The sequence below is a fragment of the Flavobacterium sp. RSP15 genome, from assembly GCF_003968755.1.
In the GTDB taxonomy this organism is placed as follows: Bacteria; Bacteroidota; Bacteroidia; order Flavobacteriales; family Flavobacteriaceae; genus Flavobacterium.
In genome coordinates this window covers 1-57,671 of record NZ_RYDL01000012.1, presented here as the reverse complement: position 1 = coordinate 57,671, position 57,671 = coordinate 1, and the positions used below count along the sequence as shown (strand labels likewise).

The following is a 57,671-nucleotide window of genomic DNA, read 5'->3' as shown; positions in this document are numbered from 1 at the left end:
TTCAGTGCTTTTGATTTGTTACATGCCGGACATATCAAAATGTTAGAGGAAGCAAAAGGACAGTGTGACTATTTAATTGCGGGACTGCAAACAGATCCTACTATCGATCGTCCTGAAAAAAACAGGCCTACCCAATCTGTGGTTGAACGCTATATTCAACTCAAAGGCTGTAAGTATGTAGATGAAATAGTTCCTTATGCCACGGAACAAGATTTAGAAGATATTTTACGTTCGTTCAAACTTGATGTACGCATCGTAGGCGATGAGTACAAAGACAAGAATTTTACGGGACGAAATTACTGCGAAGAAAAGGGGATAGCACTTTTTTTCAACATACGAGACCATCGCTTTTCAAGCAGCAGCTTGAGAAAAGAAGTCGCAGAGAAAGAATTGTTGAAAGAGAAGTAGTGTTTTTTAGTGAATGGTGAGTGGTGAGAAGTGAATGGTGAGAAGTGAATGGTGAGAAGTGAATGGTGAGTGGTGAGAAGTGAATGGTGAGTGGTGAATGGTGAGAAGTGAAAGGTGAGAAGTGAAAGGTGAGAAGTGAATGGTGAGAAGTGAAAGAAAAAAAGGGAATTTAATTCCTGTCTACATAGAAATATAATTAAAATAGTCGCCAATAGGCTGTTTTGTAAACCCCAAATCGAGGTAGCAAGTCACTTATAAGCACTAATTGCATAAAAAATAGTATGAAAAAACAGCCTGCAGTAACACATGTAATCCTTACCGGAGGAGTGGGAAGCCGATTGTGGCCGCTATCTCGCAAAAGTCAACCCAAACAATATTTAGATTTATTTGAAGGTAAATCGTTATTTGCAATGACTGTCGAACGGAATCGTACTTTGGTGGACCAGGTTATGGTTGTGGGAAATAGTGATAACTGTCATTTAAGTCGGCACATTCTAGAAAAATCCAATACACCATATATTGATATTATTGAGTCAACCCCCAGAAACACGGCTGCAGCCATCGCTTTTGCTGCACTAGCTTCTGATCCGGAGGCTATTTTAATCGTGACGCCCTCGGATCATATCATAGGCGACATGGAACACTATAATAAGGCGATTCAGGAAGCAGTAGAAAAGGCTTCTAACGGTTTTATTGTTACTTTCGGTATTATTCCGACAAAACCGGAAACGGGATACGGATATATTGAGCGCAAGGGCGAGGATGTGGTTTCCTTCCGGGAAAAACCCAATCAGGTGTCTGCAAGAGATTTTATAGCCAGAGGCAATTTTTTATGGAACAGCGGGATGTTTTGTTTCAAAGCAGGCATTTTTCTGGAGGAATTAAAGACCTATAACCCGGAAGTCTATGAAAAATCTAAAATTGCCTGGGACAACAACAGCAATGGAAATCTAGATTTGGCTTTATCCATGGATATACCATCCATCAGTATTGATTATGCGGTAATGGAGCGCAGTAAAAAGATAAAAGTGGTCGTGTCTGAATTTTCATGGTCGGACTTGGGTTCTTTCGAATCGGTCTACGACTATTTAGTGGCAACGGGGCATTCTATTGATGCCAATGGAAATATGGTGATTGGCAATACAAATTATACGGCATTTGTGGGAATGAAAAACACTATTTTCGTCTATACGAATACTGCTAATTTGATTCTTCAAAAGGAGAATTCTCAAGATGTTAAAAATGTGTATGCCGAGTTAGAAAAAGTAAATTCTGATTTGTTAAATTAAATAGCAGTTATGAATAAAGAGGCTAAAATATATATCGCAGGACACAATGGAATGGTGGGAAGTGCCATTTGGAGAACGCTGACTGCTAAAGGCTATACGAATTTGATAGGTATGTCCAGCAAGCAACTGGATTTGCGAAACCAGCAAGCCGTGAGCGATTTTTTGACTGCTGAAAAACCAGAAGTCATTATTGATGCAGCTGCAAAAGTAGGAGGGATATTGGCTAATAATGATTTTCCGTACCAATTTCTGATGGAAAACATGCAAATCCAGAATAATCTTATTGATACCGCTTTACAATCGGGTGTCGAGAAATTTATTTTTCTGGGAAGTTCGTGCATCTATCCTAAATTGGCACCACAACCCTTGAAAGAGGAATACTTGCTCACAGGTCCCTTGGAACCTACAAACGAGTGGTACGCTATTGCAAAAATCACGGGAGTCAAAGCTTGTGAGGCGATTCGGAAGCAATTTGGAAAGGATTATGTGAGCTTAATGCCTACCAATTTATATGGCACTCATGATAATTTCGATTTAAACAGCTCACATGTTTTACCGGCAATGATGCGCAAATTTCATGAAGCCAAGGAAAACAATCAGGCTCCGGTAACCCTTTGGGGTAGCGGAACGCCTATGAGAGAGTTTCTATTTGTAGAGGATATGGCGCAGGCCGTTGTTTTTGCTTTAGAGAATAAGTTACCGGACTATTTATATAATGTGGGTACCGGAGAAGATTTGACGATCACACAGTTGGCCAAAACCATTCAAAAAATCACAGGACATCAAGGAGAAATTATTTGGGACACCAGCAAACCGGACGGTACACCCAGAAAACTAATGGACAGTTCCAAAATGCACGCACTAGGATGGAAACACCAAGTGCAGTTGGAAGAAGGAATCCAGAGAACCTACGATTGGTTTTTGGAGAATGTAAATGCATTTAAGGAAGTTAAGATGTAGGGGAAAGTTTAGTCGGTTAGAAAAGGTTTAATCGTTTAAGAAAGGGTTAATCGGTTAGGAAAAGTTTAATCGTTTAGGAAAAGTTTAATCGGTTAGAAAAGGTTTAATCGTTTAAGAAAGGGTTAATCGGTTAACGAAATAGTAAACGATTAACCATTTAAAGAAAAAGGTTTAATCGGTTAACGAAGTAGTAAACGATTAACCAGTTAACCATTTAAACGATTAACCATTTAAAAAAACAACCAAGCAAAAAATAATCAACAACGAAATCATCATTTATCAATCTGAAATTCTGACAAGTCAAATTGAGGTTCGTATTGAAGATGAAACGGTGTGGTTAAATCGAATTCAACTCGCTGATTTGTTTGATCGTGATATTAAAACTATAGGCAAGCATATTTCTAATGCACTCAAAGAAGAACTTGAAGGAATTCAAGTTGTCGCAAAATTTGCGACAACTGCTAGTGATGGTAAAACGTATCAAGTAGAGTTTTATAATTTGGACATGATTATGTCTTTAGGTTATCGAGTGAAATCAAATAGAGGGGTTCAGTTTCGTATTTGGGCAAATAAAATTCTGAAAAACTATCTGCTCAAAGGCTATGCTATTCATCATCGAATGGATGTTTTAGAAAAAAAAGTAGGTTCTTTGGAAAATAAAAACCATGAATTTGATTTGATTTTAAAAACAAATTTACCTCCTAATTAAGGGATTTTCTATGACGGACAAATTTTCGATGCACATTCCTTTGTTTCCAGACTGATAAAATCTGCAAAAAAATCGATCCTACTTATTGATAATTTCGTAGACGAAACTGTTTTAGTACAGTTGTCAAAGAGAGAAAAAAGTTTAATCGTTTAAGAAAGAGTTAATTGGTTAAGAAAAGTTTAATCGGTTAAGAAAGGTTTAATCGTTTAAGAAAGGGTTAATCGGTTAACGAAATAGTAAACGATTAACCAGTTAACCAGTTAAACGATTAACCATTTAAAAGGAAAAGGTTTAATCGGCTAACAAAATCGTAAACGATTAACCAGTTAAACGATTAAGCAGTTAACCATTTAAAGGAAAAAAGTTTAATCAGATAATGAAATAGTAACCGATTATCCAGTTAAAAACTTAACTCATTCAACAAAAGACCAAAAACAGTCCCCGGACAATAAATTGAAAACAGAAAACCAACATACAGAATTCAAATCCAGCTTCAATGAAACTACGATAGAAACATTGTGTGCCTTTGTCAACACCAAGGGAGGAAAAGTACATATAGGTCTAGATGATAAAGGAAATCCGGTTCCTAATTTTTTCATAGGTAAGGAAACGATCGCAAATTAGATAAATGAAATAAAAAATAAAACACAACCCAGTATCATTGCCGATATAGAACCCTTAATTATCCAAGGGAAAGAAGTCGTTTGTTTAAGGGTAAATGAGTTTCCCGTAAAACCAGTTTCATTTAAAGGAAGGTATTACAAACGGGTTAACAACTCGAATCACCAACTTTCGGCGATAGAAATAACGAATTTGAGTTTGCAATCTTTACAGCTTTTCTGGGATTCCTACCCCGCTCAGGGGAAAAGTCTGGAAGATTTAGATTCATATAAAGTGACTGTATTTATCGAAAAAGTAAATGCTACCGGGCGATTCAAATTGGATGGCAGTTGGATAGAAAACCTACAAAAACTGAAATTAGTGGATGCAAAAGGAATTACTAATGCAGCATGGTTGCTATTTGGCAAAGAAACTACAGGGTATAACGTTCACCTCGGTAGATTAAAAACGCCTTCGTTGATTATTGACGACAAGATGCTGAATGGAACCTTGTTTGACGCAGTCGAAGAAACCATGCGCTATATCATAGGTCAGATCAAAGTGGCTTTTGAGATAACGGGAATGCCTACGCAACGGACGGAAATTTTCGAATATCCGCTTCCTGCATTGCGAGAAATAGTGCTCAATGCGATTATTCATCGGGATTATATGAGTCTCATAGACATCCAAATAAAAATTTTCGACAATTATATCACTTTTTATAATCCGGGAATTCTTTATGGAAATGTTACCGTAGAGGAACTTAATAAAGACAATTAGCAAGCCCATGCCCGCAACAAATTGATAGCTGAGGCGTTTTATCTCACTGGTGATATTGAAAAATACGGTAGTGGATTGATACGAATTCGTAAAGAGATAAAGGAATACCCAACTATGAAAATGGAGTTTGGCGAAATCCAGAGTGGCTTTCTGTTGACGCTGCGTTACACCAAGCAAAAAATAAGTGTACGGGAAAATGAGGAGGTAAATGTCGGTGTAGATGTCGGTGTAAATGTCGGTGTAAAAACGCTTCTTATTTTTATCGAAAATAATCCAGGAACTAATGCTTTAGCTATGGAGAAACAGTTCAAAGTTACGCAAAGAACGATAGAACGCTGGATAAAAACATTAAGAGAAGAAAATAAGATAGAGTTCAAAGGCGTGCCTAAAACGGGTGGCTATTGGAAAATAAATACTAATGTAGAATGAAAAACTTCGTTGTAAATTATGATAGTTTTAATCGGTTAGGAAAGGGTTAATCGTTTAAGAAAGGTTTAATCGTTTAAGAAAAGTTTAATCGCTTAATCGATGAGAAAAGATTAATCGGTTAAGAAAAGATTAATCGTTTAATCGCTTAGGAAAGGGTTAATCGATTAACGAAATAGTAAACGATTAACCAGTTAACCACTTCAACGATTAACCATTTAAAAAAAAAGTTTAATCGATTAACGAAGAAGTAAACGATTAACCATTTAAAGAAAAAGATTTAATCGATTAACGAAATAGTAAACGATTAACCAGTTAACCACTTAACCACTTCAACGATTAACCAGTTAAACGATTAACCAGTTAACCACTTAAACTATTAACCAATTAAATTATCAGTCGTTCCTGCTAAAAAAAAAACAGCCTTTTAGGGTAACTATAATGTGATAAAAATTTGTGTAGAAAGAAAAATAGACGTTAAATAAGTTGAAATAAGTTATCTTTTAAATTAACTTTGCAAAATGAGTAGACAGATAATCTTTTACGAAAATCACTTTCTTGACTTTTATAAAATTCAAGACGATAAAGTAAAAGCTAAGATTAAAAATATTCTTGAACTGGTAATGCAAGTTGACAGGGTTCCTGAAAAATTTTTAAAACATTTGTCCGGAAGAGATGGAGTTTATGAAATAAGAGTTGAATATCAATCCAATATTTACAGAATATTTTGTTGTTTCGACAAAGGAAACGTAGTTGTATTATTCAATGCCTTTCAAAAGAAAACTCAGAAAACTCCCAATAGCGAATTAGAAAAAGCAATACGATTGAGAAAAGAATATTTTTCAACTAAAACAAATTAGCCATGGATAAATATAGCAACGTAACTAATTTTGATCAACTTATTGAAGTTGAACACGGAAAAATTGGAACAGAAAGCAGAAATAAATATGAGGAACACACTCAAATGTTTATTATCAGCGAAATGCTGAAGCAAGCAAGAAAAGAAGCAAAAATGACACAGGAACAGCTTGCCGAAAAGACAGGGACTAAAAAAAGTTATATTTCTAAAATTGAAAATGGAAAAGGAAATATTCAAATTTCAACACTGATTCGACTTTTTGAATTAGGATTAAACAAACGAATAGGATTGACATTTTTATAAATCAGTACATCTCACTACAATTTGTTCAGGTCATGCTTTTAAAAGACCGGATTGAAATTTAGAATCCAGGTAGTTTGCCTTATGGATTAACCATTTAAAGAAAAAAGGTTTAATCGGTTAACGAAATAGTAAACGATTAACCCATTCAAATATCATACAAAACATAATGGATACAAAACAAAAAGTTGCCCTCGTAACCGGAATCACAGGTCAAGACGGATCTTATTTGGCTGAATTATTATTGGAAAAAGGATATCAAGTGCATGGCGTAAAAAGACGTGCATCTTCTTTTAATACGCAACGAATTGATCATATCTACCAAGACCAACACGAGAATCATATTAATTTTAAATTACACTATGGTGATTTAACGGATTCTACCAATATCATAAGAATTATTCAGGAAGTGCAACCTGACGAAATATACAACCTTGGAGCAATGTCTCACGTAAAAGTTTCATTTGATTCTCCAGAATATGTTGCTAATGTAGATGGAATAGGTACTTTACGAATATTAGAGGCTGTTAGAATCCTAGGTCTCGAAAAAAAAACCAGAATTTATCAGGCTTCTACCTCTGAATTGTATGGTGGATTGGCTGAAAATAAAAATGCGCAAGGTTTTTACGATGAAAATTCTGCGTTCTATCCGCGTTCTCCTTACGGTGTTGCCAAAATATACGCCTTTTGGATTACTAAAAACTATCGTGAAGCCTACAATATATACGCTTGTAATGGTATTCTTTTTAATCATGAGTCTCCAAGACGTGGTGAAACTTTTGTAACGCGTAAAATTACGATGGCCACTGCAGCTATTGCCCATGGAAAGCAAGAATGCCTGTATCTTGGGAATCTAAATTCACAACGAGATTGGGGTCATGCTAAAGATTACGTAGAGGCTATGTGGAGAATTTTGCAACAAGATGTAGCAGAAGATTATGTAATAGCAACTGGTGTCACTACCTATATTAGAGATTTTGTCATTATGGCTTTTGCTGAAATAGGTGTGGAATTGACATTCGAGGGTGAAAATGAGAGTGAAGTAGCAAAAGTTGCAGCTTGCAACAATCCATTATATCAGTTGGAACTCGGTAAAGTAGTAGTTCGCGTAGATCCAGAGTACTTCCGTCCTACAGAAGTTGATTTATTACTTGGGGATCCTACTAAATCGAAAACACAGCTGGGTTGGACCCCTAAATATGATCTTGCCGGATTGGTGAAAGAGATGGTGGCTAGTGATTTGGATATTTTGAAGAGAATTGGATAGGAAGGGATAGTGCTCTAAGCTCTGATTGTTTCATAACTTGCTAGGAGACTTTTCAAAAGGGAAGACTTGTCATATAGATAAATTTTATACCGCACTAATACCAATTAAATGTATAGTTAGAATAGATTAATTGATCTACGCCAATTTGAAGATATGACATTTTTTCAATTATTTTAATACATGTGTTTAGAACTCTCGTGAGATGTTAATTGTAATGTGCACAAAGTCGGTAGAATTAGTACAGCAAGAGCTTAGCCAAAGCAAAACTAAGATGGGAATGCAAGTATAATTTGGCTGTTTTGGTTAAAAACAGCCTGTATTTTATCAATGAGGTTAAGCAGTATTAAGAAATAAAAAATATAAACGATTTGAAGTGAGAAATAATTAGTAGATGTAAAATAATATCGATGTAAATTTAAAAGAAAATAATTGTAAAATAGTAATGATAAAAAATTTAATAATATTTGGAACTCGGCCTGAAGCCATTAAAATGGCACCTTTGGTAAAAGAGTTTAAAATGTACCCCGAATTATTTGATACCAGAGTTTGTGTTACGGCACAACATCGTGAAATGTTGGATCAGGTATTGGATTTTTTTGAAATTATTCCCGATTATGATTTGGATTTGATGAAGCCAAATCAGAACCTGTATTTGCTGACATCTGATATTATTTTAGGATTGAAGCCTGTTTTAGAGGAATTTCAACCGGATTATGTATATGTGCATGGTGACACCACAACAACAATGGCCTCTTGTGTTGCGGCCTTTTATTCTGGTTCTAAAGTATGCCATGTTGAGGCTGGTTTAAGAACCCATAACAAGCTCTCGCCTTTTCCTGAAGAGATCAACAGGCAGATAACAAGCCGCATTACTGATATTCATTTTGCTCCCACGATTACCTCAAAAGAAAATTTATTGATAGAGAATATTGATGAAAACACGATTTTAATTACAGGAAATACCGTTATAGATGCGCTTTTAGATAGTTCTAATAGGGTAAAATCAATTCAGAATAAGGAAATTGAATTTTTAAAAAACGATTTGGATTTTACAAAACGCATTATATTGGTAACGGGACACCGGAGGGAAAATCATGGAGAAGGCTTCATTAATATTTGTAATGCTTTAAAGGAAATTGCACTGATGAATCCAGAGATTCAAATCGTATATCCGGTACATTTAAATCCTCATGTGAAAGGACCGGTTTATGAAATTTTGGGTGAAATTTCTACAATAAAATTAATTAATCCATTAGCCTATCCTGCCTTTGTTTGGTTAATGAATAAATCCTACCTTATTATTACAGATAGTGGAGGAGTACAGGAAGAAGCGCCAAGTTTAGGAAAACCCGTTTTAGTTATGCGAGACACCACGGAGCGTCCAGAGGCAGTTGTGGCGGGAACCGTAATTTTGGTCGGCACTGATACAGATAAAATTGTGCTGGAATGCAATAATTTATTAAATGACACAGTTAGATACGAGAAGATGAGTGCATTGCATAATCCTTACGGAGACGGAAAAGCGTGCGAACGTATAGTCAATCATATTAAAGAATTAACAAAAGAAAAGATTTTAACAACTACAATATAGATCAAAGATGAGTCAACCAAAAGTAGTAACTATCGGTTTGGGATATATTGGACTACCCACATCGGCATTAATTGCAAACAACAACATTTCAGTACACGGGGTGGATATCAACCAAAAAGTGGTAGATATTATCAATGCTGGAAAAATTCACATAATAGAACCTTCACTGGATGTTGCAGTCTCGAAAGCAGTTCAGCAAGGGTTTTTGAAAGCAGATGTCAAACCGGTTGTGGGAGATACCTATTTAATCGTAGTTCCTACACCTTTTAAGGCAAAAAACGAACCGGACATTTCTTTCGTTCTGGCTGCCACTACATCTATACTTCCCTTATTAAAAGAAGGTGATTTATATATTATTGAATCGACTTCTCCTATTGGAACTACCGAGAAGATGTTGCATTATATTTATAACGAACGTCCCGAATTAAAAGACAAAATACACATTGCTTATTGTCCTGAGCGTGTATTACCAGGTAATGTAATGTATGAATTAGTTCATAATGATCGTGTAATTGGCGGAGTAAATGAAGCTTCCACGCAAAAAGCCATTGCTTTTTACAGCCAATTTGTAAAAGGAGAATTGCACCCTACTAATGCGCGAACGGCTGAAATGTGTAAATTAGTAGAAAACTCCTCACGAGACGTTCAAATTGCTTTTGCCAATGAGCTGTCGTTAATTTGTGCCAAGGCCGATATCAATGTTTGGGAATTAATCAAACTGGCGAACAAACATCCCCGGGTTAATATTTTACAACCCGGTTGTGGAGTAGGTGGCCACTGTATAGCAGTTGATCCTTATTTTATAGTAGCCGATTTTCCTATGGAATCTAAAATCATTGCATCCGCCAGAGAAATAAATAATTACAAATCTTTTTGGTGTGCCGAACAGGTAAAAACGGCTAAGCTAGAATTCCAAATTAAAAATGGCAGAAAAGCAAGCGTGGCCATCATGGGATTGGCGTTCAAGCCCAATATTGATGATTTAAGGGAATCTCCTGCTAAATATATAGCGCAAAGAGTGATGCAAGATGCAAACGATGAAGAATATTATATAGTTGAACCTAACATTGAGGATCATCATGTATTTAAAATATCTAATTATAAAGTTGCTTTAGAAAATGCTGATATTATTGTGTTTCTAGTAGCTCATAAAGAATTTAAAAATTTAGAAATAGCAAAAGACAAAATTGTGTTAGATTTTTGTGGTGTGATGAATACAAATCAAGTGTTATAAAAAAGGAATTTAACTCCAAAAATTTATACCGAAGGTTGTTTAGGCTTGATAATAATACAATTTAAATAATGTCGCTGACTAACTATACGAATGTACTTAGAGTTATAAGTAAAGAATTAGAATTAAAAGACTAGTAGCGATTTTGTTCTAACGAGTTTTGCCTAGGTTGAATTGAATTAGGGTTCAAATTAGAAAAATTATGTAAAAAAAACCTTGTTAAATCTTGAGCAAATCAAGAGTTGTTTAGAAAAAAATTTAATCGTTTGAGAAGACATTAACCAGTTACTATTTCTAAAATTCATTGAAAAAACAATTTACTGACTTAAAATTAAAGAAAAGCAGCGACATCTTTTAAAGAAGCAAGTTAAATAACCTTAATTATTTGAGAAGTAGAAAATCATTAATAAAACAGTATGTTTACTATAAATCTTAAAAACGACATCCATTTTTTATGTTCTCCTGAAGAGACTATTCTAAGTGGTGCCCAAAAAGAGAATATAACTATTGATTACAGTTGTAAAACGGGTCGTTGTCAATCCTGTAAGGCAAAAGTTATCAATGGAACTTCATTTGCCAATACTGATGAAACAGGGCTTAGTGAAGAAGAAAAATCTAAAGGGTACATTCTAACTTGTGTACGAACGCCCACATCGGATTTAATACTAGACATTGAAGATTTGAGTGGGTATTGCCTCGAACAATTGCGGACACTACCAGCAAAAGTGGACAAGATCACAGCAATTTCTTCTGATGTAATAGAATTACAATTACGGATGCCACCGAATGCCTCATTCCGCTATTTGTCGGGCCAGTACATTAATATTATTAAAGGTGACTACAAAAGGAGCTATTCCATTGCTAATACGAATTCACCATCTAATCTGGTTTTTTTTATAAAGAATTACGGAGGGGGAAGATTTAGCAATTATTTGTTTAATGAAGCAAAACTTAATGACTTATTGAGAATTGAAGGGCCAATAGGAACTTTTTTCTACAGGAAGACCAATAAAAAAAATATTGTTTTTTTAGCAACAGGAACAGGAATTGCTCCTGTCAAGGCAATTCTTGAACAATTGGATGAAAATAGTAGTGAAGTGAAAGACAAAAACATATATTTGTTTTTTGGCGGTAGAACAGAAAACGATTTATTCTGGAAACCTAATTTTAAAAACATAAAAGTTCATTTTATTGCAGTACTGAGTAGAAGCAATGTCAACTGGATAGGTGAAAAAGGCTATGTTCAGGATAGTGTCGTTTCTAAAAAAATTGATTTATCTGATAGTGTTTTGTACGCCTGTGGTTCTGAAAACATGATAAAAGATTCAAGAGTTTTATTAACAAAAAATGGATTATTAGAAGATGCATTTTATTCGGATGCATTTGTAAGTAGTTAAAAAAGGGTTAATCAATGAGCTGTTTAATAGATGATTACATAATAATTATTTGTAGGTAAATCTTGATTCTATTGCAATAAAAAAATAAATTACAAATAGTAAAAATTGGTATTAAATATAAATTTATGAAATGAGCATAACCATTTATTGATTTAATAAACCAATAATTAAATGCGAATTACATTTGACTTATAAAAAACAATAATCATAAATATATGAAAGCAGTCATTCTTGCAGGAGGGTTAGGAACTCGATTAAGTGAAGAAACAGTGTCCAAGCCAAAACCTATGGTTGAAATAGGAGGTAAGCCCATTTTATGGCATATTATGAAAACGTATTCGCATTATGGGATTAATGATTTCATCATTTGTTGTGGTTACAAAGGCTACGTGATCAAGGAATACTTTGCTAATTATTACTTACACCAATCCGATGTTACTTTTAACATGAAAGACAATAAAATGGTGGTACACGAAGAAAGAGCAGAACCGTGGACTATTACACTGGTTGACACTGGTGATGATTCGATGACTGGCGGAAGGCTTAAAAGAGTGGCTCAGTATTTAAATGAAGAGGAAAGTTTCTGTTTTACCTATGGTGATGGCGTTGCAGATGTTGATATAGCAGCACTTTTGACATTTCACAAAGTCCATGGTAAAGATGCAACTTTGACCGCTACTTATCCACCGGGCAGATTTGGGGCCTTAGATATTGTGGATAATGAAGTGCGTCAGTTTCAAGAAAAACCGAGAGGGGATGGAGCCTTGATAAACGGAGGTTTTTTTGTATTGTCCCCTAAAGTGATTGACAGAATAGCTGGTGATGCAACCATATGGGAACAAGAGCCTCTAAAAGGCTTGGCAGCAGACAACCAATTAATGGCATTCAAACATGAAGGATTCTGGCAACCTATGGATACGTTGAGAGACAAGATGCATTTGGAGGAATTATGGGATACTAATAAAGCACCCTGGAAATTATGGAAGGAGTAAAAGGAAAAGTAAATCCTTCTTTTTGGAAAGATAAGAAAGTGTTTCTAACCGGACATACTGGTTTTAAGGGAAGTTGGTTGTCATTGTGGCTTCAATCGATGGGCGCTACAGTTAAAGGGTATTCTTTAGCACCACCAACCAATCCCTCCCTATTCGTAGTGGCTGATGTTGCCACGAACATGGAATCTGAAGTAGGAGATATTAGAAACTTGGAGCAGTTAAAGAAAAGCATGCTTGGCTTTAATCCAGATGTTTTAATTCATATGGCGGCACAACCTTTGGTACGGTTATCTTATGTAGAACCCGTGGATACATATACCACCAACGTGATTGGTACCGTAAATGTATTGGAGGCAGCAAGGTCTTGTCCCAATTTAAAGGCAATCGTATCTGTTACCACTGATAAGTGTTATGAAAACAAGGAGTGGGCTTGGGGCTATAGGGAAAATGAACCTATGGGCGGTCATGATCCTTACAGCAGCAGCAAGGGTTGTGCCGAATTGGTTACATCGGCTTATCGAAACTCTTTTTTTAATACGAAAGGCACTGCTGCATTGGCTACTGCCAGAGCAGGGAATGTCATAGGAGGTGGTGATTGGGCAGATGACCGATTGATACCAGATATTCTCAAGGCGTTTGAAAAATCAGAATCGGTGATTGTTCGCAATCCTTTGTCCACTAGACCTTGGCAGCATGTTTTGGAACCCTTGTCAGGCTATCTAGTTTTAGCAGAAAATTTGTATACTAATGGTCAAGAATACGCACAACCATGGAATTTTGGTCCCAAAGACGAAGATTGCAAACCCGTGAATTGGATTCTGGATCAAATGGTGGCTACTTGGGGAGAAGGAGCTGGATGGGAATTAGACCAGAACAACAATCCACACGAAGCAGGTTTTTTAAAATTAGATTGTTCCAAGGCAGCGTCAAGATTGAATTGGCAGCCCAAATGGAATTTGGAATATACGCTCAATCTCATCGTAAATTGGCATCAGGATTGGAGAGAAGGTAAAAATATGCGCGAACAGACTTTAAACGAAATTACAAATTACAGCAATTAACATTTAGCATGGAAAAGAAAGCACAATTAGAGAATTTACGAAATGAAATAGCTGGTTTAGTATCAAAATATGCTGCTATAAATTATGCGCCAACCCCTTTTATTCCTGGAGAAACAGTTGTTCCTCCTTCGGGAAAGTTATTAGGTGAGGAAGAGATGCAAAATATGGTTGCGGCATCCTTAGATGCTTGGTTAACGACCGGGCGTTTTAATGCAGAATTTGAAAAAAAGTTGGCAGCCTTTTTAGGCGTTAAACATTGTTTGTCTGTTAATTCTGGTTCTTCGGCAAATTTAGTGGCTTTTAGCACTTTGACGTCACATAAATTAGGAGATCGCGCCATTAAAAAAGGAGATGAGGTCATTGGTGTGGCAGCCGGTTTTCCTACAACAGTAAATCCTATTGTGCAATTTGGAGCGATTCCTGTTTTTGTAGATGTTGACATTCATACCCACAATGTTAATGCAGATTTAATCGAAGCGGCAATAACCCCAAAAACCAAAGCGATAATGTTGGCTCACGCCTTAGGTAATCCTTTTAATTTGAAAAAAGTAACCGAACTTTGTAAAAAATACAATCTTTGGTTGATTGAAGATACCTGCGATGCTCTAGGAGCAGAATATAATGGACAAAAATGCGGTACTTTTGGCGACATAGGTACTTTGAGTTTTTATCCTGCCCACCACATGACAATGGGTGAAGGCGGAGCCGTGTTCATGAATTCCTCGGAGTTAAAATCCATAGCAGAATCCTACAGAGATTGGGGGCGTGATTGCTACTGTGCGCCAGGATGTGACAATACTTGTGGCTGTCGTTTTGAACAAAAACATGGTGATCTGCCCTACGGATATGACCATAAATACGTGTATTCACACTTAGGCTATAATTTAAAAATTACTGATATGCAAGCGGCTTGTGGCTTGGCGCAACTGGACAAATTAGATTTTTTTATTGCCAGACGCCGTGAAAATTTCGCATATTTAAAAGAAAAACTGCAAACTTTAAATGATTTCATTCATTTGCCGGTAGCTACTGAAAACAGTAATCCATCCTGGTTTGGTTTCCCTATCACTTTAAAAGACAATTGCGGTTCCAACAGAGTTGATTTATTAAAATTCTTGGACAATCATAAAATAGGTACTCGGTTATTATTTGCCGGGAATTTAACTAAACAGCCTTACTTTAAAGACATCGAATACCGAGTAGTAGGTGACTTAACCCATACGGACAAAACGATGAACGATACCTTTTGGATTGGGGTTCAACCAGCCTTAACTAATGATCATCTGGATTTTGTGGTCGAAAAAATGGAAGAATTTTTTGGTTTGAATTTCTAATGAGTACCATCTTGTTAACTGGTGCAACTGGGTTTTTAGGAAGCCATCTATTGGAGTCCTTTATTAAACAGGGATTAGATGTAATTGTTTTAAAAAGAACTACATCTGACACTTGGAGAATTAATCATTTGTTAGATAAAGTAAAAATTTATAATATTGACAAAGTCGATTTTAAAACAGTTTTTAGTGATGAAAAAGTGGATGTAGTAATAAATACAGTCTGTAGTTACGGCAGAACCAATGAAAGTTTAATTGATATTATTAATTCAAATTTAATTTTTGGTTTAAATTTATTGAATGAAGCAATAAAAAATAACGTGCAAACATTCATTAATACGGACTCATTATTGCCCAGAAATCTTAATGATTATAGTTTATCTAAAGCACAATTTGCCGATTGGCTTTCTCAACGTTCGGAAAAGATACAAGTTATTAATTTTAAAATTGAACAGATGTATGGGCCTAAAGACGATACGAATAAGTTTTTGCCTTGGCTAATGAATGAAATGATTGCTAAAACAGACGATATTAATTTAACTTCTGGAATTCAGAAAAGAGATTTTATTTACATAACGGATGTTGTTGCTGCATACGATTTAGTTTTACAAAAAACAATGAGTTTGCCAAAGTGGAGTCAATTTGACATTGGGACAAATATATTTACCGAGGTAAAAGAATTTGTTTTAATTCTTGCAGGAGAAGTAGAAAAATTAAATAAAAGTAAAATAGCTTACAAGTTAAAATTCGGCAAAATTCCGTACAGAAAAGGAGATGTTATGATTCCAGAATTGGATAATACAAAATTAATCGGGTTGGGATGGAAACCAAAAGTGACCATTATTGAAGGAATTCAAAAAATTTTAAAAGATTAAAAAAATGAAGTATCTAATAACAGGAGGTTGTGGATTTATAGGCAGTAATTTGGCTGCCGAAGTTTTAAAAAGAGGAGAAGAACTGGTTGTTTTTGATAATTTATTTCGATTTGGAAGTGCTCTAAACTTAGAGTGGCTTAAAAAACAGGGTGAATTTAAATACTATCCCTTTGACATCCGAAATTTAAATGACGTTGAAACGGTAATTAAAGAAGAACAGCCCGATGTTGTTTTCCATTTGGCAGGACAGGTAGCAATGACAACCTCTATTAACAATCCAAGATTGGATTTTGAAATAAATGCAATGGGGACATTCAATTTATTGGATTCTATCAGGAAATATGCACCCAATGCAATGGTATTGTATTCATCATCAAATAAAGTATATGGTGATTTTGATGAATTAACTTTTGAAGAGAAAGAAACACGATATGTATGCAAAGAATACCCTAACGGTTTTGATGAAAAGGCACCGCTGAATTTTCATTCGCCTTATGGTTGTTCTAAAGGTGCTGCCGATCAATATCTATTAGATTTTAATCGCATTTATGGCATAAAAACAGTGGTATTTAGGCATTCTTCAATGTATGGAGGCAACCAACATGCCACAATTGATCAGGGATGGATTGGGTGGTTTTGTCAAAAAGCGCTTGAAATTAAAAACCATTCAAACACAGAAAAATTCACCATTTCTGGAACGGGAAAACAAGTAAGAGATGTATTGCATGCAGATGATGTCGTCTCACTATATTTTACTGCTGTAAAAAATATAGAAAAGGTACAAGGTAACGCCTTTAACATTGGAGGTGGTATAGAAAACAGTCTGTCTTTACTGGAGCTTTTTGGTTTATTGGAGGAATTACTGGATGTGAAAATGGAATACAACAAATTACCTCCTAGAGAAAGTGATCAGTTGTTATTTGTTGCTGACAATAAAAAAATAGCAGCGCTTACTTCTTGGAAACCCCAAATTGAAGCTAGAAAAGGTATAATTAAAATGCTTGAATGGCTTGGTGGTACTGTAGAATTAAATTCTAAATAACATTTTTAGATGAATAAAATACAGATGAAAAAGTTAAAATTATGGTTTAATTCGGGACATCTAAGAACGATTCAGTTAAAGAAACAAATGCTTTCAATGTTTATATTAAATGGGTTCCAAATCGCACTTAATTTAGCATTAGTACCACTTTTACTGCGTTATCTTGGAGATGTTAAGTATGGTATATGGATTACATTAAGTTCAGTAATAACATGGGTTACTTTTTTTGATATTGGATTAGGAAATGGATTAAGAAATAAATTTGCAGAATCAGTAGCGTTAAAAGATTACAAAAAAGCCAGAATATATGTAAGTACAACTTATGCTTTGATGACAATAATTATGTTCGTCGTATTTATAATATTTTTAATAGTTTATCATTATGTCGATTGGGGAATAATTTTCAACGTTCCTAAAAATGAGATTAAAGATTTTTCGAAGTTAGTTTTTTGGATTTTTACTTTTTTTTTAATCCAATTCGTTGTTAAGCTTGTAGGGGCTTTATACAGTGCAAGTCAAAAAACTTCAAGAAATTCAGTTATAAATTTAGTAAGCGGTATAATATCTTTTATAGTTGTACTTATTTTATATAAATCAGCATATAATAGTCTTCTATTTTTTGGTATAGCTTATTCAATAATCCCAATAATTGTATATACTATTTTTAGCTTAAAAAGTTTTAATGACGAGTATATTGACTTTAGTCCAAGTTGGTCATATGTTCGATGGAAATATTCCAAAGACTTATTTGGCTTAGGTTTTAAATATTTTATCATACAAATTTCAATTATTATTATTGCTCAAACAGATTTAATGATAATAACTCAAGTATTAGGGCCTGAAAATGTTACGCCTTTTTCAATTGCCCAAAAATATTTTAGTATTTCTTATATGGTATTTGGCATTGCAATGGCTCCTTTGTGGTCTGCATATACAGAGGCCTATATCTTGAATGATTATAATTGGATAAGACGAATTATAAAGAAACAATTAAGAATTATTCCATATATTATCTTTGGGTTGATTTTGATGGCATTATTGTTTAAACCTATTTTGAAAATCTGGATTGGGAAAAGTTTTGATGTTATAGGAAATGAATTTATTTTATTATTTGTGATTCAAGCGTTTTTTGTAGTGTGGAATAACATTTTTGGTATGGTATTGAACGGTTTGTCAAAAGTCAGATTAAATACAATACTAGTACTTATTTCTGCAATAATTAATATTCCTCTTTCAGTTTTATTTGCAAAACATTATGTGATGGGTATAAATGGGGTAGTGTTAGGAACATTAGTAAGTGGAGTTCTAGTTTTTATTATAAACCCAATACAAGTTTATTATTTTATTTTTTCAAATAAAAAATCGCAATTATTAACAAAAATATTTAGTTAATGAATACTAAAATATCTGTTTGTATTCCCACATACAATAGAAAAGGGAAGCTTAAAAGAGCAATTGAATCTGTTTTAAAACAGACATATGATAATTATGAACTAATTATTTCGGATAATTGTTCCATTGATGGAACTGAGGAAATGATAAAAACAGATTTCTTAAATGTTCCGAACTTAACGTATTACAGGAATGAAGTAAACCGCGGAATGGTGCCCAATTGGCGTAATTGCCTTGAAAAAGCAACTGGTGATTTTTATATTATTTTGGATGATGACAACTATTTAATTTATGATGATTATCTTTCAGATGCTTCTTTAGTTATTAAGGAGAACTCCAATATTCAACTGGTTTTTGGTGATTTTTTAATTAGATTTAAGGAAAAAGACCAAATGGAGTCCTATCGGTTTAATCCTTATATAAAAGGGAAGGATCTATACAAAAATTATTTTAACTTTAAGCGGGTACCTCAAATATTTTTTGTTTTGTTAAATAGGGAAACAGCAATTAAGAATGATTTTTATATTGATAACTTAATTACACACGATGTTCAATCTTTTATGATATCTATGTTACAAGGTGATGTTGGATATATAAAAAGGCTAATTGGGATATATGATATGACTGGGGAAGACAACGTAGTATTATCAATACAAAGTAAATGGAAAGATTATATAAATTATCATGATAGAATACTTGCCATTGGGAATAAAAGCGGCTTAAAAAAGTCGTTTTATGAAAGACCACTGAAAAGACAATTAAGACAGAGTTATAACAGTCAAATAACAAGATTAACTAAAGAAGAAAAAGATTGGTATAATAGCAGAATTCGAAAACTATATGGACAAAAATATTTTGTCTATTTGAAGTTCGTCGATATATTTTACTCAATAGGTAAACGAATTTTAAAATGATAAAAAATTCATTAGTAAGTATACTAATACCAGTATATAATAGAGAACATATAGTAAGTGAAACTATTGAAAGTGCTATTAACCAAACCTACACTAATATTGAAATAATTATAGTTGATAATTGTAGTACAGATGGAACTTGGGGTGTTTTACAAAACTATACTGCAAAGGACAATCGTATTAAAATATTTCAGAATAGTGTAAACGTGGGACCAGTTTTAAATTGGAAGCGATGCATAGATGAGGCGAAGGGGGAATATTCGAAAATTTTATTTTCAGATGATTTAATTTCAGAAAATTTTATTGAAGAAACATTAGCTGTTTTTGACGAAGAAACGGCATTTGTATTATCTACAATTAAAGTTTTTACATCAGGAGTAGAAAAGAATTATTCTGAAAAAGTTCAAGTTAATACTGTTTATTCATCATCATCTTATTTACAAGATGTTTTATTAAATAACTTTTATGGGTTTCCCGTTTCTCCGGGGTGCTCTATGTTCCGAACAAGTGACCTTAGAACATCATTAATTATAGATATCCCAAATACGTTAAATTTAGATTTTAAAAAATTTGGCGCAGGAAATGATTTATTATTGTTTTTGAATACTGCTTTGTTGTACTCGAAAATTATAACGGCAAATAAAGCAGTTGCATTCTTTAGATCTCACAATGATTCCTTCACCATTTCAAATAAGCTTTCTGTTTATTACGATTACTCACGTTTTTATTTTATGGAAAAACATTTTCCATACTATCTTTCTAAATTTAAAACGTTGACATGGTTGAAAATGAAAAAGCATGGTACAATAAATCCTATATTCCAATTATTGAGTGGGTCATATAACTATAGTTACGGTATCAAATTTCTTTTTAAAAAATTAATAAATGTTTAATAAAAACAAAATCATTTCATTGTTAGAATAGTAAAGTGTTTATTCTTTTTCGATCTCTCATTTATTGTTGTTGCTGTTTTGTAATGCATTGGAATGGAGAGCTCAAATTTCAAATAGCTTAAAAAGAATAAACGATACAATAAATTTTTTAAATACTAAAAATCATAAAGAATGATTGGAACTTTTTTATTGCTTATCCTATTTTTTTTCTTTTTTGTTAGAAATAATACAAAAGGGATAGTGGCTATAATCATTGTATCTTTAATGAATGACAGGTTTGTTATTCCTTTTGGGTTTTCATTATCTATTCATTATTTTATTGCACTAGTTTTTATTCCAAAATTACTATTTCAATATAAGCTTATTCCTAAAAAAGCAAAGGGATTATTAGCGCCACTCTATGTAGAATTCTTTTATTTGGTATTATTGGCTATTATTTTTGGTTATATAGAACCATGGGTCTCTAGATATGATTATGAGAGAAGTTGGAGCCAAAAATCTGAGGGGAGGGCAATAGTTCAAGTAGTTAGACTGATTGCTGAGTTTGCTTTAATGTTAATACTGTTATTATGGCTTAATAAAAAACGCATCACTATTGATTATCTATCGAAAGCAATTTCTTTAATAATGTTTTTTACTTTGATGATGGCATTTTTTGATACTGCTCTGAATGGAGGTTTAAAACAGATATTTTTTTCAGGGTCAAGAATATTAGGTGACCGTTTTACCGGATTTAACGGAGAGCCTAGAGCTTTCGGCCGTATCTGTTCTTTTGTTTTGCTATTTTTAGTAACATTTAGTGCTAGCAATATAAATAAGCTTGTTAAAATAGGTATATGGTCTTCAATTATAGGGTTAGTTATAAGTTTATCTGCATCAGCTTATTTAATAACTTTAGTTTGGGGAACAGTATTTATTGTAATTACACAAAGATATAAGTATCTTTTTTTTGGTATTCCCCTCATTCTCTCCGCATTATTTTTTCTTAATCAAAATGAGTTTTTTAGAGAACAAACATTAAAAAAAATAGAAGTTACAGTTATGGATGGAGATGGTTATAATCAAAAAGAAAAAGTTAATGCCCAAGAGCCTGAAATTTTCAGTAGTTTTGAAGTATTTGACAGAGCGGCATTAAATTTTCTTTACGATGAACCCGTTTTCTTTATCACAGGGACTGGTCCAAACATGATTAGTATTCCTTCCTCACCTTATTTAACAGCGTCCTCATATGCCATATATGAAAATAGAATTGATAGTGTACCCCATAGTTTTATAATAAATTTAATAGCACGTTCAGGGATTATAGGTCTAACATTATGGTTTGTTTTTTTTATAAGATTCAAAAATGCTCTTAAAGGTTTTGACAAAAAATTACAGGCTTTGTTTATTTGCGTGATGCTTTCGCAATTTATTGTAAATACATCTATGTTCTTATTAATAATCGCTGTTCTTTTGTTTATAGTTCAAAAAAAAGAAACCCAAATTTTAAAATGAAAAATATGATAAGTATTATAACTCCGGTGTTAAATGGAGCTGATTTTATTGAAAATAACATTAAATCAATACAGAAATTATCCATTCCTTTTGAGCATATAATAGTAGACGGTGGCTCAACAGATGATACATTAAAAATCTTAAAAAGATATCCTAATTTAAAAATAATACATCAAAAAAATGGAAACGGAATGTATGATGCGATTCATATGGGTTTTGAAGAATCAGAAGGAGAAATTATTACTTGGGTAAATTCAGATGACATAATATTAATTAATGGATTTGAGAAAATGTATGACAATATTATGAAATCTAACAATGATGTTGTGTATTCAAATTCTTATAATATTAATTTGAAATTTGAAAGAACAAAAAAAATAAAAGGAAGATATTTTGCTAAACTATTGTTAAAAAACGGTATATTTCCATTTGTTCAACCATCAGCAATTTTTACAAAGAAATTATATTTTAGTGTGGGTGGATTTGATATCAATAATTTCAAAATAGCTGGTGATTTAGATTTGTTTTTTAAATTTTCGTCTATAAATGAAGTAAGATTTAAAAAAATAAATGAATTCTCATCTGAGTTTTTAGTTTACGGAAATTCGTTAGGAGATAGAAATACTATTTTAGCTAATTTAGAAAGGGACAGAGCCAATATACCTAGGCCGAATATTTTTATTAGAGCGTTAAACAAAATACTGAGTTTTTTATAAAAATATTGATTATTATAAAATGAATTTTTCACATATTTATATAATTGCACTTGGACTCGTGTCTCGAAGTTGTTTGTTTAAATGATATTTTTCAACGATAAATGAAGTTCTGTATTAATCTAAGGCATTAAATTTGAACTGTCGGTTATTTGAAAAAAAAATATTAACTCCTTTGTTTCATTTGTTTACAAAAAAAGGTTGCTGAAAATACAATTGTTGGCGGAAATCCAATAAAAATTATACGTAAGATAAATAATGGGTGATTTAAAAATACTTTATTTATATTCTGAATTAATGGGATATCAAATCCATGTATTTAATGAATATGTTGAAAATTACAATGCTGATGTTCATGTAATACATTGGGACCATAAGAAGTTAACACCATATGTACCACCAGTAATTAAAGGTGTTTCATATTATAATAGATCTGAGACCGATTATAAGGCTATTCTAGAGTTATGTAATAAGATCCATCCAGATATTATATACATATCTGGATGGATGGACAAAGATTATTTAAAAGTTACAATGCAAATGAAACTGAAAGGTATTCCTATTGTAGTGGGATTTGATGATATTTGGTATGGAACCTTAAGGCAAAAAGCAGCAGTTTTAATCTTTCCAATACTATATAAAAAATATTTTTCTCATGCTTGGGTTGCTGGGCCTTATCAATTTGAATATGCAAAGCGATTAGGTTTCAAGAATTCCAAGATAATATTTGACCTGCTTTCTGCTAATACACAGTCATTTGATGCTTCTTGTAATACAGAATCAGACAAAGGGAAACGTAAATATTTTTTATATGTAGGCCGATTATCAGAAGCAAAAAATATAGATAAATTAGTGGAAGGCTTTAAAATCTACAAAGAAGTACATAAGGGGAATTGGGGATTGGTTTGCGTTGGTAATGGAAATTTAAAAAGTACTATTGATTCATGCACAGATATTAAATATATATCTTTTTCTACAGAATCTGAACTTAAAGAACTAGCCAGAAGCGCTGGTGCATTCGTGTTGGCTAGTAAACATGAACCATGGGGCTTAGTGGTTCACGAATTTGCTTCTATGGGCTTACCTTTATTAGTATCCGATAAAGTAGGATCTAAACCTATTTTCTTTGTTAACGGGTTTAATGGATTTGGTTTTAGTTGTAAGTATTCTGAAGATATAGCTCTTAAGATGAAGGCTATGTCCGATTTGACAGAAGAAGAACTAGCTGTAATGGGATTGAACAGTCGCTTATTAGCTAACAGAATTAATGTAAAAACGAGTGCCGCTAATTTTATATCCATTTTAAGAAAATAGATATATGGCAAAAATATTAATCAATGGTCTAAACTTAAGTATTGGAGGGGGGAAAAATATTCTTGACAACTATATTGTAAAATTGTTTGAAAATGAACTTAAGAACACTTATTACGTATTAACACCAAATTATCAATTATACAAGAATTATTCAAAAGAAAAATTAATTGTAGTAGATATAAAAAAAATCTATAAAAACAATATTTTTTTTATAGGATTGTATTTTTTTAAATTTCCAAGGTTATTAAATGAATTAAAAATAGATTTAATTTTTAATTTTGGGGATGTAATAATTCCTACAAAAACACCTCAAATATTTTTTTTTGATTGGGCTTATGCAGTCTATGCTGAACCATACATCTGGCTAGGCATGAAGGCAAAGGACCGCCTGATTAGAAAGACCAAAGTATTCTTGATAGATCATTATATTAATAAAGTAAAATTGACGATTTGCCAAACTTCCAACATTGCTCAGAGATTGCGCCAAAAATATGATATTAGTGATTTAAAAATTATCTCTACACCGTTGGGGATGTCATTGCCTCTCCAAAGTGACAATAATTATAATCTTCCAGTTGGTAAAAAATATTTTTTATATCCAGCAGGTTATGCCACCCATAAAAATTTTCAAATAATTTTTAAACTTGGAAGATTGATCGAAGAAAAAGGTTTACCTTTTTTAATTGTCCTGACTATTGATGAGGAAATTGCGGTTGATTTTCTGGAAAAAGTAAAAGAAAATAATTTATGCAGTATCTTTAATGTCGGCAAATTAAAAAGTGACGAAATAGCATTGTTATACAAATTATGCGACGCAATGCTATTTCCTTCATTATTGGAGTCATATGGACTGCCTTACATCGAAGCGATGGCTTTTGAAAAGCCCATACTGACCTCGGATTTGGATTTTGCCCACGCAATATGCGATGATGTTGCCTTTTATTTTGATCCTTTTGATCCTGATTCAATTTTAAATGTGATGAAGCGTTATGATGATGATAAAATACAGTTGGAAGAAAAGATAAGAAAAGGAAAAGTAATCGTTGAAACTCTACCTGACTGGAAAGAAGTATTTTTGCAATTCGAAGAACAAATAGAAATTATATTAATTAAAGATAGCCATGCAAGATAGACAACACCAAATATGTACCAACTGTGTCATGGATACTTCAGATTCAAAAATTGTTTTTGATGACGATGGAGTATGTGACCATTGCAATGATTTTTATGCTAACGTGAAACCCAATTGGCATACCGATGAAAAGGGTAGAGCCGAAATGGAAGCGGTGGTGGAAAAAATCAAAAAAGAAGGAGAAGGGAAAGATTTTGATTGTATCTTGGGTATGAGTGGAGGCGTGGACAGTTCCTATTTATTGCATTTGGCAGTAAAGGAATTGGGGTTACGACCATTGGTTTTTCATGTTGATGGAGGTTGGAACTCAGAATTGGCCGTTCATAATATTCAGGTGATGATTGATAAATTAGGTCTTGATTTATATACCGAAGTAATCAATTGGGAGGAAATGAAAGATTTTCAATTGACCTTTTTTAAATCAGGGGTGCCACATTTAGATATTCCACAGGATCATGCATTTGTGGCCACACTTTACAATTTTGCTAACAAATATAATATTAAGTACATATTAAATGGTGGAAATATTTCTACAGAATGTGTTCGTAATCCAATGGAGTTTCTTTATTATGGAACAGATATGGCTCAGATAAGAGACATAAGGAAACAATTTAGTACCAATAAAATGGAAACCTATCCATTCAGTCCTGTTTTAAAACATAAATTTTACTTGAGATATATTAAAGGAGTTCAAGTTGTAAAACCATTAAATTATATGCCCTATGTAAAGGAAGATGCTTTGAAAATGCTTGCTGAAACTTATGGTTGGACACCTTATCCCCAAAAGCATTTTGAATCACGATTCACTAAATTTTATGAAGGATATTGGTTGCCTGAACGATTTGGTTTCGATACAAGAAGAGTGCAGTACTCGAGTTTAATTTTAACAGGACAATTAAAAAGAGAAGAGGCATTGGAGAAAATGAAGAAACCTGCTTTTAATCCAGAAACCATTGATGAGGAATTCAAATATATCGCCACAAAATTAGGAATTAAAGTAGAAGAGCTTAACGGTTATTTTACGGCGCCAAAAAAGTTTTATTGGGATTATAAAAACCAGTTGTCGATGTTTAAAACAGGGGCTAAAATTCTTAAATTTTTAGGTATAGAAAGATCAATAAAAAGATGATAACAATAATTGATTATGGCTCTGGTAATATTAGAGCAATAGGCAATATTTATGATACGCTGAAAATCGATTATAAAATTGCCAAAAGTCCGGAAGAAGTGATAGGAGCAGAAAAAATTTTTTTACCTGGGGTTGGAGCATTTGACGCGACCATATCAATGCTGGATAAAACTGGTTTTCGGGAAGTTTTGGATTCTGAAGTTATGCAAAATAAAGTTCCGATTATAGGAATATGCGTTGGGATGCAGATACTGGCCGAAAGTAGTGAGGAAGGCAAGCTTCCTGGATTAGGTTATATCAAAGGAAAGGTGAAGAAAATGGATGCATCGCTATTAAATCAAAAACCTAGATTACCACATCTGGGATGGAATTCAATTGAAATAGTGCGACAAAATGTCTTGTTACAAAATATAGATTCAGAATTGGGTTTTTATTTTTTGCATTCTTACTATTTTGAATGCGAAAATCAGGAGGATATTCTAACTACAACCACTTACGGAAAATCATTTGCTTCTGCGATAAACCACGATAATGTTTATGGAATACAATTCCATCCTGAAAAAAGCCACCATAATGGAATTAATTTACTTCATAATTTTGCAACACTATAATGCTTAGATCGAGAATTACCCCATGTCTTCTAGTTCACAAAAAAGGATTAGTAAAGACCACTATTTTTAAAGACCCCAAATATGTGGGAGATCCACTAAATGCGGTAAAAATATTCAACGAGAAAGAAGTAGATGAATTAATAGTTCTTGATATTGATGCAACGGTTGAACAACGTGGGCCTGATTTCGAATTAATCCAGAACTTAGCCATTGAATGCAGGATGCCTTTTTGTTATGGAGGAGGTGTGACAACTGTAGAACAAGCAAAAAAAATAATAAGCTTGGGAGCAGAAAAAGTGGCGCTTAGTACTTCGGCAATTTATAATACTAAAATACTAAAGGAAATTGGGGAAGCGGTAGGTATTCAAAGTGTAGTCGTTGTATTGGATATCAGAAAGAAAAAACTGTTTGGAGGGTACGAAATCGTCACACACAATGGAAAAAAAGTTTCAAGTATAAAATTAAACGATTTTCTTAAAGTACTAAGCGAAATAGGTATTGGAGAATTAGTTATTAACGCTGTTGATAATGATGGAAAAATGGAAGGCTTCGATTTTAAATTATTCGATTTAATAAGGAACCAGACAGAAATGCCAATGACAATTTTGGGCGGGGCAGGGAAGTTAGAGGATATTAAGGAAGCTATAGGTAGATATAAGACTATTGGAGTTTCTGCGGGGAGTTTATTCGTTTTTAAAGGCAAATACAGGGCTGTTTTAATCAATTATCCTAATTCAGAAGAACGAAAAGCATTATATCAATTATAAAAATATATGAAACAAATCATACAATCCTTTAAAACAAATCAAACAATCCTTTAAAACAGAACAAACAATATTAGAAGAGGTACCGGCTCCACAAGTTAAAAGAGGTTGTGTTTTAATTCAAACTACATGTTCATGAGTATCATTGGGTATAGAAAGTATGCCTGTTGAATTTGGTAAATCAAATTTAATATCTAAAGCAAGACAACAACCTGATAAGATTAAACAGGTTTTAGAACTAAGTTAATATTATAGGAAGTGTGCTGTTATAGTCATTTAAAAAATCATAAAATTAATGAAATCTGTTTTTCTAATTATAGATTATGTTCCGCATCAGGTTCTTACTATTCGCAAACTTATAGAAGATCATGAATATGATATTTTAGCATATCATGTCGCAAGATTTAATACAAACATTCCAGTACTTGATAATTTTGTTACAACTGATTATAAAAACAAACAAAAGGAAGAAATTCTTGCTAATATTATATCCTATAATCCTGATATAGTAGTTGTAGCAGGTTGGATGATCCCAGAATATGTTTGGATTGCAAAAAAATTAATCAAAATACTCAAAGTCCCTATTGTAAGTTATTCAGATACGCAATGGTATGGAACAATACGGCAGAGAATTAATGCATTGATAAGCCCATTTCATATAAAAAAAGCTTTTACACATATATGGGTGGCTGGTTTATATCAATTTGAATATGCAAGAAAATTAGGGTATGCCAAACAAAATATCATATTAAATTCTTTAACCGCTGATGTGGATTTGTTTAGTAAAATTAATCTCGAGGTTAAATTAGAAAAATACCCAAAAAATTTTATCTATATAGGTAGATTTTCTGCTGAAAAAGGTTTGGATATTTTAATTAAAGGTTGGGATGCTATTTCAGATAAAAAAGACTGGACATTAACTTTAATTGGAGATGGTATTCTTAAAGATAGTTTTAGAAGTAATAAATCAATTATCATAAAAGATTATATGAATCAAGCAGAATTAATTCATGAAATACAAAATTCAGGATGTTTGATTTTGCCCTCCTTAAAGGAACCTTGGGCTTTAGTGATTCATGAAGCCGCTGTTTCAGGATTGCCTATTGTTTGTACTGATATTTGTGGAGCAGCGCCACATTTCGTGATAAATGGTTATAATGGATTTAAAGTTAAAGCCAATGATATAATTGAGATGAAACAAGCCTTAATAAAAATGATTAACATGAATGATAATGAATTATATGTTTTTTCATGTAAAAGTCGAGAATTAGGTTTGCATATTACTCCGAATATTTCAATAAATAGCCTTCTGCAATTAATATAGAATATATGATCCTTATAGATGCCTTATATATAAATAATAGTGGTGGTAAAGTTTTATTATACTATCTTGTTGAAGAATTTGAAAAGTCTAGTTTAAATGTGTTTTATCTTTTTGATAAACGCTGTGAAAATGACTTTAAGGATATTCCTGCAAATCGAAAGCTTTACTTAAAAGCATCATTTCTAAATCGTTTAAAATTTTATATAAAGAACAAAGAAGAATTTGAAAAAATATTTTGTTTTGGAAATATTGCTCCACCAGTAAAATTAAATAGAGCTATAGTTTTTACTTATTTTCATAATGTATCATTGTTGGTTCAGCCCAGAAATTATAGTTATAAAGAAAAAATTATAAAAAAAATTAAAAAATGTTTAATTCAAGTATTATCAAAGAATACAAATTTTTATGTAGTTCAAACTTTGACAGTACAAAAATTAGTAAGTAAAGAACTTAACGTTAAAATTCAAAAAGTTTTAAAGCATCCTTTTTTTAAAGAAGATAATTATAAAAACACTATAATAAAGGATAAAAATTCATTTGTCTATGTTAGTAATGGTAATACACACAAAAATCATTTAAAATTATTTAAAGCGTGGGAAATTCTTGCAGAACGAGAATATTATCCCGTGCTTAACGTAACAATAACTTCTGATTTTCAATGTTTAATAGATAAAATAAACATACTAAAAAATAAAAAAATTAAGATTATAAACCATGGCTTTTGTAATCCGGAAAAATTATATAATAAATCAAAGTTTTTAATATATCCCTCACTATTGGAAAGTCTTGGCTTAGGATTAATAGAAGCTTGTCAAGCTAATTGTTTTGTATTGGCCGCTGATTTACCTTATGTTACTGATGTTATTATTCCAACTATGGTTTTTGATCCTTATAATTCCGACTCTATCGCTGATTCAATTATTGAAATTTCTAAAAATGAAAATCTAAAAAAAAGTGAATTAAAAATATCAAATGAAATTGATGAAATAATTAAATTATTAAAATGAAACAGATCATACAATCCTTTAAAACAGGACAAACCATATTAGAAGAAGTTCCAGCGCCCCAAGTAGCCAGAGGAACTGTATTAATACAAACCACCCGTTCTTTGGTTTCATTAGGGACAGAGCGGATGTTGGTGGAGTTTGGTAAATCAAATTTAATATCTAAAGCGAGACAACAACCGGACAAGGTCAAACAGGTTTTGGATAAAATAAAAACAGAAGGACTAATTCCAACCTTAGAAGCTGTCTTTAATAAGTTAGGCGAGCCTCTGCCCTTAGGGTATTGCAATGTAGGAAAAGTAATAGCCGTTGGCGAAGGGGTTAGTGAGTTTAAAGTAGGAGATAGAGTTGCGTCAAACGGGCAACACGCAGAATTTGTTTCTATTCCTAAAAACTTGGTAGCTCATATTCCAGATAATGTGTCTGATGAACAAGCAGCTTTTACGGTTATAGGTTCAATTGGTTTACAAGGCATTCGATTGTTAAATCCAACACTTGGTGAAACCATAGTTGTTACTGGTTTAGGTTTAATAGGATTATTGACAGCGCAATTATTAGTAGCCAATGGTTGCAAAGTTATTGGTGTAGATATAGACGAAAGCAAATTAGCTCTGGCTAAACAGTGGGGAATTATTCCTTTTAATCCCAGAAATGGAGATATTGTAAAATTTGTTGAAGAAAACACCAACGGAAGTGGTGCTGATGGAGTTATAATAACAGCTTCTGCAAAAACGGATGAAATTATTTCACAAGCGGCCAAAATGTCACGCAAAAGAGGACGCATTATTTTGGTGGGTGTTATTGGATTAAGTTTAAGTAGGGCTGAGTTTTACGAAAAAGAATTATCGTTTCAAGTTTCTTGTTCCTATGGACCAGGACGATATGATGAGAATTATGAAAATAGAGGAATTGACTATCCTTTAGCATTTGTAAGATGGACAGAAAAAAGAAATTTTGAAGCCATTCTACAGTCTATTTCTACAGGAAAATTGCAAGTGACAGAAATGATTACTGAAGTAATTCCATTGGATAACTATTTGGAAATTTATGGAGAAATAGGTTCAAGTAAATCAATAGCTTCCATTTTAAAATACAATGAAACAGACATCGCACCTCAAAATACCATTCAATTAAAAGAAGCCAATTATACGGGCCAAAAAGGTGGTATCGGAATTATAGGTGCTGGCAATTTTACAAAAATGACAATGCTTCCAGCTTTAAAAGGGAGTGGTGCCAATTATAAATATATTGCCAGTAAGGGAGGCGTTAGCGGCACGGCTATGGCTCAAAAATATGGGTTTTCTCATTCCACCACTAATGTTGATGATGTATTAAAAGATAGTGAAGTTGATTTAGTTTTAATCACCACACGCCACAACCTTCATGCCGAAATGACCATAAAATGTCTGGAAGCAAACAAGCACGTTTTTGTCGAAAAACCATTGGCGCTAAATGAACAGGAATTAAATGAGGTAATTGGAGCTCAGGCAAAGTCCGGCAAAACGGTTATGGTTGGTTTCAACAGAAGATTTTCTCCGCATGCTGAAAAAATGAAATCATTGTTGGGAACTTCTCAAATGAATGTAATTGCCACGATGAATGCAGGGAATATTCCAGCAAATGTCTGGGTTCATGATAGGGAAGTTGGAGGAGGAAGAATCATTGGAGAAGCTTGTCACTTTATTGATTTAATAACCTATCTGACAGGGAGCAAAGTCAAAGCTGTTTGCATGAATGCTATGGGTGTAAATCCAGAAGAAAACACAGATAATGCGACTATTTTATTGAAATATGAAAATGGTTCTACAGGGGTTATTAATTATTTTTCCAATGGTTCAAAAGCCTATTCGAAAGAACGTGTTGAGGTTTATTCACAAGATAGAACTTTGGTTATGGATAATTTCAGAAAAACAGAGGGTTTTGGATTTAAAGGTTTTTCAAAGTTGAAAACCAAATTAGATAAAGGTCATAAAAACCAATTTCATAAATTAATCAATCAAACCAAAAATGGTGGGTCTGCTTTGATTCCATTTGAAGAAATTATAAATACGACAAAAGCATCATTTGCCGCTATCAAAAGTTTGAAAACTAATCAATGGATTGAATTGTAATTAAAAAGTAAACCAATTGAATATTAAATTAGCGTATCAACTGTTTCAAAATATGGGAATCCGTTATACCTCCTACAGAATTCGACATGAATTGGAGAAGCGAATGGGGTTGTTGAAGAAAAAGCATCCGGTAAACCCTCAAAATAAATGTTTTATGTCGCTCCAAGATTGGAAAAAACTCGATATTCCTTTTATAATCAAGGAACGAGAATCGATATCGTTTTCTAAAAATCCAAATGGATCTCTAAAAGATTCAGTACGTAAAATTTTGAATGGAGAAATTTGTTTTTTTAGTTCAGAATGGAAAAATTTGGGTTTAAATTATGACTGGACTACCAATCCTGAAACAGGATTTAAATACGACGGCACCAAACATTGGTCGGAAATAAATGACTTTAACTCTGCGAATGGAGACATAAAATATGTTTGGGAAAAATCCAGATTTCCCCATGTTTTAACCATAATGAGATATGATTATCATTTTGATGATGATCATTCCGTTTTTGTTTTTTCTGAAATTGAAAGTTGGATAGATGCCAATCCCATTAATCAGGGACCCAATTGGAAATGTAGCCAGGAAATTTCATTGCGATTGTTCAATTGGATGTATGCTTTGACATTTTATAAAAATTCAGATGCTTTAACCGAAGAACTTTGGAATAAAATCCAGAACACTATTTATTGGTCGCTGCATCATGTGTATCATCACATCGATTTTTCGAGAATTGCGGTTCGAAACAACCATGCCATAACCGAAACCGTAGCATTGACAATAAGCGAACTGTTATTTCCATATATCCCGGAAACAAAAAAGTGGGCGAAAGAGGGACGAAAATGGTTAGAGCAGGAAGTGGCTTATCAGGTATATGAAGATGGTACTTTTTTGCAGTTTAGCATGAATTATCATAGGGTGTTAGTACAGTTATTTTCTTTAGGAATTTCAGTTACCGAACTGCACAAAAAACCATTTTCAGAGGAATTCTATATAAAAGCGTATAAAAGTTTAAACTTTTTGTATCAATGTCTTCAGGAAGAAAATGGTGAGTTACCCAATTATGGAGCAAATGATGGGGCGCTGTTTTTTTCGTTTTCCAATACTGCTTTTAGAGATTATAGACCTCAATTAAATACCCTCCATCGCATTTTAACAAAAGAAAAATTATATTTCGACGAAAATATCAATGAAGATTACAATTGGTGTCAAACTGAAATAAATGATTTAAAAAGAAAACAACCTTTAAAAAAACAAGTTGGAGCAATGGTTTTTCAAAATGGTGGTTACTATTGTTGCAGAACAAATAAATCATTCACTTTTATTAGATGTGGAAATCATAAAGACAGACCTTCTCACGCCGATAACCTGCATTTGGATGTTTGGATAAAAGGGAATAATGTATTAAGAGATTCAGGAACCTATAAATACAATACAGAAAAAAAGTATCAGGATTATTTTACAGGCTCTATCAGCCATAATACCGTATTGGTAGCTAACAATTCCCAAATGTTGAAAGGAAATCGCTTTATTTGGTATTATTGGTCACAAGCGTTAAACGCAAGTTGGACAGAAACTGAAAATGATTATATTTTTGAAGGAACTATCAGTGGTTTTCGTTTTATAAATCCGAAGTGCGCCCATACAAGAATCATAAAAATAAATAAAGAGAAACAAGCTTGGGAAGTAACCGATGAGGTTGCAAAAACGGAAGGATTAATAAAAAGTCAAATTTGGCACCATGATGATTATCTTTGGCAGCTAAATGCAGTTACAGAAACAAATGAAGAGGTTACAGAAGAACAAAAGATCTCTTATAATTCCCAAGGATACGGACAAAAGAAAAGTGGAAAAGCAACAGCATTGCTGTTTAAAGATAAAATAAAAACAACATTGCTTTATAAAGAAAAAGATCAATAGAAATGAAGATTTTATTAATTCATCAATATTTTTTGGAGAAGGGAGATGGTGGAGGTTCTCGATTCAACGAAATGACACAAGTCTGGTCTGCTCAAGGTCATGAAATTACAGTGCTGTCCGGAATGGTTCACTATGCTACAGGGGAAAAATCCTTGAAATATAAAGGAAAGTTTATTGTTATAGAAAATCAGTTTTATAGAAATGTAGATGTGGTTCGCTGTCATGTTTCGGAAAGTTACAATACCAATTTTGCAGGCAGATTATGGGCCTATTTTTCATTTGTTTTTTCTAGTATCTATGCGGGGTTATTTAAAATTAAAGGAAAATATGATGTTATTGTGGTGACTTCTCCACCTTTATTTGTGGGGATTACGGCCTATGTGCTTTCTAAAATAAAACGACTCCCATTTGTGTTTGAAATTCGAGATTTATGGCCGGAATCAGCTATAGATACAGGTGTATTAAAAAATAGGGGCATTATTAAATTCGCTTTTTGGTTCGAGAAATTTATCTATAAAAAAGCAACATTGATTAATGTATTAACGCCTGCTTTTAGAGACAAATTAATCAATGAAAAGAAAGTGCCAAAGGATAAGGTGATATTTATTCCAAATGCAGCCGATTTTTGTTTGGCTGAAAAAATAGATCAGGATTTTGACGCTGCTAAATTCAAAAAGGATTTGGGTTTGGAGGGCAAATTTGTAATAACCTACGTGGGTGCGCATGGTGTTGCAAACCATTTAATTCAATTGATAGATGCTGCAGAAAAATTAACGGAAACCAACGTGATTTTTCAATTGATTGGTGCTGGAATGAAAAAAGAGGAATTATTAAAGGAAGTGAGCAAAAGGAATTTAAAAAATGTTGTTTTTAGAGATTCTGTATCCAAAAAAGAGGTGTTTAAATATATTTTAGCGTCAGATGTTGGAGCATCTGTTTTAAAGAAGGTTGATACCTTCAAAACCATTTACTCAAATAAATCATTTGATTATATGTCGTGTAAAAAACCAATTTTATTGGCTATTGATGGCGTTTCCAGGGAACTATTAAATGATGCAAAATGTGGTGTATATGTAGAACCCGAAAATACTAATGCAATTGTGAGTGGCGTATTAGAATTATTAACAAAGGACAAGAATGAATTAAATCAGATGGGAATAAATGGCTATAACTTTGCTAAAAAGCACTTTGATAGAGGGGAATTAGCAAAAGAGTATGCATCAGAAATACAAAAAATCTTATAGAAATGTATAAAGCCTATTTCAAAAAAATATTAGATTTTAGCATAGCACTTTTAGGATTACTCATTTTAAGTCCACTATTGTTATTTGTCATTATAGGTTTAACTACTGCCAACAATGGCAAACCTTTTTTCTTTCAACTGCGTCCCGGCAAAAAGGGACGACTTTTTAATATCATCAAGTTTAAAACGATGAATGACAAAAAAGACAGTGAGGGCGCTTTATTGCCTGATGGAGAACGATTGACGAAAATAGGGATTTTTGTGCGTAAAACGTCATTGGATGAAATTCCCCAATTGCTTAATGTATTGAAAGGAGAAATGAGTTTAATAGGGCCAAGACCATTATTGCCACAATATCTAGAACTTTATTCTGATTTTCAAAATAGAAGGCATGAAGTAAGGCCGGGAATTACAGGATGGGCGCAAGTAAATGGCCGTAATGCAATCAGCTGGGAACAAAAATTCGACTATGATGTATGGTATGTGGGTCACTTGTCTTTCATGTTGGATTTAAAAATATTTTTTTTAACCTTGAAAAAAGTACTTGTTCGAGAAGGAATAAATACTGAAAATACAGCAACAACAGAACCATTCAAAGGAAATTGATATGTATTTATATGGGGCCAGCGGACATTGCAAAGTTATAATTGATACGATAGCTTCTACACAACAATTGACAATCAATGGAATAGTAGATGATCATCCCAATCAGGACGAGCTTTATGGTATTCCTGTTTTTAATACAAAGGAGTTTGAAACTTTTTCGGATAAAAATATTATCGTTTCCGTGGGGGATAACGGCACCAGAAAAAAAATTGTAACACATTTAGCTGCAGCGTACCCAATTGCCGTGCATGCTAAAGCCGTAGTTTCTGCTCATGCCACTGTAGGCGGAGGGACGGTGATCATGGCCGCAGCTGTAATAAACCCGGACGCGTTCATTGGACAGCATTGCATCATTAATACTGCAGCAATAATTGAACACGAGTGCAAAATAGGTGACTTTGTTCATGTTTCACCCAATGCGGCTCTTGCCGGTGGTGTTACCGTAGGCGAAGGAACACATATAGGTATGGGAGCGATAGTAATTCAAGGAATTAAAATTGGAAAATGGGCAACAATTGGAGCCGGAGCTGTTGTTATTAGTGACGTTCCGGATTATGCCGTAGTGGTAGGAAATCCAGGTAAAATTATAAAATACAACAGAGAACATGAATAATTCAAAAATATGGCTTTCGTCTCCACATATGGGCGGAACTGAACAAAAATACGTACAGGAAGCTTTTGATACGAATTGGGTTGCTCCGTTAGGACCAAATGTTACAGGGATGGAACAGGATTTAGAATCCTATTTAGGCAATGATGCAGCCGTTGGTGCTTTGAGTTCCGGAACAGCAGCCATTCATTTGGGACTTATTTTGCTAGGCGTGCAAGCTGGAGATATCGTACTGTGTCAGAGCATGACGTTTTCGGCCTCGGCAAACCCTATTCTCTACCAAGGTGCAACTCCCGTATTTATTGACAGCGAATGGGATACTTGGAATTTATGTCCTATAGCACTCGAGGAAGCTATTGTCAGTGAAATAGCCAAAGGGACCAAACCCAAAGCCATTATAGCCGTCCACTTGTATGGCGTGCCGTATCAAATAGAAGCGGTTCGTGCTGTTGCAGATGCCTATGAAATTCCAATTCTAGAGGACAGTGCCGAAGCTTTGGGGAGCAGTTTCAAGGGACAAAAATGTGGTACTTTTGGCGATATTGGCGTATTGTCTTTTAATGGCAATAAAATTATCACCACATCAGGCGGTGGAGCAATTGTGACACCTACAGCAGCGCTTAAAGAAAAAGCCATTTTTTTTGCTACCCAATCCAGAGATGCTGCGCCGCATTACCAGCATACTGAAATAGGATACAATTATCGCATGAGTAATATTTGTGCTGGCATTGGTCGGGGCCAAATGGAAGTCTTGGATGATCATGTGGAACAACGCAGGCTGATGCATGATTTTTATGCCACTATTTTTAAAGAAATCCCCGGTGTGACTGTTTTTACGGTTCCCAACACTGATTATTTTGCCAATTATTGGTTGAGTGCCATTTTAGTTGATCCTGAAAAGGCCAATGGAATGACTAGGGAAACCATGCGATTGGCACTGGAAACAGAAAATATAGAATCACGGCCTTTGTGGAAGCCGATGCATTTGCAACCTATTTTTGAAAAATACCCGTATTACGGCACTACTGTTGCTGAAACCTTATTCGAAAATGGGTTGTGTCTGCCTTCCGGTTCTAATTTGACAGTCGATGACAGAAACAGAATAAAAACAGCCATACTTAATTTGTTTGCGTAAAAGGGGCACATATTCGATGCAGTACGGATAGTGATAGCTGCAGTCCAAAACAAAATTTCCGAATAATTTAGCCACAGCGGGAATAAGAAAGTCGAAAGTTTAAAAGTCGTAAAGTCAAAAGAATTAACTTTAAGTAAAACAGCTTTAAATTAGATTGTTACTTAAGTAAGTCGAAAGTTTAAAAGTCATAAAGTCAAAAGAAGCACTATTATAAAAAGTAGTGTAATATCAATCTGTTGCGTAATTTTTTCTATTTTTAATACACTACATAGTATTTGTTACTTAAGTAGGTCGAAAGTTTAAAAGTCATAAAGTCAAAAGAAGCACTATTGTAAACAGTAGTTTAATAGCAATCTGTTGCGTCATTTTCTCTATTTTTAATACGACATTCTATAATAGTTGGGACTGAGTTCCTCTTCCCATTCAAAAAATAATCTGTGAAAATTGGTGTAATCTGTGTTAAAAAAGACACGTTATTTGATTTGCTTCGTTTATTCGAACACAGCTCTCGGGACTCCTTCCTCAATCTTCTTTCCTTTTCGCTAAATATAAACCATTAGTATTTTTTTTGAAATTATAGAGTAAAAAATAATAAATCAAATTTAACATTTTATATTCGTTTTAGATTTGGATTTCTCTTGCCAAGCAGCTTGCAAAAGGTTTATTGGGGGCAATGAATTTTATTTAGGTATAGTAAGCTGTTTTTGGTAAGAATATATAAATTTTATTGCTGTACAAAATGGAAGATACGGATAAGTTTTATAATCATACGGAAAAAATTATAGAGCAAAATGCTCTTTTTTTAATTTTAGAATCGAAAGTAATTTTTAATACTGGTAGAGAAAAAGTCATACTGCATCCAAACCAAATTACAAATGTGAGACTAGTAAAAAATAGAAATTATACACTCAATATTTTGATTTTGGTTTTCCTGATTGTATTGTCTTTAAAAGTAGAAGCCTTTTTTAATGTAAGTATTCTGTTTCATTTTTTATTTTTAGGGACAATCATAATTTCGGGTATATTGACGAGTCATATAAAGAACTACTCTTATGTTATGTTGATCAATAAAGGGCGATTTGACTATGATGAAATATTTGTTTCCAGAAAAAATGTTACCTATGCGAATGACTTTGTTTCAGAGTTTAAATCAGTGCAATCCGTGGTAAAAAACTTCCTATAAGATGTGCTTCGCTTGTTTGAACACAGCGTTCGGGTCTCCTTCATTGAAATAACAAAAAGAAAAGCCGTTTTAAATAGTTTGGCCTCGTACTAAACAGATTTCCTCAATTCACTTTCTCACTCTTCACTCTTCACTCTTCACTCTTCACTCTTCACAACATCCATTATATTTATGAAAACGATCGATCCAGCAGAAAAAATACAAAACAAATATAAACCAAGAATAATTGTACTAAGAAAAACAATACACCTCTATTTTTATTGATGAAACACACACGGAATAGTCTTTTTGTTCGTCTTAAAAAAAATAGTTCGTGTAAGAAAAAGTTTTATTTCATATCTTTGACGTCAATTTCGTTGCGCGCATCTAACCTAAAACCAAGAAATTTTGAACCCGGAAACCAACATAAATGCAACCCGATTTAATTCTAAATTCTTTTCAAGAATAAACCGAATGCTGAGTATGCATAATTTGGGTTATTTGCCCCGATGGATCATCATATTAATTGACCTTATGGTGCTTTCCACCTCCTTTGTGTTTACTTTTCTGATCTTTAAAGGAACAGGAATGGATTATATTATTACCGACCACAGCACAATTTTAATTGCCGGTTTTTTTGCGACTAATTTGTTTTTCTTTTGGCTTTTCAGAACCTATTCCGGAATCATCAGGCACTCTTCTAATATTGATGCGGTCAAGTTGTTATTTTCACAAATTTCCGTGCTGATTATTTTTTTTATCTTTAATTTTCTTTTCGAAATTTTTTTCAAACAGAAAGCATTCCTAAATACAGCCCTTTTTATCAATATTGTACTTTCTTTTTGTGGCCTGTTTTTATACCGAGTGGTCGTGAAGCAAACGTTTGAGTTTTATTTTTCAGAAAAAAACAACAGTAAATTGATACGAACCATAATTTATGGGACCGATGCCAATGCGATTTCGGTAGCGAATGCGCTGAAATTTGAAACGCCATCGCGCTTTAAAATAGTCGGATTTGTAGATAAGAACAATCAAAATGCATCGAAGCGTATGTTGAATCTGCCGATTTTGGTGCAAAAGAAAAAGTTGCCTACACTAATGCGTTCTATAGGTGCCGAAAGTGTCATTATAGCGGATAAAAGTTTGTCTAAAGAAGAACAGATTGTGATCGTAGATCAGTGTCTGGAGTATAATTATAAAGTATTTACCGTTCCTCTGATCTCCGATTGGGAAAATCAAAAGGAAATTTCCCAAAAAGTAAAAACCATACAAATTGAAGATTTGTTGGAGCGAAAACCGATAGTGCTGGACAATAAAGCCATATCGAAACAATTAAAGGATAAGGTAGTTTTGATTACAGGTGCAGCAGGCTCTATAGGAAGTGAAATTGTCCGACAAATATTGGTGTTTAATCCTAAGAAGATTATTATTCTGGATCAGGCGGAGACCCCATTGCATCATTTAAAACTGGAAACCGAAAACATAAGCGCCACAGTAAAAATACGTACGGTAATAGGAGATATCAGAAACAGACAGGCGATGGATGAAATCTTTAAAGCCTACCGTCCGCAGGTTGTCTATCATGCTGCCGCTTATAAACATGTTCCGCTGATGGAAGAAAATCCCTGTCAGGCTATATTTACTAATATTGAAGGGACCAAAAACGTAGCCGATTTATCGTGTCGCTATAACGTAAAGAAATTTGTGATGGTCTCTACGGATAAAGCGGTAAATCCCAGCAATGTAATGGGAGCCAGCAAGCGGATCGCCGAAAAATATGTGCAGTCCCTGCAGATGAAAGATCAGTTGGAGAAAGGGGCGGAAGCAACCAAATTTATTACAACACGTTTTGGCAATGTTTTGGGATCCAATGGCTCTGTTGTGCCGTTGTTTACAAAACAAATTGCCGAAGGAGGGCCGCTGACCATCACCCATAAGGATATTATTCGGTATTTTATGACAATCCCGGAGGCCTGTCAACTAGTGCTGGAAGCCGGGGCAATGGGAAATGGAGGGGAGATTTATATTTTTGATATGGGAAAACCGGTGAAAATTATTGATTTGGCTCGAAAGATGATTAAGTTAGCGGGATTTATTCCAGAAAAAGATATTAAAATTCAAATTGTAGGGTTGCGTCCCGGGGAGAAATTATACGAGGAATTGCTCAATGATACCTCTAAATCGATTCCCACACACCATGCTAAAATCATGATTGCACAGGAAATTCAGGAAGAGTTTGAAAAGCTGCACGCCGATGTTGAGGAATTAATCAGTATTGCTAATTTGTTTGGCAATGAGGAAATGGTAGCGCAAATGAAAAAGATAGTACCCGAATTTAAGAGTATGAATTCAGCGTATGAAATATTAGACAATCACGAGGAAGCTGCTGCGGTTCCCGCTTTAATAAACCAGTAGTTCCTGCGAACTGCTGTAGCTGCACAATTTGATGCAAAACAAAAAAGTAGTGTAGCGCAAACCGTTTTTATTGCAACATAACAAGATCGTACTTATTGTATGATATGTACTGGAGGAGACATTTCGTTTCAAGAGTAATTAGAACCGGGATCATGCGGAATTTTAAGCATAAAAGAGCGTTGTTTTATTCTTTTGCCGGAAGAGAAATCGAATCTGTGTATCTTGTCAGGTGATTATGCTTTCATGCAAAAAGTCGCATCAAGAATAATGGCAGTCGTTAGCGCGTGTGCTGTTGCCTTTTAATAGGGGTTTGTGCAGCCTATTGTCAAGGGCGTATAGGCGATTATTACAGTTTTTTTCGAAATCACAGGCGCAGCTCAAAAAATATTCGCAAAAGTAAGTATACCCTGCGGGCGAATGGCTATATTTGCTTCCTTAAAATAAAAATACATGAACTATTTTTTCGTACTTAAAAAATCAATTCCTTTTTTCTTTTTAGCGGTACTGTTTTCTTGTGCCTCTAAAAAAGACATGATTTATTACCAAGATGTTGATGCTTTGGGCACTCAGGAAAAATCAAATTCGTATGAAATAAAAATACAACCCGATGATTTACTGATGATCCTGGTATCAGCAGAAGACCCTGAAATAGCCATTCCATTTAATATAACGACCAATGTGACTGGTGCAGCCAATCCCGATGGTATGGGGATACAAAGTTCACAATTGTATTTAGTAGATGCCCAAGGATGTATTGAATTCCCGGTTTTAGGCAAATTAAAGGTAAGTGGATTAACCCGATCGGAGTTTCTTAGCAGCATACAGAATAAAGTAGCGAACTACATTAAAAATCCGATTGTTAATTTGCGCATTATGAATTTTAAAGTATCAATCCAAGGTGAAGTTACTAGTCCGGCTACCTATCCTATTTCTTCTGAAAGAATTACGCTGATTGAGGCCTTGAGTATGGCCGGGGATTTGACTGTGTATGGGAAACGGAACAATATCTTAATTATACGCGAAATTGATGGAATCAAATCATACAACAGAGTCGATATTACAAAGGCTGGGTTTATGAATTCTCCTTTTTATTATTTGGCACAAAATGATGTGGTGTACGTGGAGCCAAACCAGAATAAAATTAATGTCGCAGCTGTTAATCCTAGTACAGGTTTAATATTTTCAGTTGTTTCGATCTTAATCACTTTAACAACATTGATAATTACTACTTCAAAATAAAACGCTTTCATGGAAAATAATACGTTAAATGAAAATTCAGAGCAGGATTTTCAAATCAGGGCAATTATAGATCAGTATGCCTCCCATTGGAAATGGTTTATTTTAGGCATTTGTATTTGCCTGTCTATCGCCTATATTTATTTGCGGTATACAGTACCTCAGTACCGCGCTTCTACTACTATATTAGTGAAAGACGAAAAGAAAGGCGGGTTGTCTTCTGAATTAGCCGCTTTTGCCGATATGGGAATTGGAGGTGGAAATAGTAATCTGGATAACGAAATTGAAATATTAAAATCCAGAACCTTAATTGAAAGTACGGTTCGTAAAATGAATCTGAATATTGCCTTTGTTATGGAAGGCAAGATTGTCAATACTGATCTTTTTAAAAGCGCTCCGATTGTAGTTAATTTTATAGCTCAAAAATCGAATTTTTATACCTTCAGAAGGTCGTACGAATATACCGCCCTTTCAGCGAATACATTCAAATTAGAAGACCTGTCCGGACAAGGAAATATTTTATACCCCAATAAAAAGGGCTTTCGGTATGGGCAACCTATTGAAACAAAATATGGGACGATGGTTATTTATAAATCGGTAGCTGCTGCAAAGTCAGTTAATGAAAATGACACGCCCATCACTATATTGATTAGTCCTCTAGAACATATAGCGGCAAGTTTTAGAGAGCGATTGAAAGTAGAGCCGCTGAGTAAAACCAGTAGTATTGTCGAGCTTTCCATTGTGGATCCGGTGCTGGAAAAAGCAGAATTTTTTCTGGATAATTTGGTTCAGAATTATAACGAAGAAGCGGCAGCCGATAAAAATTTTATTTCGGAGAATACCTCTAAATTTATTGCCAGCCGACTCGCTTTGATTACCGATGAACTGGATGGAGTAGAGCAGAAAGTGGAGCAGTTTAAAAATAACAATCAATTAACCGACATTGAGACCGAAGCCCAACTTTTTATTGAAGGATCCAGTGAATACGATAAAAAAGGGGTAGAAACAGATATTGAACTAAATGTGATTGCTTCTGTACTTGACTTTATAAAGAAAAGTAAACAATCTGATTTGTTGCCTACTAATATCGTGAGTGGAGAAGCCACCGAGTTAATTGGGTCCTACAATCAATTGGTTCTGGACCGCAACAGGATCTTGAAATCGGCTACGGATGCGAATCCAACGATCATTAAAATGGAGCAACAGTTGTCCTCTTTAAAGTCGAATGTAGTGTCAAGTCTGAGCCGAATGCAGTCGAATTTAGAAATTCAAAAAAGAGATTTGAACAGGCAGGAAGGTCTTTTGAATAACAAAATTGGTAGAATACCGGTGCAAGAGCGGCAGTTTAGAGTGATTGCCAGACAGCAAAAGGTTAAAGAAGAGTTGTATTTGTATTTGTTGCAAAAAAGAGAGGAAACCGCTATTTTCTTGTCGGCTACCGAAGACAACGCACGCGTGATTGATGCAGCAAAAGGTTCTGATATTCCTGTTGCCCCTAAAAAGAATATTATTTATTTGGGCGCATTTCTAATGGGGATTTTAATTCCTTTCGGAATTATTTACCTGATGGATTTATTGGACACTAAAATAAAAAGCCGTTTGGATCTGGAAGGAAAAACCATGATTCCTTTTATAGGCGATGTACCTACCTCTGATACTCCTTCAGAAATTATAATCTCAGAAAGCCGCACCAGCTCAGCAGAAGCGTTGCGCATCATCCGAACGAACTTAGAATTTATGGTGAGTAAAGTCCCGGAGGATCAGGCTAAGACCATTTTTTTAACCTCTACTTTTCCTAAAGAAGGGAAGACCTTTGTTTCGGCAAATCTTGCCGCCACTTTTGCTCTGTCCGGCAAAAAAGTACTGTTGATAGGAATGGATATCAGAAATCCAAGATTGGATGAATATTTGACGCTGCCTGATCGTGGTGTTACTAATTATTTGTCTTCAAAAAGTTTAGTTTTGGAAGATTTAATCGTTAAATACGAAGGGTATGAGCATTTTTATGTGTTGCCTGCCGGTGTAGTGCCGCCAAATCCAGCTGAATTATTGATGAATAAGAAAGTGGACACCCTTTTTGAGACCTTGAAAAATCAATTTGATTATATTATAGTGGATACCGCTCCGGTAAGCTTAGTAACAGACACCTTGTTGATCGCGAAACATGCCGATTGCTTTATTTATGTGGCACGGGCTAACTTTTTAGAAAAACGAATGCTGAATATAGTAAATACATTGTACCGAGAGCAAAAATTGCCTAATATGTGTTTGTTACTCAATGATACGGATTCGACGAAAGGCTATGGATACGGCTATGGTTATGGTTCCAAAATAGAAAATATCCCATGGTACAAAAAAATATTTAAAAACTAATTAGTACTGTTGCAGGACTTTTAAAAAGGTTTATAAAGGATTATTTTCTTTATAAACCTTTTTTTTATGTGTTCAATAATGTCAGTTCGAGCGCAGTCGAGAACCGTTGTTGTGTTACGTCCGTCACTTCGAGTAATTTTGCATAGTAATGCGAAAGCTTTACTATACAAAATTGTATCGAGAAGCCTGCAAAACGCAAAGGTTCTCGATACATCGCAGTAATTTTCTATCGCAAATTACTGCGCAACTCGAACTGACGAATGTTTAGATGATCATGTCAGTTCGAGCGCAGTCGAGAACCGTTGTGTTATTCCAACCGATTTTTTACTCCAACTTAAAAAACTCATTGTTCGCAATGGCTTCCTCGAGTGGTTTTAAGTCTTTCAGACGTACCTTTTGTTCAAAAGCAGCGATATGGTTGTCATGATGCACATCAGAGCCCACATACGTGTACATACCCTTTTGGAGTAATTCCGTTGCGGTTTTAGTAATGGCCGCACCATAGTAACCCACCACTGACAATAGGTTGAGCTGGAATAAACAGCCTGCCCTTTTAAGTTTCAGATACTCATTAAAGTTGTTGTGATAGAAAAGATAGCGTTCTGGATGAGCCAAAACGGGAATGTATCCTGCCACCTGCAGATCAAATAGGATGGAGTATAACTGGATGGGGGCATTGATATAGGACATTTCTACCAGTACGTACTTGTCTTTCAAGGTCAATAAATCACTGGATTGAAAAAGTCGGACAAACTGATCGTCCATCAAATACTCGGCTGCCGCTTTCAACGGGACGATGACATTGTTCTTTTCCAAGGCTAATACTGTTGTCGTTTTCTTAGCGAGAATTTGTTCATGGGTATTGTCCCAAACATGTTGGATAATGTGCGGTGTTGTTATGAAGTGGGAAATACCGAAAGATTGAAGCGCGCGCGTTAGTCGCAACGTATCCTCAAAAGTTCTTGCTCCATCATCAATTCCTGGTAAAAGATGCGAGTGAATGTCAATATGGTGGTCTGGAATCAGGTCCTTCAGCAGGGGTTTTGATTTGAATAGGTTCAACATCGTGCAAAGGTAACAAAAAAGAAATGGGTGTCATACATGGCAAAATTTTTCTTTTCAAATGTCGTGTTTTAAAATTCGACAAAATGACGCAACCGATCGATTTTGAACTACTGTTTGCAATAGTGTTCCTTTTGACTTTATGACGTTTAAACTTTCGACTTACTTAGTTCCGAGTTGGGTTATGGATTATTTATTTTTCTTTGCTTTAATCAACAGCTCCAACTGATCCCAAAGTGCTTCCGGTATCGCTTCTAACAGATTGAATTGTCCGGCGCCTTTCAGCCACTCACCACCATCAATCACCACCACTTCACCATTGACATACGCTGAAAAATCAGAGACCAGATAAGCGGCTAAATTAGATAATTCCTGATGGTCTCCTACGCGTTTCAATGGCACTTTTTTTGCCATATCAAATTTTTCGGCCAAGTCACCGGGTAGTAAACGGTCCCATGCACCTTTCGTCGGAAACGGTCCCGGTGCAATTGCATTAGAACGGATGCCGTATTTTGCCCATTCTACAGCAAGACTGCGCGTCATGGCCAGGACACCTGCTTTTGCTGTTGCACTAGGCACCACATAAGCAGAACCGGTCCAGGCATACGTTGTTACGATGTTTAAAATAGTTGCTGATTTTTGTTTGGTGTCAATCCAATGTTTTCCAAAAGCAAGGGTGCAGTTTTTTGTCCCTTTCAAAACAATATCAATCACGGTGTCAAAAGCATTTGCAGAGAGTCTTTCTGTGGGCGAAATGAAATTTCCGGCGGCGTTATTAAGAAGGACATCCACTTTGCCAAAAGTGTTCAAAACCTCTTGCAGCATGTTTTCGACTTCACTATAATGACGTACGTCACATTGAATAGGAAGGCAGGTTCCGCCAGTTAGCGTTTCCAGTTCCGAAGCGGTTTTTTTTAGTTTTTCTAAATCTCTGGAGGTGATGGCGACTTGCGCACCTAATTCCAAGAAATAGTGGGTCATTGCTTTTCCTAAACCACTTCCGCCTCCGGTGACTACAATCACTTTGCCTTTTAGAGCATCGTCCCGCAACATTTTATCTGTATAACTCATGTTTTTTTATGTTTTAATGGTAAATATAGCAAAATTAAATAGTATGCACGCATAATAAAATAATAAAATATTGAAACGATTTGCTAAAGGATGACTCCATCACACGGCGATTTAACAGTTTCTCGAGCCTGTGTGTTGTAATCATTTTTGTTTTTGGGGTGTCATTATCGCGTAGCGACCCGCATCAGGGTGGTATTAGAGCGCACTATGGGAGCTTCATAACAGTACATATACTCGTGCTGCTATTTGGAAGTTTACTCCTAAAAAAATCATTAATTAAAACAATAAAAATAGGGTTTTATACTTAGAATTAACCCGTTGGGTACAATTGCTCAAAACGGCAGTTCGAGTGTTTTTTGTGGAGTAAAACGAAACAAAGCTTCTGGATACGCTGCGCACTCGAAGTGACGTGTATCGAGAACCGTTTTTAAACTGATTTTCTAGTTCTCGATATAATCCCGCCTAAAAGCGGGATCACTCGAACTGACGAAAGTTCCATCAAAAACTAATTACACTCAACGAATTTAGAATTAATGATTAGAGGTGTTGTTTTATTAAGTCCAATAATTCAGCGTATTCCGTTGCTTTATTGAATTATAACTTTGATAACTGATCTGGTTTACCCTTTTAGTAAAAGGTAAAGAAGTTTGAATTTACATTTTGTGGATGATAAAAATAGTCGGTCGTTTGTGCAGGTCGATGGTTTCTTTTTTCCAGGCCGCAATTTTCTTAGTCTTGATATATTCGGTCGGTAAAGTGATATCCGCAGCAATGCACAAGTGTGTTTCGGGATGCAGTGTTTGCAATAAATCTTCCAGTAATTTGTTGTTGCGATATGGTGTTTCAATGAAAATCTGAGATTGATTTTTTTCAAAAGAAAGTCTTTCCAAGGTTTTGAAGCTGCCTTTTTTTTCCTCTTTTTCAATAGGCAAATAACCATGAAACGTAAAGCTTTGTCCATTCATTCCGGAAGCCATCATGGCCAAAAGGATGGAAGAAGGACCAACCAAAGGAACAACCTGAATGCCTTTTTCATGGGCTAATTTGACAATCACAGCGCCGGGATCAGCCACTCCAGGACAGCCTGCTTCGCTCATTAAGCCCATATTTTGCCCTTCCAGCAATGGTTGTATAAAGTCTAAATGTTCTTTGATTTCAGTGTGTTTGTTTAAAACAAAAAGTTTTAACTCGGATTGTTTCTTCTCTGGACTAACACCTTTGATCGATTTGCGGGCTGTTTTGTCGTTTTCTACAATATAATAATCAAGGAGGTCAATACTTCTTTTTATGGTTTGTGGTAAAACATCCATAGGATCGCAATCGCCCATTGTGGTGGGGATTAGATAGAGTTTTCCTAAAACAGCATTTGGTTTCATAGGTGTAATTTATGTTCCTTAAGATAGTGTGTTTATATGATGGTCAGTATATTGTTAGGATTCCCAAAATAATTTGATCCGAAAAAACTAGCTGTGTTTGGCGATTAGCTTTTGTGCAAGAACCGTACACGCTTCATCCAGCATGTTGTACACAATTTCAAATCCATTAGGCAAACCAAAATACGGATCAGGAACATCTACTTTTTCGTTTGGAAATAAATCATTCAAAATCAGTTGTACTTTTTCTATTTGTTCCGGGTGCTCCGCAAGCTGCACGACATCTTCATAATTGGAATTATCCATGACGTAGATATAGTTAAATGTGTCGAAATCAGCACTACTGAATTGCCTTCCTTTTTGATTTGAAATGCTAATTTTGTTTTTTTTTGCTATAGCAATAGAGCGTTCGTCCGGCGATTGGCCAATGTGCCAGGATCCAGTTCCTGCAGAATCCACTGTGAATTTGTTCTTTGGAAGCTTAGAAGCTAATAGGCCTTCAGCCAATGGAGAACGACAAATGTTTCCCAAACAAACCATTAAAATTTTTATGGACATAAGGTGTCTATAGCGTTAATTTTTTATTGATATCTTCCACAAATTTTTTGAATTGTTTGTCCGTAGCCACTAAATTATCAACGGTTTTGCAAGCGTGTAATACCGTTGCGTGATCGCGATCTCCAATTTGAGAACCAATATTTGCCAAAGAGGCTTTTGTGAATTTCTTTGCAAAAAACATCGCCAGTTGTCGGGCTTGCACCACGTGTCTTTTTCTGGTTTTGGATTGCAGTGTTTCTAAATCAAGCTGGAAATACTCCGAAACAATTTTTTGGATGTAATCAATAGAAATTTCTCGTTTTACATTTTTTACAAATTTTTCAACGACACTTTTAGCCAGTTCCAGTGTTACTTCTTTTTTATTAAAAGACGATTGTGCAATCAATGATATAATGGCTCCTTCTAATTCTCTTACATTCGATTTGATATTACGCGCTACGTATTCGATGATTTCGTCCGGAATTTCGACACCGTCTCTGTACAATATGTTTTTTAGGATGGAAATTCTGGTTTCATAATCCGGTTGGTGCAATTCAGCACTCAATCCCCATTTGAAACGCGAAAGCAACCGTTGTTCAATATCTTGCATGTCAACAGGCGCCTTGTCCGAAGTTAGGATGACCTGTTTGCCGTTTTGATGTAAATAGTTGAATATGTGAAAAAACACATCTTGAGTTCCTGTCTTTCCGGAAAGAAATTGCACGTCATCAATAATTAAAACATCAATTAATTGATAGAAATGGATGAAATCATTTCGATTGTTTTTCTTTACCGAGTCGATGTATTGTTGGGTAAAAATTTCAGCCGAAATGTATAAAACGGTTTTTTCAGGGTATTTGTCTTTTATTTCTACCCCAATGGCATGCGCCAAATGCGTTTTTCCAAGACCAACACCACCAAAAATCAATAACGGATTGAACGACGTTCCACCCGGTTTATTGGCAACAGCCATACCTGCAGAACGAGCCAATCGATTTGAATCCCCTTCTAAAAAGTTGTCAAAACTATAATTTGCATTCAGTTGTGATTCGATTTTTAAATTTCGGATGCCTGGAATTACAAATGGATTTCTTAATTCGGGGTTTAAGTTTTTAAAAGGAGCATCTACTTCTTGCGGCTTCATAGGAACTCTATTGGCGCTTGGCAACTGTTCCGTAAACGGTTGTTTATTGCCGTAAGTGTTTTCCATTCTGATTTTATAAAGTAACTTTGCATTTTTTCCAAGTTCTTTAGTAAGGGCCACTTTTAACAATTTGACATAGTGCTCCTCGAGCCATTCGTAAAAAAATTTACTAGGTACCTGAATATATAATGCGTTATCGGTAAGTTCAACTGATTTGATTGGTTCGAACCAAGTTTTGTACGCTTGGTCTTGGATGTTGTCTTTTATAAAAGACAAACAGTTTTCCCATACTGATTGAGCAGTTTTGTTCATAGATTCTATTAAATTGTTTTTAATTGGTAATTTTTATCTTACTAAAAAAAAGAGGTTGTGTGATTATTTATTGGGGTAACAAATATGTGAACAAATTTCTGTAAAAAAAAATATATAGGGCACTAATTTACCAAATTATTGTTGTAAGGCGCTTTTTTAAATTCAAAATTTTTTAATATTTAAGTAATGAAAGATCATCAAATAGAAGTTCGGGTGCGATACTCGGAAACAGACCAAATGGGAGTTGTATACCATGGGAATTACATCCCTTATTTTGAGATAGGAAGGGTGGAATGGCTCAGGAACAAAGGGATATCCTATAAAAGTATGGAGGAAAGCGGAATTGCGCTACCAATTGTTTCTATGAATATAAATTATAAAAAATCAGCGCGCTATGATGAGTTGTTAACGGTTCATACGATTTTCAAAAGCCAGACTTCGGTGAAGATAGAATTTGATTGTGCTATTTATAATGAATTTGATGAGTTATTAACAACGGCGCAATTTATTTTGGTTTTTGTCTCCTTAGAAACAGGTCGTCCAATGGCACCTCCAGAATATATTTTAGAATTGTTAAAAACAATGGAATAAAGTACAAAAGAAGTACTATTGAATGGGAATTAGAGTCGTTTTATACCAATTTCAAACATCGAATTGAAAGTGTCGAATAGTTTTTCGGCATTTTTTTTTCGGGTTTTCAGCTCGATTTTACCTATCGGGAGGGTAGTGATCGCACTTATTTCCATTTCCTGTGATACAATTTCCAATTTTTGTTCCTTGATGACCCGCATTACTTTATTCATATTTTGGTACTCAAAGGCGAGGCTAAAATGACAATCGATTGTCTTCTCTATAATGACACAGCTTTCCAGAATCAGTTGTGCCGTGGTTTTATAGGCAGCAATCAAGCCGCCAACGCCTAACTTCACGCCGCCAAAAACCCGAACCACGACGATCAGGATATTAGTAACTGAAAACGACTGAATTTGTCCGTAAATAGGCATACCGGCACTGTGGCTTGGTTCTCCGTCATCGTTTGCTCTATAGGCAAATGTGCTGGTGCCAATTTGATAGGCATAGCAAAAATGTCCTGCATGAGGATGTTGCTTCCGCAAAATATCGATGATCGGCTTTACTTCGTCCTCCGATTGAATGGGATAGGCGTAGCCAAAAAATTTGCTGTTTTTTTCTTTGAATAGCAGTTCTTCTGAAGGAAATGCAATGGTGTTGTATGTATCTTTCAATTAAATTAAAAAAAGGAGTGAAATTTGAAATTTGATATGACGTGAAGCGGTTCTTTCAAATTATTTTTTTGTCCAGTAAATGGATGACATCTTCTGTGCCTACTTGTAAATTCCAAACTTCAAATCCCAATGCGAGTGCGACATCCGTATTTTCTTTTTTATCATCGACAAATAACGTTCGCTTGGGCGCTAATTCATGGTTGCTTATCAAATGATGAAAAGCGTCAGGATTTGGTTTTCTCAAGCCTAGCTCAAATGAAAAATAGACTTTCTCAAAGCATTGGTAAAAATCTCTGTAAAAAGAAATCCCGTTTTTACGTTCGAACGTTTCTATATGAATAGCATCCGTATTGGATAATAAAAACAAGCGGTATTTTTGCGAAAGCATTTGCAGGAATTCCAATCGATACAATGGGAAATCGAGGAGTATGGCATTCCAAGCGGCCAGAATTTCTTTGGTGGTGGCATTTGGAAGATGTTTTTGAATGCCCGATAGGAAATTATCACGGGAGATTTTTCCGGTTTCAAACTGGATGTTCAAATGGTCTAAATCAGCATTCCATTCCTTCAGGCCTAATTTCTGGAACGCAGTAACGGTGGCTTGTTTGTCTAAGTTGATAAAAACATCTCCAAAATCAAAAATGATAGTGTTAATCATGGTTTTTGTGAATTAGAAGTTCGTCTGAACCTATGCATTGTTTTTTGAACTGTTTTTGAACAAGAATAGGCGCCTTGATTCCAGTGTTAAATTGGATATTTCCAACAAATATTCGAGCTTCATCCCAAAGATTAGCATCGATAAAAGTTTGCAGCGTTTGCCTTCCGCCTTCAATGATAACGGATTGAATTTGATGTTTGTACAGGGATTGAACCAGGTGTTCAGCTGTGTTTTTTTCAAAATCGATGCACTCAAAGATAGTATTTTCTTTTTCAACACCCGTTTTAAATCCGGATAAAAGAATAGTTTTAACTTGATTGTCAAAGATGTGACTGTCTTTTGGGATGCGGTTATTTTGATCTAAAACCACCCGAATGGGATTGTTTCCATACCAATCGCGCGCATTGAGTTTTGGGTTATCATCAATAACAGTTTGTGTTCCCACCAGAATGGCTTGCTCCTCGGTGCGCCATTTATGAACCAGTTGTCTGGAATAAATAGTGGTGATCCAGACCGGTTTTTTTTCTGATTTTTCTTTTGGCGCAATAAAACCATCTTGACTTTGTGCCCATTTCAAGATAATATATGGTCTTTTCTTTTCGTGAAAGGTAAAAAACCTTTTGTTGAGCTCCTGGCATTCGTCTTCCAGAACGCCTAGGGTTACGTGAACTCCGGCTTCCATGAGCTTTTTGATTCCGTTTCCTGCCACTTTTATATTGGGATCCACTGTCCCTATGACCACATTTGGAATTTTATTTTTGATAATCAAATCACAACAGGGCGGTGTTTTGCCAAAATGACTGCAAGGCTCTAAACTCACGTAAATAGTTGCTTTATTCAGCAGCGATTTGTCTTTTACGGAATTTATTGCAAGGACTTCTGCGTGCGGTTCTCCTGCTTTTTTATGCCAGCCTTCACCAATGATGTTGCCATCACAAACAATTACACTGCCTACTAACGGATTTGGATAGGTGGTTCCCAGACCATTTTTGGCCAGCTCGACGCACCGTTTGATGTATTTTTCATGTATTTTCACCCTACAAAAGTAGTGATTTTTGCGTGTAGCCCCAATCTAGTACCCAAACTTGGGATTGAGGCAGGATTAGTTTTAAAAACGTTAGAGAATAACAACAAACAATTGATACTTTTGTGGCTAAAATTAGTTTCTGAAAAAAAATGGAAAAGTACCGCATTAGAAAAATAAAAAAAGAAGACAATCCCGCAGTTGCAGCATTGATACGAGCAGTTTTTGACGAATTAAAGATTCCAAAAGTAGGAACGGCGTATGAAGATCCGTATTTGGATTTAATGTATGAGGAATATAATAAGTCAAAATCAGTTTATTATGTGGTGGAAAAGGATGGAGAAATTATAGGTTCTGCCGGGGTTGCCCCACTTGAAAATGAAGCAGAAACCATTTGTGAACTTCAAAAAATGTATTTCCTGCCGGAAACCAGAGGTCTTGGACTTGGAAGTCAGATGATGGCAAAGTGTTTAGAAAGTGCCAAGGATTTTGGTTTTGAAAATTGTTATCTTGAAACGATGCCATTTATGCTTGATGCCCAGAAACTGTATAAGAAAGTAGGTTTTGAATACCTTGAGTCGCCCATGGGAAGCACTGGTCATACCAGTTGTCCGATATGGATGCTCAAAAAATTATAAATCATGAATTTTAAATGAAAAACAGTTCCGTTAAAATTAGAGATTACAGAACCCAATTTATTCAAGAACTGACTCCAATTTATGATGCCGGAGAAGCAGAGAGTTTTTTCTATTTAATAGCAGAAGAAAAGCATCAACTGAAAAGAATAGATCTGGCCTTGCATCCTGATTTGGTTTTTTCGGAAACGGAAAGGGTAGCTTGGAATTCGATTTTGGCACAATTAAAACAGGAAATCCCGATACAATATCTTTTAGGCAAAACGAGTTTTTACGGATTGGATTTTGAAGTCAATGAGAATGTATTGATTCCAAGACCCGAAACCGAAGAACTAGTCGCATGGATTATTAGAAATAATTTAAAGATTGAAAAATTCAAAGATTTAAAGATTCTTGACATAGGCACGGGAAGTGGTTGTATTGCTGTTTCATTGGCAAAACACATTCCGAATGCGCAGGTTTTTGCAATTGATGTGTCTGAAAAAGCGTTGGCTACAGCCCACAATAACGCCCACAATAATGCTGTAAATATTACTTTTATCAATCAGAACATTCTGGAAGTGGTCTCCCTGAGCGCAGTCGAAGGGCTAGATCCACAATTTGATATTATTGTTTCTAACCCGCCGTATGTTCGCAATTTAGAAAAAGAGGAAATTAAGAAAAATGTATTGGACTATGAACCGCATCTGGCACTTTTTGTAGAAGATAATGACGCCTTGATTTTTTATAAAAAAATAGCCAAACTGGCTCAAAAAAATCTGCTGCCAAACGGAAAGTTGTATTTTGAAATTAATCAGTATTTAGGCAAAGAAATGGTCGATTTACTCGAAAAAATGAATTTCAAAAACATCGAATTACGAAAAGATATTTACGGGAATGACCGGATGATTAAAGGAGAAATAAGTAATTAGTATTTATAAGTTGAAAACGGATCAGTTTTTCAAAAGTTTTAGAGACTGACCACTGACCACTGTAATCTACTCATAACGCAAGGCTTCAATGGGATCCAGGACCGCCGCTTTGATTGCGGGATATAAACCGGAAGCAATCGCTACAATGAAACTGGTAATAAAAGCCGCCATGATAGCGCCCCAAGGAATTACGAAGGCAAAGTCCATGGCTGTGGCAATACCAAATCCGATTAAGATTCCAAAAACAATGCCTACTAATCCGCCCATTTGGCCTATCAGTAATGTTTCTATAAAAAACTGAATGGCGATTGTCGTTTTCTTGGCTCCCAAGGCTTTACGGACTCCAATTTCCCGGGTGCGTTCCGTAACGGAGACGATCATGATATTCATCAGGGCAATCGAAGATCCCAGCACGGTGATGATGCCTATAAGCCAGGATGCCAGTCCCAGGTATTTTGTAATTCCTAAAATTCGGTTGATCAAGTCGTCGCTGCGCACGACGCCAAAATTACTGTCTTTTACGGGACTCAATTTACGAACCCGGCGCATCGTACTTGTGGCGTTGTCCAGGGCTTGTTCCAGTAATTCTTTTTTGCCCACCATGACACTCACTGTATAATTGATGTTGGGTGCCGTAAACAAGGAGCGCGCTAGTTGAATTGGAATCAAAACCCGTAAATCCTGACTGTTCCCAAACGTGGATCCTTTCTCTTTCAAAACTCCGATGACCTTAAATTTAGCTCCTCGGATGGATATTATTTTATCAATAGGATTTACGTCTTTCAGCAATCCTTTTTCAAAATCCGACCCTACAACGCATACATACGCATTGTTGTCAATGTCAAATCCTGTAAAATTGCGACCGGTACTGGTTGCTAATCCGGAATTCGTTATGAAAAATTCGTCAACTCCTAGGATCGTATTTTCGGGATCCGTTTTTGTTGCCTCATATTTTATTTCGGCGGCAGATGTTGCGGTAAAGGAAAGCGACGTTTCTGTAAGTGGGTAGTTGTATTTATTCTTGAAAGCTACAGCCTCCGGATAAGAAATGATGGGATTAATGATTTCTCGCTCGTCCCCGCCACGATTTCGAGTGGTGTTTTCGTACTGTTTAATGTTGAAGGTATTGGCTCCCATGGAGGCAAAATCGGAGGAAATAGTGTTTTCAAGTGCCGAAACAACCGTAAGAATACTGACTAAAGCCGTGATCCCAATAGCGATAATCATCACCGTAAGCACCGTTCGCAACAATTGCGTTCGGATGGAACCAAATGCAATCCTAATATTTTCTTTGAATAATTTTAACATCATAAACGTTTGACACGAAATTACAATTTTTGTTACAAATTTTGTGCAGCTAAAAACTAATTTATTGGAATCTCTTTTTTTTGAAGCTATTTCCGGCTTTCTGTTGCAATTAAGCACTAAAAATAATTTATTTTTAATTGTCAAAAAGGAGCTTCCTTTGGTCGCTCTTTTCGTCAAAAAAACAATAGTATTTTTAGCGCTTAATTTTCACTGCAATCCGGGCTAGAGATTCGGCAAATAAAATGCGGATTTTTTTAGAACGAATTATTTTAAAAAGTAAGATATTTGCAAATAGTACAATTTCAGAATACCTAATTCGTAAAGTAACAATGGCATCAAAACCTAGTATTCCAAAAGGAACCAGAGATTTCTCACCAACCGAGGTGGCAAAACGGCACTATATCATCCAAATCATAAAAAACAATTTCGAGAAATTTGGTTTTCAACCCATAGAAACCCCTTCATTTGAAAATTCCGAAACCCTAATGGGAAAATACGGAGAAGAAGGCGACCGTTTGATTTTTAAGATTTTGAATTCCGGAGATTATTTGGCGAAAGCCAATGCCGCGCATCTCGAAAATAAAGACAGTACAAAACTGACAGCGAGCATTTCGGAGAAAGCATTGCGGTATGACTTAACCGTTCCATTTGCCCGGTATGTGGTACAGCACCAAAACGAGATTGAATTCCCGTTCAAAAGATACCAAATCCAACCCGTTTGGAGAGCGGATCGCCCCCAAAAAGGCCGTTTCAGAGAGTTTTTTCAATGTGATGCGGATGTAGTAGGGTCTAAATCATTGTGGCAAGAAGTAGAATTAGTGCAATTATATGACACTGTTTTTTCAGCTTTGGGATTAGAAGGGGTAACCATCAAAATCAATAACCGAAAAATATTATCCGGAATTGCAGACGTGATTGGAGCATCGGATAAACTGATCGATTTCACAGTGGCACTCGATAAACTGGACAAAATTGGCGAAGACGGGGTCAAAAAAGAAATGATGGAGAAAGGAATTTCAGCAGCAGCAATTCTGAAAGTCCAGCCGTTATTCCATTTTACAGGAACCATTTCTGAGAAAATAAGCCAACTTTCAGTCTTGCTTGTTGAGTCAGATGAAGGAATGAAAGGCGTGGAAGAATTGCGTTTCATTTGTGATAATGTGATGAAATTAGGTTTGAGCAATTCGACTTTAGACCTGGATGTAACTCTGGCTAGGGGATTGAATTATTATACCGGTGCCATTTTTGAAGTGGCGCCGCCAAAGGCTGTTGCAATGGGCTCCATTGGCGGCGGCGGACGATACGATGATTTGACCGGAATTTTTGGATTGAAAAATATGAGTGGTGTGGGGATTTCTTTTGGACTGGACCGCATTTACCTGGTGATTGAAGAATTGAATTTGTTTCCGGAAACCGTAACAGCAACTTCAAAAGCATTGTTTATTAATTATGGTGATGCTGAAGCTTTTTATGGATTGCAAGCCATTCAGAAGCTTAGAGCTGCAGGAATTAAAGTGGAATTGTATCCGGATAATGCCAAAGTGGCCAAGCAGTTTCAGCATGCGGACAAACGAGGAATTCCTTTTGCCGTAATTGCAGGAGAACAGGAAATCGCATCGGATACGTTTGTGCTCAAAAATTTAATATCGGGGGAACAGCGTACAGTGGATTTTGAGAGTCTAAAACAAGATTTGTTACGGTCTTAATTTATGTCTTGTCCTGAATAACCGATACAGATTATTAGATAAAAATATTTAATTAAACACTTGCAAAAACGTTTTTGCAAG

General features: G+C 34.9%; 51 protein-coding genes and 2 pseudogenes (1 of these 53 running past the window's edge). 44 read left to right on the top strand and 9 right to left on the bottom strand.

Annotated features, from left to right (window positions below):
• The 40 genes and pseudogenes from EKM00_RS12060 to EKM00_RS11860 all read left to right on the top strand — a co-directional run.
• Nucleotides 1–408: the 3' portion of an adenylyltransferase/cytidyltransferase family protein gene (locus EKM00_RS12060; protein WP_126453818.1), read on the top strand. The gene continues 18 nt to the left of window position 1, outside the view; only the last 408 of its 426 coding nucleotides appear in the window; the start codon falls outside the window, past its left edge; it ends in the stop codon at nucleotides 406–408.
• 281 nt (nucleotides 409–689) lie between these two features.
• Nucleotides 690–1,697 (top strand): mannose-1-phosphate guanylyltransferase, encoded by a 1,008-nt coding sequence (locus EKM00_RS12055; RefSeq protein ID WP_126453817.1) that lies wholly within the window; start codon nucleotides 690–692, stop codon nucleotides 1,695–1,697.
• 9 nt (nucleotides 1,698–1,706) lie between these two features.
• Nucleotides 1,707–2,657 (top strand): GDP-L-fucose synthase family protein, encoded by a 951-nt coding sequence (locus EKM00_RS12050; RefSeq protein WP_126516362.1) that lies wholly within the window; start codon nucleotides 1,707–1,709, stop codon nucleotides 2,655–2,657.
• Nucleotides 2,658–3,018: 361 nt separating this feature from the next.
• A complete protein-coding gene (gene rhuM, locus EKM00_RS12045) occupies nucleotides 3,019–3,366 on the top strand; it encodes a RhuM family protein (RefSeq protein WP_233592290.1) in 348 nt (115 codons plus the stop codon).
• A gap of 453 nt (nucleotides 3,367–3,819) precedes the next feature.
• Nucleotides 3,820–4,146 (top strand): annotated as a pseudogene (locus EKM00_RS15210) (AlbA family DNA-binding domain-containing protein); the annotation flags it as partial.
• Nucleotides 4,147–4,185: 39 nt separating this feature from the next.
• Complete coding sequence (locus EKM00_RS12035) at nucleotides 4,186–4,746, top strand: hypothetical protein (protein ID WP_126516359.1); 561 nt, start codon at nucleotides 4,186–4,188, stop codon at nucleotides 4,744–4,746.
• Between the two features lie 18 nt (nucleotides 4,747–4,764).
• Nucleotides 4,765–5,175: pseudogene (locus tag EKM00_RS12030) on the top strand (hypothetical protein); the annotation flags it as partial.
• 518 nt (nucleotides 5,176–5,693) lie between these two features.
• Nucleotides 5,694–6,032 (top strand): type II toxin-antitoxin system RelE/ParE family toxin, encoded by a 339-nt coding sequence (locus EKM00_RS12025; RefSeq protein ID WP_126516357.1) that lies wholly within the window; start codon nucleotides 5,694–5,696, stop codon nucleotides 6,030–6,032.
• Between the two features lie 2 nt (nucleotides 6,033–6,034).
• Nucleotides 6,035–6,334, top strand: a complete 300-nt coding sequence (locus EKM00_RS12020; protein ID WP_126453813.1) for a helix-turn-helix domain-containing protein — start codon at nucleotides 6,035–6,037, stop codon at nucleotides 6,332–6,334.
• A gap of 166 nt (nucleotides 6,335–6,500) precedes the next feature.
• Nucleotides 6,501–7,598: a GDP-mannose 4,6-dehydratase gene (gene gmd / locus EKM00_RS12015; protein ID WP_126516356.1), complete on the top strand. Its 1,098-nt coding sequence runs from the start codon at nucleotides 6,501–6,503 to the stop codon at nucleotides 7,596–7,598.
• Between the two features lie 442 nt (nucleotides 7,599–8,040).
• Nucleotides 8,041–9,189 (top strand): non-hydrolyzing UDP-N-acetylglucosamine 2-epimerase, encoded by a 1,149-nt coding sequence (gene wecB / locus EKM00_RS12010; RefSeq protein ID WP_126516355.1) that lies wholly within the window; start codon nucleotides 8,041–8,043, stop codon nucleotides 9,187–9,189.
• A gap of 7 nt (nucleotides 9,190–9,196) precedes the next feature.
• Nucleotides 9,197–10,423 (top strand): UDP-N-acetyl-D-mannosamine dehydrogenase, encoded by a 1,227-nt coding sequence (wecC, locus tag EKM00_RS12005; RefSeq protein WP_126516354.1) that lies wholly within the window; start codon nucleotides 9,197–9,199, stop codon nucleotides 10,421–10,423.
• A gap of 413 nt (nucleotides 10,424–10,836) precedes the next feature.
• Nucleotides 10,837–11,817 (top strand): FAD-binding oxidoreductase, encoded by a 981-nt coding sequence (locus EKM00_RS12000; RefSeq protein ID WP_126516353.1) that lies wholly within the window; start codon nucleotides 10,837–10,839, stop codon nucleotides 11,815–11,817.
• A 215-nt stretch (nucleotides 11,818–12,032) separates the two neighbouring features.
• Nucleotides 12,033–12,809, top strand: a complete 777-nt coding sequence (gene rfbF / locus EKM00_RS11995) for a glucose-1-phosphate cytidylyltransferase (RefSeq protein WP_126516352.1) — start codon at nucleotides 12,033–12,035, stop codon at nucleotides 12,807–12,809.
• Nucleotides 12,797–13,870: a CDP-glucose 4,6-dehydratase gene (rfbG, locus tag EKM00_RS11990; protein WP_126516351.1), complete on the top strand. Its 1,074-nt coding sequence runs from the start codon at nucleotides 12,797–12,799 to the stop codon at nucleotides 13,868–13,870. Before rfbF ends, rfbG begins: the two co-directional genes overlap by 13 nt.
• Before the next feature lie 8 nt (nucleotides 13,871–13,878).
• Nucleotides 13,879–15,204 (top strand): lipopolysaccharide biosynthesis protein RfbH, encoded by a 1,326-nt coding sequence (rfbH, locus tag EKM00_RS11985; protein WP_126516350.1) that lies wholly within the window; start codon nucleotides 13,879–13,881, stop codon nucleotides 15,202–15,204.
• Nucleotides 15,204–16,076: an NAD-dependent epimerase/dehydratase family protein gene (locus EKM00_RS11980; RefSeq protein WP_126516349.1), complete on the top strand. Its 873-nt coding sequence runs from the start codon at nucleotides 15,204–15,206 to the stop codon at nucleotides 16,074–16,076. The genes rfbH and EKM00_RS11980 overlap by 1 nt, the downstream gene beginning before the upstream one ends.
• A gap of 4 nt (nucleotides 16,077–16,080) precedes the next feature.
• Nucleotides 16,081–17,118, top strand: coding sequence for an NAD-dependent epimerase/dehydratase family protein (locus EKM00_RS11975; RefSeq protein ID WP_126516348.1), 1,038 nt, complete (start codon nucleotides 16,081–16,083; stop codon nucleotides 17,116–17,118).
• Nucleotides 17,119–17,127: 9 nt separating this feature from the next.
• Nucleotides 17,128–18,510 carry an MATE family efflux transporter gene (locus tag EKM00_RS11970; RefSeq protein WP_126516347.1) on the top strand — a complete coding sequence of 461 codons (1,383 nt, stop codon included), beginning with the start codon at nucleotides 17,128–17,130 and terminating at the stop codon, nucleotides 18,508–18,510.
• Nucleotides 18,510–19,424, top strand: coding sequence for a glycosyltransferase family 2 protein (locus tag EKM00_RS11965; RefSeq protein ID WP_126516346.1), 915 nt, complete (start codon nucleotides 18,510–18,512; stop codon nucleotides 19,422–19,424). The genes EKM00_RS11970 and EKM00_RS11965 overlap by 1 nt, the downstream gene beginning before the upstream one ends.
• Nucleotides 19,421–20,317 carry a glycosyltransferase family 2 protein gene (locus tag EKM00_RS11960; RefSeq protein WP_126516345.1) on the top strand — a complete coding sequence of 299 codons (897 nt, stop codon included), beginning with the start codon at nucleotides 19,421–19,423 and terminating at the stop codon, nucleotides 20,315–20,317. Before EKM00_RS11965 ends, EKM00_RS11960 begins: the two co-directional genes overlap by 4 nt.
• 171 nt (nucleotides 20,318–20,488) lie before the next feature.
• Nucleotides 20,489–21,811, top strand: a complete 1,323-nt coding sequence (locus EKM00_RS11955; protein WP_126516344.1) for an O-antigen ligase family protein — start codon at nucleotides 20,489–20,491, stop codon at nucleotides 21,809–21,811.
• Complete coding sequence (locus EKM00_RS11950) at nucleotides 21,808–22,527, top strand: glycosyltransferase (protein WP_126516343.1); 720 nt, start codon at nucleotides 21,808–21,810, stop codon at nucleotides 22,525–22,527. The genes EKM00_RS11955 and EKM00_RS11950 overlap by 4 nt, the downstream gene beginning before the upstream one ends.
• Nucleotides 22,528–22,782: 255 nt before the next feature.
• Nucleotides 22,783–23,838: a glycosyltransferase family 4 protein gene (locus EKM00_RS11945; protein WP_126516342.1), complete on the top strand. Its 1,056-nt coding sequence runs from the start codon at nucleotides 22,783–22,785 to the stop codon at nucleotides 23,836–23,838.
• Nucleotides 23,839–23,842: 4 nt separating this feature from the next.
• Nucleotides 23,843–24,970: a glycosyltransferase gene (locus tag EKM00_RS11940; RefSeq protein ID WP_126516341.1), complete on the top strand. Its 1,128-nt coding sequence runs from the start codon at nucleotides 23,843–23,845 to the stop codon at nucleotides 24,968–24,970.
• Nucleotides 24,960–26,099 carry an N-acetyl sugar amidotransferase gene (locus tag EKM00_RS11935; RefSeq protein WP_126516340.1) on the top strand — a complete coding sequence of 380 codons (1,140 nt, stop codon included), beginning with the start codon at nucleotides 24,960–24,962 and terminating at the stop codon, nucleotides 26,097–26,099. The genes EKM00_RS11940 and EKM00_RS11935 overlap by 11 nt, the downstream gene beginning before the upstream one ends.
• Nucleotides 26,096–26,710 carry an imidazole glycerol phosphate synthase subunit HisH gene (gene hisH / locus EKM00_RS11930; RefSeq protein WP_126516339.1) on the top strand — a complete coding sequence of 205 codons (615 nt, stop codon included), beginning with the start codon at nucleotides 26,096–26,098 and terminating at the stop codon, nucleotides 26,708–26,710. The genes EKM00_RS11935 and hisH overlap by 4 nt, the downstream gene beginning before the upstream one ends.
• Complete coding sequence (locus tag EKM00_RS11925; RefSeq protein ID WP_126516338.1) at nucleotides 26,710–27,477, top strand: AglZ/HisF2 family acetamidino modification protein; 768 nt, start codon at nucleotides 26,710–26,712, stop codon at nucleotides 27,475–27,477. Before hisH ends, EKM00_RS11925 begins: the two co-directional genes overlap by 1 nt.
• Nucleotides 27,478–27,769: 292 nt before the next feature.
• The gene (locus tag EKM00_RS11915) at nucleotides 27,770–28,798 is read left to right on the top strand and encodes a glycosyltransferase family 4 protein (protein ID WP_126516337.1); all 1,029 of its coding nucleotides are present in this window, start codon (nucleotides 27,770–27,772) and stop codon (nucleotides 28,796–28,798) included.
• A 5-nt stretch (nucleotides 28,799–28,803) separates the two neighbouring features.
• Complete coding sequence (locus EKM00_RS11910) at nucleotides 28,804–29,805, top strand: glycosyltransferase (protein WP_126516336.1); 1,002 nt, start codon at nucleotides 28,804–28,806, stop codon at nucleotides 29,803–29,805.
• Complete coding sequence (locus tag EKM00_RS11905; protein WP_126516335.1) at nucleotides 29,802–31,913, top strand: bi-domain-containing oxidoreductase; 2,112 nt, start codon at nucleotides 29,802–29,804, stop codon at nucleotides 31,911–31,913. Before EKM00_RS11910 ends, EKM00_RS11905 begins: the two co-directional genes overlap by 4 nt.
• A gap of 16 nt (nucleotides 31,914–31,929) precedes the next feature.
• Nucleotides 31,930–33,825: a heparinase II/III domain-containing protein gene (locus EKM00_RS11900; protein WP_233592289.1), complete on the top strand. Its 1,896-nt coding sequence runs from the start codon at nucleotides 31,930–31,932 to the stop codon at nucleotides 33,823–33,825.
• A 2-nt stretch (nucleotides 33,826–33,827) separates the two neighbouring features.
• Nucleotides 33,828–35,069, top strand: coding sequence for a glycosyltransferase family 4 protein (locus EKM00_RS11895; protein ID WP_126516334.1), 1,242 nt, complete (start codon nucleotides 33,828–33,830; stop codon nucleotides 35,067–35,069).
• Nucleotides 35,070–35,071: 2 nt separating this feature from the next.
• Complete coding sequence (locus tag EKM00_RS11890) at nucleotides 35,072–35,674, top strand: sugar transferase (protein ID WP_126516333.1); 603 nt, start codon at nucleotides 35,072–35,074, stop codon at nucleotides 35,672–35,674.
• 1 nt (nucleotide 35,675) lies between these two features.
• Nucleotides 35,676–36,287, top strand: coding sequence for an acetyltransferase (locus EKM00_RS11885; RefSeq protein ID WP_126516332.1), 612 nt, complete (start codon nucleotides 35,676–35,678; stop codon nucleotides 36,285–36,287).
• Nucleotides 36,280–37,419 (top strand): DegT/DnrJ/EryC1/StrS family aminotransferase, encoded by a 1,140-nt coding sequence (locus tag EKM00_RS11880; RefSeq protein WP_126516331.1) that lies wholly within the window; start codon nucleotides 36,280–36,282, stop codon nucleotides 37,417–37,419. Before EKM00_RS11885 ends, EKM00_RS11880 begins: the two co-directional genes overlap by 8 nt.
• Before the next feature lie 739 nt (nucleotides 37,420–38,158).
• Nucleotides 38,159–38,602: a hypothetical protein gene (locus EKM00_RS11875; protein ID WP_126516330.1), complete on the top strand. Its 444-nt coding sequence runs from the start codon at nucleotides 38,159–38,161 to the stop codon at nucleotides 38,600–38,602.
• 387 nt (nucleotides 38,603–38,989) lie between these two features.
• Nucleotides 38,990–40,996, top strand: coding sequence for a polysaccharide biosynthesis protein (locus EKM00_RS11870; RefSeq protein WP_370453937.1), 2,007 nt, complete (start codon nucleotides 38,990–38,992; stop codon nucleotides 40,994–40,996).
• 450 nt (nucleotides 40,997–41,446) lie between these two features.
• Entirely contained in the window at nucleotides 41,447–42,235 is a 789-nt protein-coding gene (locus EKM00_RS11865; RefSeq protein WP_126516329.1) for a polysaccharide biosynthesis/export family protein, read from the top strand.
• Between the two features lie 9 nt (nucleotides 42,236–42,244).
• Nucleotides 42,245–44,605 carry a GumC family protein gene (locus EKM00_RS11860; protein WP_126516328.1) on the top strand — a complete coding sequence of 787 codons (2,361 nt, stop codon included), beginning with the start codon at nucleotides 42,245–42,247 and terminating at the stop codon, nucleotides 44,603–44,605.
• 324 nt (nucleotides 44,606–44,929) lie between these two features.
• On the opposite strand, the gene EKM00_RS11855 is transcribed toward EKM00_RS11860, so the two are convergent.
• From EKM00_RS11855 to dnaA, 5 genes are all read right to left on the bottom strand, one after another.
• Nucleotides 44,930–45,670, bottom strand: coding sequence for a tyrosine-protein phosphatase (locus EKM00_RS11855; RefSeq protein WP_126516327.1), 741 nt, complete (start codon nucleotides 45,668–45,670; stop codon nucleotides 44,930–44,932).
• 186 nt (nucleotides 45,671–45,856) lie between these two features.
• A complete protein-coding gene (locus EKM00_RS11850) occupies nucleotides 45,857–46,738 on the bottom strand; it encodes an SDR family oxidoreductase (RefSeq protein ID WP_126516326.1) in 882 nt (293 codons plus the stop codon).
• A gap of 653 nt (nucleotides 46,739–47,391) precedes the next feature.
• Nucleotides 47,392–48,114, bottom strand: a complete 723-nt coding sequence (locus tag EKM00_RS11845) for an SAM-dependent methyltransferase (RefSeq protein ID WP_126453744.1) — start codon at nucleotides 48,112–48,114, stop codon at nucleotides 47,392–47,394.
• Nucleotides 48,115–48,201: 87 nt separating this feature from the next.
• A complete protein-coding gene (locus EKM00_RS11840) occupies nucleotides 48,202–48,669 on the bottom strand; it encodes a low molecular weight protein-tyrosine-phosphatase (RefSeq protein ID WP_126516325.1) in 468 nt (155 codons plus the stop codon).
• A 7-nt stretch (nucleotides 48,670–48,676) separates the two neighbouring features.
• Complete coding sequence (gene dnaA / locus EKM00_RS11835) at nucleotides 48,677–50,104, bottom strand: chromosomal replication initiator protein DnaA (protein ID WP_126453740.1); 1,428 nt, start codon at nucleotides 50,102–50,104, stop codon at nucleotides 48,677–48,679.
• A 186-nt stretch (nucleotides 50,105–50,290) separates the two neighbouring features.
• Between dnaA and EKM00_RS11830 the strand changes: the two genes are divergently transcribed.
• Entirely contained in the window at nucleotides 50,291–50,695 is a 405-nt protein-coding gene (locus EKM00_RS11830) for an acyl-CoA thioesterase (protein ID WP_126453738.1), read from the top strand.
• A 29-nt stretch (nucleotides 50,696–50,724) separates the two neighbouring features.
• Here EKM00_RS11830 and EKM00_RS11825 read toward each other — a convergent pair whose 3' ends face one another.
• Genes EKM00_RS11825 through ribD form a run of 3 tightly spaced genes read right to left on the bottom strand, consistent with a single transcriptional unit; the run spans nucleotide 50,725 to nucleotide 53,042 of the window.
• Nucleotides 50,725–51,348: an IMPACT family protein gene (locus EKM00_RS11825; protein WP_199734681.1), complete on the bottom strand. Its 624-nt coding sequence runs from the start codon at nucleotides 51,346–51,348 to the stop codon at nucleotides 50,725–50,727.
• Nucleotides 51,349–51,403: 55 nt separating this feature from the next.
• On the bottom strand, nucleotides 51,404–52,006 hold the full coding sequence (locus EKM00_RS11820; RefSeq protein ID WP_126516324.1) for an HAD family hydrolase: 603 nt from the start codon (nucleotides 52,004–52,006) through the stop codon (nucleotides 51,404–51,406).
• Nucleotides 51,999–53,042: a bifunctional diaminohydroxyphosphoribosylaminopyrimidine deaminase/5-amino-6-(5-phosphoribosylamino)uracil reductase RibD gene (gene ribD, locus EKM00_RS11815; protein WP_126516323.1), complete on the bottom strand. Its 1,044-nt coding sequence runs from the start codon at nucleotides 53,040–53,042 to the stop codon at nucleotides 51,999–52,001. Before ribD ends, EKM00_RS11820 begins: the two co-directional genes overlap by 8 nt.
• A 140-nt stretch (nucleotides 53,043–53,182) precedes the next feature.
• Between ribD and EKM00_RS11810 the strand changes: the two genes are divergently transcribed.
• Together EKM00_RS11810 and prmC are read left to right on the top strand one after the other, a co-directional pair.
• Nucleotides 53,183–53,668 carry a GNAT family N-acetyltransferase gene (locus EKM00_RS11810; protein WP_126516322.1) on the top strand — a complete coding sequence of 162 codons (486 nt, stop codon included), beginning with the start codon at nucleotides 53,183–53,185 and terminating at the stop codon, nucleotides 53,666–53,668.
• Between the two features lie 14 nt (nucleotides 53,669–53,682).
• Nucleotides 53,683–54,576: a peptide chain release factor N(5)-glutamine methyltransferase gene (gene prmC / locus EKM00_RS11805; protein WP_126516321.1), complete on the top strand. Its 894-nt coding sequence runs from the start codon at nucleotides 53,683–53,685 to the stop codon at nucleotides 54,574–54,576.
• A 66-nt stretch (nucleotides 54,577–54,642) separates the two neighbouring features.
• On the opposite strand, the gene EKM00_RS11800 is transcribed toward prmC, so the two are convergent.
• The gene (locus tag EKM00_RS11800) at nucleotides 54,643–55,887 is read right to left on the bottom strand and encodes an ABC transporter permease (protein ID WP_199734679.1); all 1,245 of its coding nucleotides are present in this window, start codon (nucleotides 55,885–55,887) and stop codon (nucleotides 54,643–54,645) included.
• A 326-nt stretch (nucleotides 55,888–56,213) separates the two neighbouring features.
• Here EKM00_RS11800 and hisS point away from each other — a divergent pair, with 326 nt between their 5' ends.
• Nucleotides 56,214–57,590, top strand: coding sequence for a histidine--tRNA ligase (gene hisS, locus EKM00_RS11795; RefSeq protein ID WP_126516320.1), 1,377 nt, complete (start codon nucleotides 56,214–56,216; stop codon nucleotides 57,588–57,590).
• The last annotated feature ends 81 nt before the right edge of the window (nucleotides 57,591–57,671 follow it).

Excerpts from the sequence above, each read along its gene's own strand:
- EKM00_RS12055 (WP_126453817.1), top strand. The coding sequence starts at position 690 with ATGAAAAAACAGCCTGCAGTAACACATGTAATCCTTACCGGAGGAGTG.
- EKM00_RS12050 (WP_126516362.1), top strand. The coding sequence starts at position 1,707 with ATGAATAAAGAGGCTAAAATATATATCGCAGGACACAATGGAATGGTG.
- EKM00_RS12025 (WP_126516357.1), top strand. The coding sequence starts at position 5,694 with ATGAGTAGACAGATAATCTTTTACGAAAATCACTTTCTTGACTTTTAT.
- EKM00_RS12020 (WP_126453813.1), top strand. The coding sequence starts at position 6,035 with ATGGATAAATATAGCAACGTAACTAATTTTGATCAACTTATTGAAGTT.
- gmd (WP_126516356.1), top strand. The coding sequence starts at position 6,501 with ATGGATACAAAACAAAAAGTTGCCCTCGTAACCGGAATCACAGGTCAA.
- wecB (WP_126516355.1), top strand. The coding sequence starts at position 8,041 with ATGATAAAAAATTTAATAATATTTGGAACTCGGCCTGAAGCCATTAAA.
- wecC (WP_126516354.1), top strand. The coding sequence starts at position 9,197 with ATGAGTCAACCAAAAGTAGTAACTATCGGTTTGGGATATATTGGACTA.
- EKM00_RS12000 (WP_126516353.1), top strand. The coding sequence starts at position 10,837 with ATGTTTACTATAAATCTTAAAAACGACATCCATTTTTTATGTTCTCCT.
- rfbF (WP_126516352.1), top strand. The coding sequence starts at position 12,033 with ATGAAAGCAGTCATTCTTGCAGGAGGGTTAGGAACTCGATTAAGTGAA.
- rfbG (WP_126516351.1), top strand. The coding sequence starts at position 12,797 with ATGGAAGGAGTAAAAGGAAAAGTAAATCCTTCTTTTTGGAAAGATAAG.
- rfbH (WP_126516350.1), top strand. The coding sequence starts at position 13,879 with ATGGAAAAGAAAGCACAATTAGAGAATTTACGAAATGAAATAGCTGGT.
- EKM00_RS11980 (WP_126516349.1), top strand. The coding sequence starts at position 15,204 with ATGAGTACCATCTTGTTAACTGGTGCAACTGGGTTTTTAGGAAGCCAT.
- EKM00_RS11975 (WP_126516348.1), top strand. The coding sequence starts at position 16,081 with ATGAAGTATCTAATAACAGGAGGTTGTGGATTTATAGGCAGTAATTTG.
- EKM00_RS11970 (WP_126516347.1), top strand. The coding sequence starts at position 17,128 with ATGAATAAAATACAGATGAAAAAGTTAAAATTATGGTTTAATTCGGGA.
- EKM00_RS11965 (WP_126516346.1), top strand. The coding sequence starts at position 18,510 with ATGAATACTAAAATATCTGTTTGTATTCCCACATACAATAGAAAAGGG.
- EKM00_RS11960 (WP_126516345.1), top strand. The coding sequence starts at position 19,421 with ATGATAAAAAATTCATTAGTAAGTATACTAATACCAGTATATAATAGA.
- EKM00_RS11955 (WP_126516344.1), top strand. The coding sequence starts at position 20,489 with ATGATTGGAACTTTTTTATTGCTTATCCTATTTTTTTTCTTTTTTGTT.
- EKM00_RS11950 (WP_126516343.1), top strand. The coding sequence starts at position 21,808 with ATGAAAAATATGATAAGTATTATAACTCCGGTGTTAAATGGAGCTGAT.
- EKM00_RS11945 (WP_126516342.1), top strand. The coding sequence starts at position 22,783 with ATGGGTGATTTAAAAATACTTTATTTATATTCTGAATTAATGGGATAT.
- EKM00_RS11940 (WP_126516341.1), top strand. The coding sequence starts at position 23,843 with ATGGCAAAAATATTAATCAATGGTCTAAACTTAAGTATTGGAGGGGGG.
- EKM00_RS11935 (WP_126516340.1), top strand. The coding sequence starts at position 24,960 with ATGCAAGATAGACAACACCAAATATGTACCAACTGTGTCATGGATACT.
- hisH (WP_126516339.1), top strand. The coding sequence starts at position 26,096 with ATGATAACAATAATTGATTATGGCTCTGGTAATATTAGAGCAATAGGC.
- EKM00_RS11925 (WP_126516338.1), top strand. The coding sequence starts at position 26,710 with ATGCTTAGATCGAGAATTACCCCATGTCTTCTAGTTCACAAAAAAGGA.
- EKM00_RS11915 (WP_126516337.1), top strand. The coding sequence starts at position 27,770 with ATGAAATCTGTTTTTCTAATTATAGATTATGTTCCGCATCAGGTTCTT.
- EKM00_RS11910 (WP_126516336.1), top strand. The coding sequence starts at position 28,804 with ATGATCCTTATAGATGCCTTATATATAAATAATAGTGGTGGTAAAGTT.
- EKM00_RS11905 (WP_126516335.1), top strand. The coding sequence starts at position 29,802 with ATGAAACAGATCATACAATCCTTTAAAACAGGACAAACCATATTAGAA.
- EKM00_RS11895 (WP_126516334.1), top strand. The coding sequence starts at position 33,828 with ATGAAGATTTTATTAATTCATCAATATTTTTTGGAGAAGGGAGATGGT.
- EKM00_RS11890 (WP_126516333.1), top strand. The coding sequence starts at position 35,072 with ATGTATAAAGCCTATTTCAAAAAAATATTAGATTTTAGCATAGCACTT.
- EKM00_RS11885 (WP_126516332.1), top strand. The coding sequence starts at position 35,676 with ATGTATTTATATGGGGCCAGCGGACATTGCAAAGTTATAATTGATACG.
- EKM00_RS11880 (WP_126516331.1), top strand. The coding sequence starts at position 36,280 with ATGAATAATTCAAAAATATGGCTTTCGTCTCCACATATGGGCGGAACT.
- EKM00_RS11875 (WP_126516330.1), top strand. The coding sequence starts at position 38,159 with ATGGAAGATACGGATAAGTTTTATAATCATACGGAAAAAATTATAGAG.
- EKM00_RS11865 (WP_126516329.1), top strand. The coding sequence starts at position 41,447 with ATGAACTATTTTTTCGTACTTAAAAAATCAATTCCTTTTTTCTTTTTA.
- EKM00_RS11860 (WP_126516328.1), top strand. The coding sequence starts at position 42,245 with ATGGAAAATAATACGTTAAATGAAAATTCAGAGCAGGATTTTCAAATC.
- EKM00_RS11855 (WP_126516327.1), bottom strand. The coding sequence starts at position 45,670 with ATGTTGAACCTATTCAAATCAAAACCCCTGCTGAAGGACCTGATTCCA.
- EKM00_RS11850 (WP_126516326.1), bottom strand. The coding sequence starts at position 46,738 with ATGAGTTATACAGATAAAATGTTGCGGGACGATGCTCTAAAAGGCAAA.
- EKM00_RS11845 (WP_126453744.1), bottom strand. The coding sequence starts at position 48,114 with ATGAAACCAAATGCTGTTTTAGGAAAACTCTATCTAATCCCCACCACA.
- EKM00_RS11840 (WP_126516325.1), bottom strand. The coding sequence starts at position 48,669 with ATGTCCATAAAAATTTTAATGGTTTGTTTGGGAAACATTTGTCGTTCT.
- dnaA (WP_126453740.1), bottom strand. The coding sequence starts at position 50,104 with ATGAACAAAACTGCTCAATCAGTATGGGAAAACTGTTTGTCTTTTATA.
- EKM00_RS11830 (WP_126453738.1), top strand. The coding sequence starts at position 50,291 with ATGAAAGATCATCAAATAGAAGTTCGGGTGCGATACTCGGAAACAGAC.
- EKM00_RS11820 (WP_126516324.1), bottom strand. The coding sequence starts at position 52,006 with ATGATTAACACTATCATTTTTGATTTTGGAGATGTTTTTATCAACTTA.
- EKM00_RS11810 (WP_126516322.1), top strand. The coding sequence starts at position 53,183 with ATGGAAAAGTACCGCATTAGAAAAATAAAAAAAGAAGACAATCCCGCA.
- prmC (WP_126516321.1), top strand. The coding sequence starts at position 53,683 with ATGAAAAACAGTTCCGTTAAAATTAGAGATTACAGAACCCAATTTATT.
- EKM00_RS11800 (WP_199734679.1), bottom strand. The coding sequence starts at position 55,887 with ATGATGTTAAAATTATTCAAAGAAAATATTAGGATTGCATTTGGTTCC.
- hisS (WP_126516320.1), top strand. The coding sequence starts at position 56,214 with ATGGCATCAAAACCTAGTATTCCAAAAGGAACCAGAGATTTCTCACCA.